We start from the raw sequence: 55,490 nt of genomic DNA, 5'->3' as shown, positions 1-55,490 counted from the left end.
TCAGGCCTGGCGGCGAAACTGCAAGCCCCAGCGCTTGCGCAGCGCACGCATCGCTTTAGCCGAGCGGGAGGCCGCGAAGTCCCGCTGATACTGGGGATTTCGTCGCAGGAACTCCCAGGCAATCTCATCGGCCGCGGCGCCTTTAACGAACGCGTATGCCTGTGGGTCACACCACTGCGATGTATCGGGCTTCATCCGTATCCTTCCCTTCTCATGGATTTGATACGGAGACGCAGCGTTGAGCGAAATCCTTGGATTCCGTCATTGACGAATGAACGAGAGAGATCTCGGCGCCGAGCATCAGGCCGAGACTTTGCGATGCCTACTGGCTGGCCCCTTCCAGTGTCTTGAATGTGTCCGTCCAGGCGCGATAGGCCTCCTCATCGCCCTGGCTCCACGCGCTGAAGGCGCGCCAGGCGGCGAAAGAGGATGCAGACTGCTCGAACAGCGCGCCGATCGACTGGTCGCCTGCAGGCCAGCCGGCAGGCTCGCTGTTTATCGCTTCAGGCGTGAGGCGCCGCAGATCGGCCAGGGCCGAGCGGATGTGGGGCAACGGAAATTCGCACAGGTCTGTGTTGTCAGCCGCTTCTCGAACGATGACTGCAAGCTTGGCGATAACGCCCGCCAGCGATTGGGCAGACGTCACTGCAATCTTATCCAACAAGGCATCGGCCTTTTCAGCCTCGCTCTGCTCCGCCGTCCGGGCATCGAGATAGCGGTCGGCGTCAGCGCCCTCCCCGCGCCCAGGGACTTCGCCGACGGAGAAGAGCGCGCCGCGCTCCAAGAGCCCCTCCTCGGCCTGCTGCTGCCTGACACAGGAGGCTAGCATTCCAACATGAGCGTCGATCCAGGCAAGGGACAGGACGAGTGCTGGATCGGCCGACGGCGGGTCTACGACCGCATGGTCGGCCGAACGCTTAGGGTGTTCTTTGGTGCATGGCGATTGCCTCTCCCGTCCCAGCGTGACGGGAGGCAAAGTCGTGGTATTGTCGGAATCAGCCATGATCCGAGCTCCACACAGCTTGGCTTTGGTCAGGTCGAAAAGGGTGTTCGCGCACCCTCTTCGACCGCAAGTTCGAGACAGGGGTAATATACAAATTGATTGAGGTCAATCATAATATTGGAGACAAGGCGGCGAATTTCAGCGCCGAGCAGTGCCGCGGCGCACGTGCAATGTTGGGTTGGAGCCAAGATGATCTGGCCCGCGCGGCCACCGTCGCACGGCAGACAATCGCTGATTTCGAACGCGGCGCGCGGACTCCGATTGCAAATAATATATTAGCGATCGTGAATGCGCTTGAAAGAGCAGGCATTGAAGTACTTCCCAACAATGGGATCCTCTTGCGTAAGAGCAGCTGATCGCGATTTCTGGACCACCGTCGAATGCGAAAGCCCGTCCGACCGGGGTCGAACGGGCTCGATTGAGAGTTACTCGCCGTTGCGGCGGTTGGGGCGTGACCAGATGAGGCTGTGGCCCTCGCCTTCCTCGTCGGCGAAGAGGTTGGCGTAGATCGGGGCGGTGAAGCTCGGATCGTCGAGCTTGAGCCCGAGATAGTCGCGGCCCTCGTTGGAGCGCTTGGACCAGGCGGCGCCGATTTCGGCCTTGCCGACCACCACGCGGTGGCTTGGAGCGTTCTCGCCGTTGGCCCGGGTGTCGGGGACGATGCGCACGCCCTTGGCCTGGACGCTGAGGGTGACGATCTCGCCGGTGAACTCGTTCGCATTGGTCTTCTTGAAAGTGCCGATGGTAGCCATTTTCAGTCTCCGTTTCTTCGTTTCCGAGCCCGCACCATGCGGCCTCGATGGCGATCGCGGGGCCGGAGGCGACCGCCGCCGCATCGCTTGCGACCGCAGCAAAAGCGGAGGATGGCGGAGGCGCGCGTTTCTTGGTTCCGCGAGGAATGGGCTTTGCCCAGGGGAAGAAACGCGCAACGCGCCCTTGCGGCATAGGCGGTCGAGGCTTCAGCCGTCCTTCGGCCAGATCAGCCGGCTCGAGAGGTCGTTGGTGCACTCTGTGAAATGAAGAGGGAGGAAATGGCGGCACATGCGATTAGAAGACCAAGCCACCGGGTCTCCAAGATGTCTCTCGATCGGCTTGGCATGGGCTGTATCAAGCCCTTATCACGTCGGCATGAGGCGACCGCCACCTCGTCCGCAGTGGCGGCTCGGGACCCGATCCGCGCGAACTGCCGCCCAAGGAACTGCGCAAGCCGCGACATCTACATCCCGGGTCTGCATATTGACAACATTAAGGTCAAGACGGCGGGAGTTCAGGTGAATCGAATTTCTTGCCCGGCTCAGGATCGCAAGACGACCCGAGGCGTTACACGTCGACACCGTGACTCCGCGCCCTGGCAAGAAGGAAGACGATAATGGCAGACAACAAGTCGAAGCGAGGCGCCGCCGACCGTCGGCAAGTCTCCGGCGGTGAAGGCTACGAGGTCAATTACTTTGCCCGCAAGCACGGCATCAGCAAAGAGCAGGCCGAGGCGCTGATAAAGCGGGTCGGCAACGACCGCGACAAGCTCAATGCCGCCGCGCAGAAACTAAAGAAATAGGCCGCGCGCCGGAATGGCGCGTCGGACAATTCGGTTTGGTGAGAGTAAATTCTGTGAGCAAGTCAGCGTCGCGTCGCCTCACAATCAGAGGATCTTCAACTCCCCCTACGAAGCCAGCCTCGCGACGCGCGGCCAAACTCGCGCCACCTGCCTTCCGGCCGGTCCAGCTCGCAAAACTGGTGGACACAGTTCCCCCCGGCGATCGCTGGATTCACGAGATGAAATACGATGGCTACCGCATCCTCGTCGCTGTGGGTGGCGGAGAGGCGCGCGCCTATACGCGCTCCGGTCTGGACTGGTCCGACCGTTTTCCCTCGATCCTGTCCGAGGCACGCAAGCTCAAGATTCGCTCGGCGCTCATCGATGGAGAGGCCGTCGTCACCGACACCGAGGGACGATCCAGTTTCCAGGCGCTTCAGAACGCATTGAAGGGTGCTCCGGCGAGCATTGACTATTTCGCCTTCGACCTGCTGCAGCTCGATGGCGAAGACCTGACCAGGCTTCCGCTCCTGGAGCGCAAGAAGAAACTGGAGGCAATTCTGCCGGCCAGGAACCCCATCTTTCGCTACTCCGATCATATCCAGGGCCGTGGAGAGGAATTGCTGAACCGCTTCTGCGACGCCGGCCTGGAAGGGGTAATCTCGAAGCTCGCGGATTCCGACTATGTCGGCGCCCGGGACGGCAGCTGGCTGAAGATCAAGTGCATCAAACGTCAGGAATTCGTGCTCGTCGGCTGGACGCCGTCAGACAAGGATCGCGCGTTTCGATCGCTGATTCTTGTTTTCAATGATGGCGGAAAGCTGCGCTATGCCGGCAAGGTCGGGACCGGTTTCGATACCGCCGAGATGGCCCGGCTGATGAAGATCATGGCGCCGCTCGAGCAGAAAGCCGCCACGGTCGAGGCGCCGCGCGCGGAGGTTCGCGGCGCCCACTGGCTGCGTCCCAAACTTGTAGCCGAGATCGCCTTTACCGAGATGACCAACGAAGGAACGCTGCGTCATCCAAGCTATCTTGGCCTGCGCGAGGACAAGAAGCCGGAGGCCGTCGTGCTCGAGACGGAACACCGCACAGCAACCCTGCCGTCACCGGCAATCAGCACGATTGCGATCAGCAATCGCGGCCGCGTCATCTACCCGGAATCCAACATCACCAAGGGACAGCTAGCCGATCATTACGCCGAGGTCGCCGACATCATGCTTCCGTGGGTCGGCAACAGGCCGATCAGTCTGGTCCGCTGCCCGCAGGGCCGCGCGAAGAAGTGCTTTTTCCAAAAACACGACGCCGGCAGCTTTGGCGACAAGGTCCATCACGTCGGGATCACCGAGAAGGACGGACACGAGGAGCCTTACCTCTATGTGGACGATGCCGACGGGCTGATGACCTGCGTCCAGATGGGAACGATTGAGCTGCATGGATGGGGAGCCCGCATCGAGGACGTCGAAAAGGCCGACCGGTTGGTGTTCGATCTGGACCCGGACGAGGGCTTGGATTTTGAAGCCGTCCGCGCGGCTGCCTTTCAATTCCGCGACATCCTCAAATCGTTGGGACTGACGACTTTCCCGATGCTGACGGGCGGCAAGGGGGTGCATGTGATCGCTCCGCTGACCCCACAGGCAGAATGGCCGGAGGTAAAGGATTTCGCGTCCCGCCTGGCTCAGGCGGTCGCCCAGAGCGATCCGGCCCATTTTACCGCCGCGTTGTCGAAGGCCCGCCGCAAGGGTCGCATATTCGTAGACTATCTGCGCAACCAGCGCGGAGCGACCGCGATCATGCCGTACAGCGCGAGAACCCGGCCGAGTGCTCCGGTGGCGGCGCCGATCACCTGGGCGGAGATGAAGACCATCAATGCACCCTCGCATTTCCATGTCGGCGACGCTCCCGAATTGAAGAAACGAGCGGCTTCCAAGGCTCTGGCGGGCTGGGGGCGCGCTGATCAATCCCTGCCACATCTGTAGCGCCAGCGGGCAGAGGAGAAGCCACGCCGTTTTTCCAACCCGGCGCCATGGCCCGCCAGGATTCTTTGGAACCTGCCAAGACCGGCCTCGTTTGCCTGAAGCCATGGCAAAAACCGACACGAGGACCATCGCCAATCTTCTGAGGGAATACGCGCATAGGACATCCCTGCGCGGCGGTAATCCCTATCGCGCAAAGGCGTATCTACGTGCCGCTGACAGCCTGGCGGCACTCTCCCAACCACTTGATCGCATCATCGCCGCCGGCGCCCTCACCAGTATCCCGGGGATCGGGGACGCCATCGCGGACATCGTGACGAAGCTCCATCAGACCGGCACGCACCCAAGCCTCGACAAACTGCGGGAAGAGGTGCCGGCAGGCGTGATGGAGCTGTTTGCAATCCCTGGTCTTCGGCCCGACAAGATATTGAAGCTTCACCAGGCGCTCGGCGTGAGTTCGCTGGCGGAGCTCAAAACCGCGGCGAAGGAAGATCGCATCAGGCCGGTCAAGGGGCTTGGTGCCGCGCTTCAGACGAAGATCCTGGAGAACCTGGCTATCGCGCGAAGCGGTCAGATGCAGCTTCATCTCCACAAGGCTGCTGCTCTCCTGGAGCATGCAATGGCATCGTTGCAGCAAGAACATCCGGAGTTCTCCCGCGTCGAGATCGCCGGTGACTTCCGGCGCGGGTGCGAGCTCGTTTCCGCTTTCGCGCTGGTAGCGCAAGGCACGGAGCAGGCCGAGCTCGCGGATGCGACCCTGCGGGTTGTCATCACCGACAAGAAGCACTTTGGCGCCAGGCTCCTCGACGCGACCGGTTCGGCAGATCACCTCAAGCAGCTGAAGACGCTCGCGGCCGTCAAGGGATTTGTCCTGAAGGGTGACGGGCTCTATCGCGGCCGAAAGCTGGTCGCCTCAGCGACAGAAGAGGATATCTACGAGACCATAGGCCTGCAGTTCGTCGAGCCCGAACTGCGCGAAGGCAGGGATGAGATCAGACGGGCGGCCAGCCACGAGCTGCCCGCACTTGTTCGAGACCAAGATCTGTGTGGCATCCTGCACTCCCATACGACAGCGTCCGACGGCACCGAGACGCTCGAGACGATGGCCGAAGCCACGCGCAAGCGCGGGTTCGAATATTATGGTGTCGCCGATCATTCGCAGTCCGCTCACTATGCGGGTGGCCTTTCGCTGCAGGAGATAACTGAACAGCATCGCGAGGCCGACCGGTTGAACCGGCGGTATGGTGGGAGATTCCGTATCCTGAAAGGCATTGAGGCTGACATTCTGGCGGACGGCTCGCTCGACTATCCGGATCATGTCCTGGAGCAGTTCGACTTCGTCGTCGCCAGCGTGCACAGCCGCTTCAAACTGCCCAGGAAGGAGCAGACTGAGCGCATCATCGAGGCGATCGGCAACCCCCGGACGACGATCATCGGCCACATGACAGGCCGCCAGCTGTTGCGGCGCCCGGGCTACGATCTCGACATCGCCAAAGTTCTTCGGGCCTGCGCCAAATTTGGCGTCGCCGTCGAAGTCAACGCACATCCATGGCGTCTCGATCTCGACTGGCGCTGGCATCAGGAGGCACTCGAATACGGCTGCATCTTCAGTGTCAATCCGGATGCTCATTCAATTCGCGAGCTCGATCACATGCACTGGGGCGTTGAGATGTCGCGCAAGGGCGGCGTCCCTGCGCAGCGAGTCCTCAATGCGATGCGCCTGCCGGCTCTGCTTTCCTATCTGGAAAAGCGCAAGCGCGCATCCAAGAGGATCGGTCGACCACGCCTGATGGCGAGGGACGCTATGCTGTAATTCAATTGGCTGGTCTGGTGCGGCCTCCTTCAACAGGTGCACGCTGCGTATATGATATTGGAATCGAGCCAACGGTCCAGCTGACCGAGCTGTTCGACCGACAATGTCCCTGCCGGCAACGGTCTGGTCAATGATTTGGCGGAGACCGACGGATCGAGCCACGCGGCCCAATCCTTGAATGACGATTTGACGGTCATGATAAGGGGCGATGTCCGGAACTGAAGATTGTAGGATCCGGCAGCACGAAGCTTATATCCTGGCGGAATGACATTGCAGGCAAATGGCCCCTGCCGCGGCGCTGACCCGCGCAAGATAATCCATGTCGACATGGATGCGTTCTACGCGTCGGTCGAACAGCGCGACAATCCAGAACTCCGCGGCAAGCCGCTTGCCGTCGGTGGAGCGGCCGCCCGCGGCGTGGTGGCTGCCGCAAGCTACGAGGCCCGCGCCTTCGGCGTTCGCTCCGCCATGCCTTCGGTCACGGCAAAGCGCAAATGCCCCCAACTCATCTTTGTGCCGCCTCGTTTTGACGTCTACCGGGCAGTCTCGGCTCAGATCCGCGAGGTGTTCGCCGAACATACCGATCTCATCGAACCGCTCTCGCTCGACGAGGCTTATCTCGACGTGACGCAGAACCGGCTCAATATTTCGTCGGCCACGACGATCGCCGAGACGATCAGGACAAAGATCCTGATGGTGACCGGTCTCACCGCTTCCGCCGGAATCTCGTACAACAAATTTCTCGCCAAGATGGCGTCCGACCAGAACAAACCGAACGGCCAGTTCGTCATCACGCCACGCCATGGGCCGGCGTTTGTCGAGGGTTTGCCGGTCAAGAAATTTCATGGTGTCGGTCCTGCGACCGCCGCGAAGATGGAGGCGCTCGGAATTGAGACCGGCGCCGATCTCAAGGGCAAGTCGCTCCCTTTCCTGCAGCAGCATTTCGGAAAGGCGGGGCTCTGGTACTATCAAATCGCGCGCGCCATCGACGAACGCAAGGTCGAACCAGATCGGCCGCGCAAATCAATCGGCGCCGAGGACACGTTCGCAGTCGACATATTCGACCTCAATGCATCAATCGCCGAACTCAAGCCGCTGGTCGCCAAGGTCCGGGGCTACTGTGAGGGCAAAGGCGTTCGGGGCCGGACCGTCACGCTGAAGATCAAGTTCGCCGACTTCCAGCAGATCACGCGCAGCCGCACGGTGGCGGTGCCGATCGAACTTCCGGATTTCGAACATCTCGCAGCCGATCTCCTTCAATCGGTGTTTCCGGTGCGGAAGGGAATCCGCCTGTTGGGCGTCACGCTTTCCTCCCTAGGCGATGTGTTGCCGCCGGATCAACGTCAACTGCGCTTCGAGCTTTAGCACTGCCCTGGGGCCAGGACGGAAAGGACGTCCGGCCGCATCTTGTCCGGATCATCGCTCGGGTGGATCGATCGTCGCGGACGATCTGGGAAACCTCTCCTTCATATTCGTCGGCCGCACGACCGTGAGTGTACCGTCGCCGGCGCCTGGTGGCGAGGCTGAAGGCGAAGGCGTTGGCTTCGACGAGGGACATTTTCCCGGCTCCTGTTCTGGAAGCGGGGAGCGATCCCCGCGTGACAGACGCCCGATGTATCCGGCCGAGGGCCGCAATCACCGTGAAGGCAAAGCCGAAACGGCGGCACGCTTTGCGTAGTCCGACCCTTTATGGATTGATGGCATCAGGCCCTCGGACCGGACCAAGGAATTGCGCCGACAAACGCGGGGATAGGGTCCCTGTTCTCCATTCCAGGACGGGATGGGATGTGAACCTCATGGTTCGCCACTTCGCATTCACCGCCGCCAAATCGGCAGGAGCGATCGTTCGATCAACGCGCCGGGAGCGACGAAAAACAAAGCGAATGACTGGAGGCGACTGGCCTTGTGGCGCCGTCATGTGGCGCCGAACCTCATCACCGGAATGCCGAGCCTGCGGGCCTTGTCGGCGAGGTTGTCCTGAATGCCTGAGCCGGGGAAATGAATGACGCCAATCGGCAAGGTGTCGAGCATGGCGTCGTTGCGCTTGAAGGGCGCGGCCTTGCCATGTTTGGTCCAGTCCGGCTTGAAGGCAATCTGTGGCACCTTGCGGCTGTGAGCCCATTTGGCCGCGATCAACTCGGCACCTTTGGGTGACCCGCCGTGCAGCAGGACCATGTCCGGATGCTTGCCATGGACCTGGTCGAGCTTGGCCCAGATCAGCCAATGATCGTTGAAATCGAGCCCGCCGGTGAAGGCGACTTTCGGGCCCGGAGGCAACAGCACCTGACTGTCTGTATGCTTCCTCGCGGCAACGAAGTCCCGGCTGTCGATCAGAGCCGCGGTCAGGTTGCGATGGTTGACGACAGAGCCCGAACGCGGGCGCCAGATCGAGTGTGTGTGGCGCTCGCAATGCTCGGCGGCCTGATCGCGCATCAATTCGAAGGCGTTGCGGCGTTCGAGCAGCGTCTGACCTTGGGCGATGAGGCGCTCGAGCTCGACCGACTTGACCTCGGATCCGTCTTGTTCGCGCTGTAGCCGTTGCTGGCCAAGCTCGTTTTCATCGAGCTCGCGTTCGATCCGCTTGGTCGCGCGATGGAACAGATTGACCGTCCCCCACAGCAACTCCTCGAGGTCGGGCTCAAGGCGTGTGTCGGCCATCGCCACCAGGAGAGCGTCGAAGATGTCGGCGATGCTGGCGGCTATGACCCGGCCTTCGGGAAGCGGGCGCGGATCGGGTTCATCGTCGAAGGGACGGTAGCCGTAGAGCTGAAGCTCGTGCAGGATGTGGTCGATGGATGATGATGCGGGTTGCGGCTCGAAGTCGGTATCGTGCTCGGTGCTCATGGCGGCTTGCCTTCGTGGGACCGGCCGCGCCCATCGCGGCCTTCATGGCGACGAAGGCGATGGACGATCCGGACTTGCACCCGAAGCGCCAGCGCAGGGCCGGAACGGGAGTGAAGGATGGCGAAGCCCGGCTATTTTGGTTCGCGATGGAAAGGCCCGAAGACGAGGTCCCGGGCGGCTCGCCGCACGGGGTGGCAAGGGCCGCCGGAAAATAACGGGGCGCAGCCATTGCCTGTCCGGACCGGCTGGTGCCCGATCGCCCTCTGGAAGGCCGGTGGGCCGGCCCTCGCCTCAGCGAAGGCCCCCCTGCGCACCGAGGTACGCCTAGCAAATGCCACCCCTCCCTTCCCCTTCCGGTCAGGCCGCCAGCTTCACGAAGCGCTCGACATCCTGTGGCGCGATCTGAACCCGCAGGATCCCCCTCAGCGCATTGACGCCGAGTAGACGCAGATCCTCGTTGAGGTCGCCAAGTTTCGGCGTCAGAACCATGGCCTCGATACCGGCCGCGCTGGTGCGTTCAATCAGGGTTGCCACTGCTGCGTCGCCTGCCGGATCATTGTCACGGGCGATGTAGAGGCGCCGCAATGTGTCAGGAAACAGGATTGCGGACAGATGCGCCGCCGACAAGGCTGCGAGTGCCGGCATGGCGGGCAGGACAGTGCGTTGCGACAGCATGGTCTCGATGCCCTCACCGGCGGCCATGACATCGCAGCAGCAGCCGAAGCGGACAGCGTGTCCGAGCAGTTCGCCCATGGCCCGTCTCGGTGTCTCGAGCGGAGCGCGGCCGAGATGGGCTTCGCTAAATCCGCCCGGATCGAGCCAGGTGCGGTGGGCCCCGGTAAGCTTGCCTTTGAGGTCGGTGACCGCCGCGACCATTGCCGGCCAGGTTTCAGTCCGGCCGCGGTCTGAACGGTAGTAGCAGCGAGGATGAAACCGTAGGCTCCCAGTCTCATGCACGGCTGTAATCGCGCGTGCGCGCAAATACGTCTCCACAAGAGTTCCCCGTATCGGCTGCGACATGGAGACCAGCCGCCGCGCCGCTTCAGGGGAACCGCCGGCAGCGGGAACGGCTTGCTCCCACTGGCCCTTTGGTTCGTTCGTGGGCGGCATGGACAGAAAGCTGCGCGCCTCGCCGGACACATCCTTGAAGTCCGTCAGGCCAAGCGATTCACGGATGACGTCCAGAAGGTCGCCGTGCTCGCCGGTGGCGGCGTCGGTCCATTTCCCGGCGGCACCCTTGCCGCAATCCGGTCCCTTGAGACGCACAAACATCGAGCGCCCCGGCGCATTGCGGGCGTCGCCAACCAGCCAGTAGCGGCCCTCACGGCGACCGTTGGAAAGGTAACGGCGGCAAACAGCCTCAGCCTGCCGAGCAAGATGGCTTGCCAGTTCGGATGCATCGCGAGGCAGCATCAGCGGGCCTCCCTCTCACTGATGCGCTGCACTGGCCAACACTCGATAACCTTGGCCGGCACCGCAGGCCCGCTGGCGTCCGCCGGCACAAACATGCGCAGCTTCCAGGATATGATTTCATGGAAGAGTCCGTAGGCGGTGAGCCGCTCGCGCATGGTATCGGTGATGCGACGCACATTGGACTGGCCGAGCACCAGCTTGTTGAAAGGGATATCGCGCGAGGACGACAGCGTGATCTTTTGAACGGCAGTGGTCATTTGAAGGTCTCCGCGACGGGCCGCCGAGAGCCTCTCTCTCAGCCTTGAACCCGTCACAAGATCCCTCCAACCCTCTCCCTCTCCTGCCTGCACAATCCGGCACACCGTTGCTCGACTGCCGAGCGCGCACGCATGTCGGCCTGTACGTTGTCTCCGCGTGAGCCGATGGTTGGAGCGGACAGACGAAGTGCGGCTGGCACTTGATACCTATGCCGATCGGCGGAACGGTGCATGCGCTGTTCGGGTCAGCGAAATTATGCCGCCCATTTGTCGTTGCCTGCGCTCAGCCCGATGGATGCTTCGGCCTCCACCGGCACGTGGCCAAGAAGCCAATCGGCCGCCTTGCTGGCCAGGCTGGCGGCGCGAACGATGGCGCGATTGTCCTCGCGCAAAACCTCCAGCCATGAGCCGATGTAGTCGGCATGCCGAACCGTGGGCACTATGCCCAAGGCGGCGCAGCAGAAGGCCGCGTTGATTTCTGCCACGAGTTCCTCGAACGCATACTTCCTGGAGGCGGTAGAGCCGGATAATTTGCGATCGAGACGTGAACTGTGGCCGGTGGCATGACCGAGCTCATGCAAGGCTGTCCGATGCCAATTGATCGGCTCGAAGTAGGCTTGGGGCGGAGGCACCTGTATATAATCGTGGGCCGGCACGTAAAACGCCCTATCGCCGCCGATACGAAAGTCGATGCCGGTGGCCTTGATCAGCGCCTCGACACGCGGTTCGATCGGGCTAGCCACCGGCAGTACAGCCGAAGCTGCGATTTCGTCAGGTAGCCCTTTACATTGTTCAATGTTGAAAACGGTGAAGCGCTTGAGGAACGGGATGGCTTGAGCATCCTCACCCGTCTCGCGAGCGCGCTTCTTCTCGTGATCCGGGACAAAACGATCGGCATAAACGACCGTTGTCCCGCGCTCGCCTCTACGGACATTCCCGCCGAGCGCGAAAGCCTGTCGATAAGTTATCCAACTCTGCGTTGGGAACCCGCATTCAACGACCGCGCCCCAGAGAATAAGCACGTTGATCCCGCTATACGCGCGATGCGTCCTGGCATTCTTCGGCAGGGAAAGCGACGCGTTTGCGGCGGAAGTTCCCCATGGCTGAACCCAGGGAAAACGACCCCCTTCCAGCTCGGCAATTATCTTGCCGGTGATCTCGTCGTAGAGGTTCGACCGGTCGGCGGCGTGGGTTCGTTTGGTCCGGACATACATCGCGGTTCTCCGCGACGGGCGCCGAAGGCCTCTCCTTCCGCTTTCAACCCGTCGCGAAAAACCCCTCCCATCCTCTAACTCTCCGTCGGGAGAGCTCTGCTTTCCCGACCAAATGAAAAACGGCGTACAAGGCGGAGGCACCGAAATGTCCGTCATTGCGACCAAGTCAGTTCGGTGCTGGAGCAAGTTCGTGGCCCTGAGACCGGTTCAACAGAGGCGGCCGAAGGAGCATCAGCATAGCGCCGCCGCCAGGCGGGATGCGGGACCGACCGCCCCCGGCGAAGGGCGCCGGATCAAAAACGATTGGTGCCATGCCTGCGTAAAATAAGACACTCTTCGAAGAAGGGGGCACCGTTTTTACCGGTCGTCGCGTGATTCCGACGGTCTATTTCCAGTACACCAACTCGGCGCTCAACCAGCAAACCATCCTATTTACACGCCCTGACCGCAATTCACCGCACCGTTTGATCGGATCCCTTCCGGCAGTGGCTATACAATCCAGATCTTGATCCATGAATGGGAAGCCCACGCACAAGGGCGGACACATACCGGGGCGAGGTTATGAAAAGCGACTCCCTTTCCTATCCTTCTCGGGGTCTCTCACGCGAAGAAGCTGCCCGATATGTTGGCGCGGCCATGACAAAATTCGACCAGATGGTTGCTGACCGGCGCATGCCGAAGCCGAAGAAAGTTGACGGCCGCGTGATTTGGGATCGCCTTAAACTCGAAGCGGCGTTTACCGAACTACCTGGAGACGATGACGAGAATATCGTCGACTTCCTGTTTGCAAGGGAATCACCGCAGGGAATAGATTCATTCCGCCATGATCGACAAATGTCCCGGCCTCTCCTCTTACACCGACCTCTCGGCGTTTCGTTCATGGCAGCCTTGCCGGCTCTGCTTGGCTAGGTTGACTCGCCTAGGTGTAGTATTTTCGGCATGTTTTGGGAAAAAACATGTGGCTTGTAGAGGGAAATAAACTATTTGTCTCGCTGGCGGTATGGCAAATCAAAGCTCGATCAATTCGTCCGATACGGTAAGAGGAAACTATATGACCACTGCTCTCGAACATGACGGCCAACTGGATACTGTGTCGATAGCGGCCGACATCGTCGCCGCGTATGTCTCGAACAATCCGCTGCCGGTTGGCGAGTTGCCGAAGCTGATTGGCGATATTCATGCCGCTCTGAAAGGCATCGGCACGACGGCGATAGAGCCTGTGGTCAAGCAGGAACCGGCAATATCGATCAGAAAGTCGGTGACGCCAGACTTTATTATCTGCCTTGAGAATGGGAAGAAGTTCAAATCGCTCAAGCGCCATATCCGAGTTCACTACAATCTGAGCCCTAATGAGTATCGCCTGAAGTGGAACCTTCCAGTCGACTATCCTATGGTCGCGCCGAACTATACGGCCACGCGCTCGGCATTGGCGAAATCAGCAGGCCTTGGACGAAAGGCGGTGGTGCCCGCACCAACCGCGAACGAGAAAACAAAAAAACCAGCGCGCTTAGCAGCCGCAAGAACACCTGCGGCGTCAATCAAGTCACCGCTGAAGAAGACGCGCAAGGCATCCGTCAAAGCCTGAGGGACTGCCCTGGCAAGGTGCCAGGCTGTAGCGGCCTGACCTTGATGAAGCCCCGCCGCGTGGCGGGGCTCAGTTGCATGTCGGTTCAGTCTGCGGCACAGCGGAACCGGATGAGGGAAGAACTGCCCCGACCAAGAAGGTAAAGAAGAGAACTAAGGACCTGGGTCTTGGATCACCGAGGTCGCTGGCACGGAGCCGGGGTGTCGTAGGGAGGCGCAGTTATGTTTCGGATTATCGCCGCATTGGCGATCGGCGGCGTTTTCATGCCGGTGGATCCTGCGTCGGTCGTGCGGCGCCCACAGGCGCCGGTGCCCTGGTCGACGGTTTATGTCGAGGGATGTTGCAAGACTTGTTCGGCCGGTCAGGCATGTGGCGATAGCTGCATCTCGCGAGAGAAGCGATGCCACAAAGCGCCCGGCTGCGCGTGCGATGGCTGAGATGCCGCGATTTCCCGCCCTTGGCGTCTGCCGCTTGTCGGCCGCCTTGCTCTGCCTCACCTTGCCTTCCGTGGCCGAACCACTGGTGGGCATTCCATCAGTCGTGGACGGCGACACGATCGAAATTCATGGACAGCGGATTCGCCTCAATGGCATGGACGCGCCGGAGAGTGCTCAGATCTGCGCCATCGCCTCTGGCAAGAAGTACCGTTGCGGCCAGCAGGCGTCTCTGGTGTTGGCGGATTTCCTCGATGCGCATCGCCCAACATCGTGCATTGGAGTCGACCGCGATCGCTACAGGCGCATGGTCGCTGTCTGCACCGCCGCAGGCGTCGATATCGGCGAATGGATGGTCAGGCAGGGCTATGCGCTTGATTGGCCGAAATACAGTGCCGGCTTCTACGTTGGAGCCGAGCAGGAAGCCAGGACCGCAAAGCGCGGCCTGTGGGCCGGCTCATTCGACAAGCCCTGGAATTGGCGCAGGCAACACTAGGACCTTCGCCGTTCCCTCAGGAGCCGGTTCAATTCCGCGGCAGCTTGTGAATCTCCAGTCTCACCGGACCGCCTCGATCGCAGCTCGTGCAGACAAGCGCCCTCTCAACGGAGCTGAACAGCGCGTCCTTGCCGTATCGCCGAATAAGCGCGGCTGGCTTCACCTCGGCATAGTGCGAGCAGCGTTTGCACCAAGCTCGCAACGTGTGCCATTCGCGCAGATCGCCAAGTGAAACGTCCAACCCGGCATGAATGCTGCCGTTGATGACAGTCTGCGGTGGAACCTTCACCTCGCCCGGAGTGATAATCTTCTCCATGACATGGCGGCTGTTGTAGTGAATCAGCAGCATTCCGGGCCGACGCCGAATGGCCGCCTGCCAAGCTGCCTGGCTGACCACCGCGTCCGGAGATCGGCATATGGTTTCTAGATGGGTTTTCTCCTCTCGATCCCAGACTTCGATCCGGAAATTGTCTTCCGCCGTCTCGGTCATTGAACCCGCGCCTTATGCCAGCCGCGAGAATAGCCGTTCGAGACTGCGGCCCGCGACAAGCCCAGTTCCCGTTCAAGGTCGTTGTTCCTGGCAAGGACATTCAGCAACGCGACCAAGACATCGCCGCCGGCTGCGGCTATGGCCTGCTCAGCCACCTCTTCCAGTTCGGACATAGCTTCGCCGGCCGGCGCGTTCTGGCGCGTTCCCATGCCTCTTTCCTGCTCAGATGTCATTCAGGAATAAGGAACATATTCCTTCCTCGTCAAGAGCAGTCTTGACTCAATGTTCTCTTTTCGTTCACTGTAGCTAAAATAGTTACCGGAGACAGACATGGACCTGGTTTTGACCGTCCCAGGCGCATCGCCTGAGGAGATTTCGCGCGGCATCGCGGCCGCCGAGACGGCTTTGGAGCGCGCCGGTTTCACAGCCGAGGAAGCGGCACAAGGCGCCTTTGCACTCGAAGGCTGGGATATAAACGGCTTTCCGGAAGATGGATTGGACGGTCGAGCCGGCGCCTGCGCACAAGCCTGGGGCCAAGCCCATACCGCCGCCCTGGAGGCGTGCTGTGCCGGCTGGCCTGAAGAACGCAAGCCTCTAAGCGTGGATCTGGAGCTACTGATCGATCCGGAAACCCAACTCGTCGACCGCGTCACCGCGTTGGCGATGCTTCGTGCAGATGTTGAGCGAGGCGGCAAAGACACGCTTAGCGGAAGGGATTCCATCTTGGCCTGGCGCATTGCGGCCGATGTCGAAGATCGGTTCAAAATGCGAGACCTCATCGGCGACCTAACCGTCGTCTTCACCACTCTTTCGCTTTCTCATTTCCACCCTGACGAGCCGGTCGAACCCAAGCGCCAAGCCGTCTGTGATGCAATAAACGCGCTTGAAGCGGCGACGGAAAAGCAGGCCTCGCGCTGATGCGAAGGAGAGATGATGTCCGACCATGTCCTGCCTGGCCAGAAGAAGCCAAAGCTGATCGTCGTCATTGCCTTTGATCGCGGCAACGAGGGCGATCTGTTTGCCGCCTACGGCCCGGCGGATCAGCAAAGCGAGGAAAGGGCAGTTCGCATAGCCAAGGCGCTGGCTACCAGGCATGTCGGCGTCATCGCATGGAGCCGCGATGCCGATCCAGCGCTTGGGGACTACGGCCCGCCTACAACGCTTTTCGTCAGCGGTGACGTACCCGACATGGAATGATCGTCAGGATCGGCCTCGTGTTACGCGCTTTGCGGGCGCACCGTTTCCACTCTAAGCGACCCCGCCGGAAGCGGCCGCAAGAGTTCAGATTCGGGCTTCGTCAGGTTGATCCAGGCAGCCCAATTCTGCGGCTGAAGAACAACGACCTGCCGATTATGAAATGGTGCGACATCGGGCCCGGGATCAGTCGTCAGCATGGTGAAGGTAGGCGGCTTGTTGCCGGCGGCCTCACGCCAAAGCCCTGCGATGGCCATAAATGGAGAGCCGTTGAGCGTAAAGCGATGTTTCGCCTTCGGATATTTCGCACCAGTGAACTCGAAGAACCCGGAGGCCGGAATGAGGCATCGATTGCTGTTTGCGAATTGCCTCCCTTCGGAGCGAAAGTTGAACACCGGTCCCCCCTTTGGGCCCGCCGGCGGAAATCCGAACGTCATCGATGCCAATTCAATCGCATCGCCGGCGCCGCGCATTATTGGCGCCGGGTCATTAATGCGGATGTCATCCGCCTGCGGCAAATCGAGTTCGGTTTGGTGCGCCGGGATTTTGAGCGCCAGCGACGCCATCATCCGACAGTATTCACCCCACAGGACATGCTGTTCATAATCGTTGCACATGGAAGGCTCCGGGCGACCTTCTTAGAGTAAGCCTATCTGGCTCTCGATGAAAAGGCGGCTGCCGCTCAACTCAGCGGGCCCCATTTAGCCAGAATATCCCCTTCGTCGCGGCCTCAATGAATAGCCTGCGGGCGTGATGGGCCTCTTTCAGCCCTTCGAGAACACGCGGTAAGGCTTTCCGGGCCGCAACATCTTTCGAACTGGTCATCGCCGGCCATCGGGCTCCCCCTGGGAGTAGATTAATGATCAGGCGATAGGTTCCGGTTCGCCGGCGAGATCCGTTGCGGCGGGATGCCGATGACAGATACCACGGCCTACCTCGACCATCGTGCAGTGTGCGGACCGCCTTGGCGGGGACAGTCAGTCCCGCGTCCAGGCTTTCAGCCGTCGCTATGCTGACGCTCCTTAGGCTGTCCCGTTCACCACCGCGGCCGAGGCGGAATTCCTCCATCCCACGCGCGAGGCTTGTCCGCCGTTGCGGACGCGCGCGGGATTTCGGTTTATACGCCCTTTGTCTTTTTTGGCGGCGGCCGCCGCTGGACTCGAATTTGCCGTAGAGGGAAGCACGGACCGGCCGCCGGCATGTTTGCTGCGACGCCAAGCTCGTTTTTGGGCTTTGTTGTTTTGGGTGGCTTGTTCTGGCATGCTGGCCTTTGGGAATGCGGGATTCGAATATAGCCAGCCCGTCTTGATGGCAGCTGAAAGATCCTAACGCTGCGCATATGAAGCCATTGATAGTGATCTGCTCGAAGGACGCGGAATTTTATCTGCTCCTCAGCCACATTCTCGAGGTCGACGGCTTCGCCAGTACGCTGGCCGGTTCCATCGATGAAGTGCTGGAGCTTGCAGCGGGCATGCCGGTTCGGGCCGTGGTGCTGGATTGTCGACCGGACAACCAGCTGGGGGCCAAAAGTGCCGGGCTCAAGCAGGATGCTCGCACAGGCGCCCTCCCCTGTGTCGCTCTGGTGTCGCCCGGCGCGGAAGCTCAGCACATTCAGCTGCTGAGGTCTGGCATTGACGAATGCTTTGTCCGGCCGTTTGCCCCGGCCAAGCTGCTCGAATACCTGCGGGCCAGGCTGGCGGTGGGCCAAGCATCGGAACAGGGATCCCGGCGTGGCAAGTCGCTGGCATATAGCGATATCGAGATGCAGCTTGATACCCATCGCGTGCGCTGCGCCGGCAAGGAGATATCGCTCGGGCCAATCGAGTTCAAGTTGCTGCGCCACATGCTGGAAAATCCGGAAAAGGTGCTCAGCCGCGATGAGCTGATCGCCGTGGCCTGGACAAATAGCGCCAGTGTAAGCACGCGCGTGGTCGATGTTCACATGAGCCAGTTGCGAAAGTTACTCAGGCGGTCATCACGAAGCGTTGCCATTCGCACTGTAAGGCTCGCCGGATACGCGCTCGAAGACCAGTCGGCCTGATCATTCCCGCAGCACATATCGAGGAACGCCGGCAGCCGCCCCTGCCCGCCTGGTCGGGCTCTACATTTGTGACCAATATGTAAGAGGAAATAAATGCGCGTCATGTACTCGCAACGTTTTGGAATACAAAAGATTATCAACTTGGTTGTTGCTGTAGACGATCCGGCCTGCGAAAGTATTCACCGAGTAACTTAAGTGGTTGCTAAAGTATATGGAGGAATGCCCATGTCTGAGGGCTCGGGATACGCTGAAGCCATTGGCCATCACGGGGAACTGGTTCAAGGCGTTTTCGAGGATGAGGGCGCGCGGTTGCGACGCGCGCTGGTCTCGCTGCCCTGTCGTCATCTGAGGTCCAAAGCCAGGTTCAGCGCAAACGATAGCGATCACGTGACTGTCTGGCCAGCCTCGCGGGAGAAGGCTCGACGCGCGGCCGAGTTGACCATCAATGCATTCGGCCGGCCCGGCAGCGGCGGCCATCTCTCGATGGATAGCAACATCCCCATTGGCCGTGGCATGGGCTCCTCCACCGCCGACGTTCTGGCAAGCATCCTGGCGGTATTGAATTGGTTGGAGATCGATGCGGCGTCGGATGAGGTCATGCAGCTCGCGGTCAGCGCGGAAACGGCCTGTGACTCCACTTTGTTCAGGCAGCAAGCGGTGCTGTTTGCGCACCGGGACGGCATCGTGATGGAGGCATTCCGCAAGCCGCTGCCGCCGATCGACTTCATCAGCATCGATACCACCCCCCAGCTCACGGTCGATACGCTTGAATTCGAGCCGGCGCGTTACGGTCACCTGGAGATCGAGACCTTTCGGCCGCTTCGAAGCCTGTTGCGAACAGCCATCAAGAATGCGGACGCCCGCATGCTGGGCAGGGTTGCGACGGCGAGCGCGCGGATCAACGAGCGGTTTCTTGCCAAACCACGGCTGAGAGAGATCGAAACCGTCGGTGACCGCTTCGGCGCCATTGGCGTTCAGGTCGCTCACAGCGGCACGGTCGTCGGACTGATGTTCGACGCTAGAGACCAGAATGCATCCGTAAACATCGATCGCGCGGCAGGCGCTCTGCGTCAGTCCAATTTCGAGCCGACGATCTTTCGCCATTGAACGCCTGGCACGCAGGAGTAACCCATGTCGACCCGTGCGCTGATGCGAAAGCTGGAAGATTTCGAGGGCCCGCGCCTTGTGGCGCTCGGCGGAGCTCTTTTCGGCGCCAGCTTCTTCCTGATGAAGCTGCTGCCAGCCCGGTTCATGCTCGAGCGGGCTGTGGAACGCGATCAGTTGAAGCCTGAAGCCACGATCTGCGAATCCTCGTCGGGAACGGCGGCAACGGCGGCAACAACGTCGGCTGCTGCTCGACGCAAACGATCCCGGTGCTCGGCGGTCATGGCGGCAATGGAAGCGCCGGCGTTTCGCTTGTCTCCGGAGCCACATTCACTAACCTCGGGACGATCACCGGCGGCAATGGCGGCAGCGGTGGCAACGACAATGCGGCTCCCACCACGGGCGGCAATGGCGGCAATGGCGGGATAGGCGTCACGCACAGTCAGCGGATGTTAAAAAGCCCGCCACTGCGGAAACAGTGACGGGCTTCATCGGAGCCGGCCAGCGGAGGACGATGCTGGCCAAGGGTAGCAACGCTCCCCAAACCATCAGTTGCATCTAAGCGAACAAGGCCGCCCATCTTTCGAATAGCCGCCTTCGTGCACCAGCACCTTAGCAAGCAATTCCTGTTCACCAGCAACAGCCACGACAGTTCCGTTCGAATTCGGACTTGGCTAGGATCGCCTCGGAGAGATCGGGCCGATGGCAAGTTTCAAAGTTGAGGCGATGAACGGCACGAAGGTGATCAGCACCACCTCAGTGGAAGCCCACAGCCATGTTCATGCCGTTGTGAAGGTCGTCCAGCGACCACTGAAGCCCGGGCGAACATCCGGCAAACCCTGGGTGCGCGTCACCGATCTCGGCACGCGCAAGATCAGTGAGTTCGAATTCGCAAGTTACCGGAACCTCAAGTCTCCAGAATAATTTGCAGCACTAGAGGCCGAGCACTGGATCCAGAAAACCGCGGGATACGGCTGACGCGCTGGGCGGGCTTTCAGGAGCCATCGATGGCCGAATTTGTCGTGGAGGAGTTGACAAGATTGGGGCGCCAAGCGCCATTCAGGCGGCGTCCTCATCGAAGGGTCGACGGTGACGACCGGACGCCAACCCGGTATGATGTCGATACGCGTCACACACGACCAAGGTCAGGTCAGCGACTTTCGCTGATGACCGAATATGATGAAACAGCACGGCAACCGGGCTGCGCCGCTCCTGCCGCGAAATGCGGACCGGCGGTTCGCCGCCGTCAGCATCGTGGAGCGCGCGACGGACATCCGCGTCGCCAGCGTTCGAGATGCGGCCCCTGAACGTCGATTGAAGTGCAGGACTGCCTGCACCGCGACGTGAAGCCGAATTAGGCCGCAATTTCGAGGCTTTGGCGCGATCTTCTGGTCGCCTGGCTTTGCATCATCTTGAGAGTATGAAACACCGGGACACCCGCCAGCGCGGTCGTATACGATCGCGCCAATCTACAACCGCAGAACGTTTTGCTCTTTCGCGAATTGCGAAGAGGCAAATCCCAAGTAGAAGGTGCCGAAGCAATAGGAGTTCCAATAATTGCCGGAGCGGACCAATAGTGTCACTGAGATTGTCGAGCTAACCGCGGGTGTTGTCGCCGCATATGTCAGCAACAACCCCGTGCCGGCCGGCGAACTGCCAAACCTCATTGCGTCTCTACACGCTTCCCTGCCTGGTCTGAGCAAGCCTGCCGCGCCGGCAGTTGAGATGCAGGTCCCCGCGGTCAATCCAAAGAAGTCGGTTACTGCGGACTTCATCATCTGTCTTGACGACGGCAAGAAGTTCAAATCGCTGAAACGCCACCTTCGTTACCTTGGCATGACGGCCGATGAATACCGTGCCAAGTGAAAATTGCCAGCCGACTACCCGATGGTGGCGCCGAACTATGCGGAACAGCGGTCCGCTTTGGCAAAGGCGTCGGGTCTGGGGCGGAAGCCGGTCCCTCGGAAGAAACCTCCTGCCAAACCCACGGCCAAAGTCGCCTGACGCGAACTAAATCCTGCCCTTGTACTGGGCAGGCCACCGCCGGTGTGGCAAAAATGGAGCCATGACCCGCGCATCCATTGCCGAAGAGCTTGAGCGTGCCGCCGACCGCATCGCGGACATGCCGCGGCCGGATCTTCAAGTTATCCTTCGCCGCGCCGCCTTGATGCTGCGAAACGTCGCTGGCGTTCCCCTGGAGCCGGCAACAGAAGACGCGCTGAACTCGATCGCCGGAGAGATGAAGATCGGCCGGTCAGATCTCATTCAGATTGTGTTGCGCGAGTGGCTGGAAACCAACGCCTACCTGCCGGTGCGCCAAATCGATGAGGATAGCGAAACGGATGGGAGCGCTTAGAAACTTCCGCAATGATCATCGCGCCGATCAAACCAACGTGCGCCACCATCTTCCCAGCCCGCCTCTCCCGATTATAGCGGAACTCGAGGGCGATTTGTCCGTTCTTCCGATGTGTGATTCGAAGGAGAAGCCACGATGGATTGGAACCGCGTCGAAGGAAATTGGAAGCAGGTCAAAGGTAAAGTCAAGGAACAGTGGGGCAAGCTCACTGATGATGATATCGACCGCATTGGCGGCAAACGCGATCAGCTCGAGGGCCTGATCCAGGAACGCTACGGCATCGAGAAGGATCGCGTACGCCGAGATGTCGATGACTGGTATGGTCGGCAGGGCTGGTAGATACCAGGTTATGGAATTAGGTTCCGCTTGTCTCAATCGATCTAGATGGACTTCCGGGATCGAACCAGGGAGACTGGCCTGCGCTTCGCCGCATGCCGCTGCTGGCCCTGTACGGTGCGTCGAGCCGCGCACCACGTCGACCCTTTGCCTCCGCCGAAGCTGAAGCTCTGGAGATCCCAATGGGTTGGTTCTTCCTGCGCCCCTGCCAAGCTTGCGGCGCGCCTTGCGGCGGTAAAGGCCAACCAAATTTCAGCCAGCCAGCGGAAGCCCGCATCCAGTCACGCATCGAGCGACGTGCAATGGCCCGACGCTTATGTTAACGCTCGACACGCCGTCCTCCATCTCCTCGCGCCCAGCCGCCTTCCAGCATGCAGCCTAAGCTTCGCGTATAACCTTGCCCACCCGCGCCTGCGCCGGCGTTAGATGCCGGCATTTCTTCATGACGGTCGTAAAGTGGCTTTGGCTAGAGAACCCCGCTCACATGGGCGATCTCCGCAATGGCCATGCGCTTGTCGGCAAGCAGTCTCTCCGCCAAGTCGAGCCGCAGATTGAGAACGTAGTGATGCGGCGGCGCCCCGACTGTCCTGGAGAAAGCCCGCACAAAATGAGAGGATGAAAGCCCGCAAACCGCGGCCATATCGGCAAGCGCTAATTTGCGCGAGAAGTTCGCGCTCAGGAATTCCTGCACCCCGGGCATTGCGGGCAGAAAGCCCACCTTTTTCGTTCATCTGTGGATGCGGCGCTGCATCAGTTACGGAAATCCATTCCGGAAAATCATCATTGCGCCGCATCTTCGACCTTGTTACCTCCCGGTGGGAACACCCTGTGGCGCCTCTCAGCTCCCTCACGAAAAACAATTCGTTATTGTTCGATAGTCCGCGCATAGCATACGCACATTGGCGATCCAGAGAACCCCGCGCGGTAGCCTTCTCGAAATCAGGTCGAAGAGATATCGACCGCCTCACATCCAAGATCCAGATGCTTGCAACGGTACCTCGGCCGTTACGATAGGCGATCTTTCCCTCTGCGTTGTTGTCGCTATGGCCCTCCGACGTTTCTTTGCAGGAAAAGTCTCGTGGCCGGGCTGCTTCTGATTACAGAACCGTTCAAGGACCGCACCGGAGAACGAACCCGCAGCTTCGAAATACAGATCAGTCCGGGGAGAACGTTGAGGTGCCCGGTTGCATAGTCGGGACCGATCCGATGCAGACCGTTGGCTGCGTCGCTCGAGCGTCAATTTTTAATGTGCAGGTCAGACGCAGGCAGATCCCGTCATATCAACTGGACCTGCCTGTGATGTTTTCATCGCTATTGATTCGACCTAGGCGGCACGTTGGAGAAGAGAGCTCCTAGTCCCTCTGCGATCGTCAGGTGCGTGATGACGGCATCGCGAAGCTTCGGGTACGGCAGCTTCGCCAGCATGGCAGTCTGGATGGCAGCCAAGACCTCGCCGGCTTCGGAACCGATCATCGTGAACCCTAGGATACGGTCATCATCCCCGCCCACGACAGCCTTCATGAACCCCTGGGTTTCCTCAGTTGCTTCGGTGCGCAAGACGCTGCTCATCGGCAACTTTGCGACGCGCACGCTGACATCCTGGCGTTGTGCTTCGCCTTCGCTTAGCCCGACACGGGCAAGCGGCGGGTCGGTGAACATCGTGTAGGGCACCAGCCGATCGCGCGTGCTGCGGTTGCCGCCTGCCAGATTGTCCCTGACGATGCGGAAGTCGTCGACGGAGACATGCGTGAACTGCGGGCTGCCGGCGCATTCGCCTAGCGCCAGAACATCAGGCGCGCTCGTCTCCAGCCGCTCGTTGACCCGAATGTAGCCGCGTCCGTCGATTTCGACGCCAAGTTTTTCGAGACCAATTCCGGCAGTGTTCGGCACGCGCCCCGCCGCAACAAGGAGATGGCTGCCCTCCAACGTCGGCTCGCCTGATGAGGTGCGCACGGCCACGCTGATGCCTTCGCCAGAGCGGCCATGCACATTGAGAGGCTCCGCCCCTATAAGGAACTCGATACCTTCGCCAGCAAGAAGCCGACGCATCTCATCGGCGGCGTCAGGATCTTCGCGGCCGACGAGTTGAGGACCGGCTTCTATTACGGTCACGCGGCTGCCGAAACGGCGGTAGGCCTGCGCCAGCTCAAGGCCGACATAGCCGCCGCCGAGCACGATCAGATGCGGTGGCAAGACATCGAGCTCCAGGGCTTCGATGTGTGTAAGCGGTCGTGCCGCCTCAAGGCCGGGAATGCTCGGAATGGCCGCATGCGTCCCGACATTGATTGCGACTTTATCACCAACGAGCAGTCGCGTGCCGCCGCCGTTCAAAGCCACTTCGAGCGTCTTTGGCGCCACAAAACGGCCGCTCCCCATGATTAGCTCCGCGCCGCTGGTTTCGTAGGCGTTGAGATGGAAGGCGACCTCCCGGTCGATCATGTCCTGCTTGCGGCGGCGGACCTGCGCCATGTCGGTCACAGCGGGTCCGATGACCGTTCCGAACTCCGCGGCGTGACGGGTGAGGTGTGCGACCCGCGCGCTCCAGAGTTCATTCTTACTCGGCAGGCAAGCGACGGCTGGACAGGAGCCGCCGATCCATCGGCGTTCCACGACCGCAACCTTCTTTCCCGCGCGGGCCAGGTGCCATGCGAGCAGCTTGCCGCCTTGGCCGCTGCCGAGGATCACCACGTCATATTGTTCGGGCTCAGACATGAGTTCTCTCCGTCAGTTCTGGATGAAGGATATGAGGGAGGCCGACTCCAAGACGCTCCCGCAGTGCCGTCGAAGAAAGGCCGGCCGCCTAACGCTGGCCGCCGGAGGCCGTGATGCGTTCGCCTGTCAGCCAGGCGGATTGGTCCGAAGCGAGGAAGATTGCGACGCGCGCAATGTCATCGGGCCGTCCCAGTCGGCCCATCGGCAAGGTTGCTCCGATATTTCTGGCAGTCTCACCTTCGATGCCTGCCACCGCCAGACCCTCGGTCTCGGTCATGCCGGGTGCGATCGCGTTGACGCGGATATTGCGGCCCACGAGCTCGTTGGCGAGCGCCTTGGTGATTGTATCCACCGCGCTCTTCGAGGCGGAATAGATGACCGAATTCGGCACAGGATTGGTGCTCGAAATCGTACTAAGATTGATTACGCTGCCGCCGGCAGGGCCAAAGGCGTTTACGGCTTCCTGCGTCGTTAGGAGGATGCTCAGCACGTTGGTGTCGAACTGGCGATGGAATTCTGCTTCCGTCACCTCCTCCAAAGGGGCGAAGCGGTACACGCCCGCATTGTTGACGAGGATACTGGGCCTTCCGAACGCGGTCTTCGTTTCGGCGAACAGCCGCTTAACGTCGGCGCTCTTGCTTACGTCCGCCTGGATCGCAACGGCCTTGCCGTGGCCGCCCAGGATCTCGCCCACCACCTTGTCGGCATCGCTCTTGTTCGACGCGTAGTTGACGACAACGGCCGCGCCCGCCTCGGCGAACTGCCGGGCGATTTCCGCGCCTATGCCCTTCGATGCGCCGGTCACTATTGCTACTTTGCCCCTGAGATTGTCCATGGTCTTACTCCTTTCAGCTTTGTGAACCGCCGTTGAGTGGCGTGTTGCTCAGGAGTTAAATCATGCGCAAATCGGCGAGTAGCGCTGCCGATCTCATATAATGTATACGTATTCCGTATGAATGATCGGCTCCAGCAACTCGCGATGTTCGTTCGCACGGTGGAAACCGGCAGCTTCTCGAAAGTGGCCCGAGAGTTCGGATTGTCGCAACCCTCCGTCTCGCGGACGGTCGCGGCGCTGGAAGAACGGCTGGGCGTCAAGCTACTCACGCGTACGACCCGCGAACTTTCGCTAACTGATGCCGGCGAGGCGCTGCTTTCCCGGGCGCGCGAGGCACTTGCTGGGATCGAAGAGGCGGAGAGCGCAGCGCGTGGGGCGGATCAGTTGTCGGGGATATTGCGGGTGGCTCTGCCGGCGACTTATGGGGTGCGGCAGATCGTACCGCTGCTGCATGGTTTCTTGGAGCGGCATCCTTTGCTCAAGGTCGATCTCATGATGTCCGACCGCTACGAGAATCTCGTCGCAGAAGGCGCAGACATGGCGCTCCGCCTGGGCAACCAGCCGGACTCCAGTTTCGTGGCGCGTAAACTTGCCGCTAGCCGCCGTTTGTTCGTGGCCGCGTCTACCTATCTCGCACGACGCGGCACACCGACAAAACTCGCCGAGCTTAGTCAGCACCATCTCATTGGCGGTCCCAGTGATACGGGCGATCAGAATTGGACCGCCCATCGCGAAGGCGTTACCGAGGTTCAGCCCGTCAGCCCGCGCGTGCGAACCCGCTCTGCCGCAGGTGCTATCGCTTGTGCGAGCGCCGGCCTCGGTATTGCGATCGCATCGAGGTGGATGTGCGCGGACGAGCTTGTCTCGGGAGCTCTGGTTGAAATCCTTCCTGACTACAGCCTCGAGCCGGTGACCGCCTTTGTCGTGTTCCCCGCCGGGCGACGCCCTTCGCAGAAAGCCCGCGCCTTCAGCGACTATCTGGAGCAGGCACTGCGCTAAAAGGCAGAGTGCAGCCGCTACGCTGAGATCGACTGTTCGCCTGGCACTTTGCCGCCATTGAGAGCCGCTTCTGGCGCGCGTTCAGCACGCGCTGGAGCCTAGGAGCAGATCCGGCGCCTTCATGATAAATCGAGGTCAACCGGCCGAAACGCTGAACTCCTCTTGGCGGCACTTCACGGCCGCTACTGACCCAGCGAGACCTCCTCGCCGGCCTGCATAGGAACCGGTGAACAGGCCGGCCTTCAAGAAGGCCAGAAGCTCGCCCTGCGGTGTCTCGACGAAGATCGGCAAGCTCCGCACGGTCCTTCAGTTTTTTGGACATTCAGCGCTTTCTGAGGACGTCGCGCTCCATCGCGCTGACGCAATGTGGGCGAGCCACTCCTCCGGCAAGAGCGACACGATGAACGGTGGCAAGTTGCCTGGGATCGTCTCGCGAATGAGCAGCGTGCCGCCTGTTCGGTGAGCAGGCTTCCACCGCCTCTCGAAACCGTCATGGATCAGCTGTCCAAGCGAGATCCCGTGCCAGGCAACGAGAAACTCCAATGCGGACTTGTTGCCGGCGATTTGCCGGCGTCGGCCCGCGCCGAAAGATAGCGTTCTGCCCCTGCCCTTCCCGACACCAGCTGTTCTCACGGGCGAGCGCCCAAACCGCGTCCGCGGCTGCTTGCGGCGATCCAAACTCACCGATGAGACGCACAGCAAGTTGTGCCCGCATCTGCCCGGGTATCGCACTCGCATGGTCGCCGCGCAGCCGGAACGCTTCCAAAAACCCCTGTCGTGGGGACGAAGCATCGGTGCGCAACTCCCCCATGTCATCTCCAACAACAACGCCCATCGTCGACGGGTGGGCTGGCGCCTCATTTTGAATAATCTCGAGGGTGCGTAGGCGGGTGCGCTGGTTGCGTCGCCCGCTGATAAAAAGCCGCCCGTCCGGCGTAGGTCCGAGCAGAATCGCACTTGCCGATGACAGATACGCCGTTGGATAGAGATAACGTGCGATCCGAACGGCATGGTTCAGGATCGTGGTCTCGATGTCATCGGCAGCATCGACATAGATACCGCGAACGAGCTGAACCAATTCGCCTGCTTGCGAGCGCAGATGGGCATCGTGCGACTTCACGAGGCCTTCAGAAACTTGGCTCCTCTGACGTACAGCTGTGGCATGGGCCGTTTCAATTGGTCGTGCGCGCATTCGAAAACGCCGAGGCATGTTTGCAAGGCGGGCGGCGGTGCCCGATCCGTGGTCCAGCCCTGACTTGGCTTCTCGTACCGATCCAGCGCAGTCTCGGCAGGCAGACGCAGAGTGCTCCACCGGCGGGGCAACCCCACCTCGCTATCCTCTGCCAATTCGAGAGCCATTCATATCGGCACGTCTAGAGTGCAGGCTGCTCAACGCAGCCGTTCAACTCCTTCTCTCAACGCAACACCGGTCGCGCCGCGATCGACGATTGCGGCCTCTTGAAGTTGCTTGTCACGGCGCCCTTGCGCCTGCGTCGCCATCCGGGTTTGCGGTCGGCAATGGCAGGCAGACTCGACCGGCATCGCTGAAGTCGCAAGGGCAGCCGCCCTGCCCTACCAGGATCGCTGCAATGTGAGCTGCCCAATGATCTCAGTGGCTCGATTTCCGACAGAGCCCTTTACGACATGTAAAACTGGATTCCCGTGGATCGATCGCAATCGGGCGCGCCAATGAGGATCAAAAATTGCAGCGCCCCTGTGCGGTTTGAGCAGCGCTTGGCGGATGGCGTCCGTCAGCGCTGGGCGGGTTGGAACCGCCCTGCCAGGCACCGGTCCGCTTGTGCCACCCTCGACCTTTGACTGGCGCGATCTTTACTGCGGTAAAAACTTGCCCTTGTCGCAGAGAAAACATGCATTTAGCCACGCAGCGGCAGAGTCCTGGGTTCAGACGACAAGCAGCCGCTATGATCTCGCTATTCGGCAGTAAGACGCCTGCTGGTGGCGTTAACCTTCTGTTAACCCAAAACTTCTTGCCGGGCTGTCCGAATCGGAGCTTAATGGCGCTTGTTGAATAGTTTCTTCGCAAAAAGCGCCAATTCAGGTTTCGACAAGAATGAATATCGCCATGCGGCTACCACGCTTCGAGTTCGATGACAAAATCCTCGAGCAGGGTGCTGAGATATCGCGACGCCTCAATCAGTTGCGCATGGAGAAATTTCCACCCAACGCGACCAAGACGCTGCGTTCATTTTCGATGGCAGAAGTCGCCCACTATCTCGGTGTGTCGCAAAACAATCTGAAGCGGCTACACCTTGAGCGCAAGGGTCCTTTGCCGGAACAGATGCCTTCCGGGCGCCGCTCCTACACGGCCGCGCAGATACTCGAACTTCGCCATTTTCTGGACCAGCATGGCAGGACCGAGGTCAAGAAGTATGTCCCGCACCGCAAACCCGGCGACAAGCTCCAGGTCGTTGCGGTCGTCAATTTCAAAGGGGGCAGCGGCAAGACAACGACTGCCGCCCACCTTGCCCAGCACTTGGCTCTGACAGGTCACCGGGTCCTCGCGATCGATCTCGACCCGCAAGCCTCGCTGTCTGCTCTGCATGGATTTCAACCGGAACTCGACCGCAACCTCTCGCTCTATGAGGCGATCCGTTACGATGACGAGCGCCGGCCGATCTCCGATGTGATCGTGCCGACGAATTTTCCTGGCCTGGATATCATTCCGGCCAATCTCGAGCTGCAAGAGTACGAGTATGACACGCCGCTCGCTATGCAGGACAAATCCTCCGCTGCCGGCCGGCAGTTCTTCGTCAGGATTGCAAACGCCTTGTCCGAGGTGGACGACCGCTATGACGTGGTCGTCGTCGACTGTCCTCCGCAACTTGGCTATCTGACTCTAACGGCCATGTCGGCGGCGACGTCCGTTCTGATCACCGTTCATCCCCAAATGCTCGACCTGATGTCGATGAGCCAGTTCCTTTTGATGCTCGGCGGCATCTTGAAGACCATCAAAGCCGCTGGCGCGGCGATCGAACTCGATTGGTTCCGCTATCTGATCACGCGGTACGAACCGACAGACATTCCGCAAGCCCAGATGGTCGGCTTCATGCAGTCCATGCTTGCTGGCCAGATCCTCGAAAATCCCATGCTCAAATCGACAGCGATCTCGGATGCGGGCCTGACGAAACAGACGCTCTATGAGGTGGAGAAGTCGTCTTTTACCCGCTCAACCTATGACCGGGCGATTGAATCGCTCGACGCGGTGAATTCGGAGATCACGACACTTATTCACCGCGCCTGGGGACGGACATGACGACGCGGTTTACGGCAGTAAATAGTGGCAATTTTTGCCGTGAATTCAGTCCATTAGCCGCGAATCGGAGCGATTGAATGGCACGCAAGGACATTTTCGGAAGTGTCATGGGTCCCGCATCGGCAGTCGCCGATGCCCAGGACGTCTCGAGCTACGCCGTTCGTGGTGCATCACGGTCGATCATACAGTCGTTCCAGGAGCTCTCGAAGGGCTCAGTCGTCGATCTCGATCCGGATTTGGTCGACACCTCATTCGTGTCGGACCGTATCGACGATGACGATGAAGCGTTTCAGGAGCTGCTGGTTGCAATTCGGGAACGTGGCCAGGATTCTCCTGTGCTGGTCAGGCCCCACCCTGACATTTCGGGACGTTTTCAAACTGTCTTTGGCCACAGGCGCGTCAGGGTTGCCCGGCAGCTGGAACGGCCTGTGCGCGCCGTCGTCAAGAAGATGGACGATAGGGACCATGTCATCGCCCAAGGCCAGGAGAACGCCGCCAGAGCTGATCTGTCCTTCATCGAACGGACGCTTTTTGCCGACCGCATCCTCAAGCGGGGCCATTCGCCTGATACGGTGAAGTCGGCCCTCGCGCTCGACGATACGACCTTCTCGAAGATGCGCTCCGTGACCAGCACCATTCCAGAACAGGTCATTTTGGCGGTAGGGGCTGCCAAAGGCGTTGGCCGAGACCGCTGGTGGCAGCTTGCCAAGCTTATGGAACATCCTGGTGCGGCGGCGAAGGCCATGGAGTGCGTGAGCCGCGCCGATTTCGCGCAGCAAGGCAGTGAGGCCCGTTTTGCCCGTCTGTTCGACCTTGTGAGCGCCTTAGAAAAGCGCCCACGCGCAGCAGCGAAGCCCAAGGAGCGGGCGTGGATGCCCCAGGACAAATCCGTTCAGGCCAAGATCACCGACACGGGAAAAGTGTTTACGCTTGCCTTTAAGTCCAAGGAAGCATTGCCCTTCGGTACATTCATTGCCGGCAAACTCGATGAGCTTTTCGAGGCATTTCGGGAGTCGGAAATGGCGAAGAAAACAGGAGACTAAGACCGCAAAAGAAAAAGGCCCCCGAACGTCACCGTCGCGGAAGCCCTTCTCACGTCTGTAGCAAGCTGAGAATCGCATTTCCCCGAATCACTGTCAAGAGTCGTGGCGCCGTTTCGGCGAGCAGATTTCTTTTGCCTGATTGAAAGGTGAGGGAAATGGAGAGTGGGTACGCGACGACGCCCTTTGGGCGGCGGCCGATGACGCTTGCGCTGGTGCAGGCGAATGCGGCATCACGGGAGATCCCGCAAGGATCTGCTGTCGAAAAATGGCAAGTCTACCGTTGGCTATGTGAAGGTAAGTCCATCATCGGCGTGGGTGACCGCGCCCTGGCAGTGCTGAACGGGCTGTTGTCCTTCTACCCGGATGACCAGGTCAGTGAAGAAAACGGCTTGATGGTTTTTCCGTCGAACGCACAGTTGTCGCTGCGCGCGCACGGCATGGCCGAGTCCACGCTTCGGAGGAATCTGGCCGAGCTGGTGAGTTGCGGGCTGATTGTCCGCCGCGACAGTCCGAACGGCAAAAGGTTTGCTCGCAAGGGGCATGGCGGGAATATTGCGGAGGCATTTGGGTTCTCGCTGGCGCCGCTGCTGACACGGGCAGCGGAATTCCAGCGAGCGGCGGAGCAGGTCCGGTCCGACGCTCTGGCGCTCAAGTTGATGCGCGAACGGATCACGCTCCATCGACGCGATATTCAAAAGCTTGTCGAGGCCGCGATCGAGGAGGGCGCCGCGGGCGATTGGGGGGCGGTCTGGAGACGGTTTAGGGCTATCGTGGAGGCAATACCGCGCAGGGCCGGCCTGTCCGATCTGGAGAGCATCGTTGCAGATCTCGCCGAGCTCCACGATGAAGTGGATAGGATGTTGGAAAGCTTTATGAATTCCACGAATCCTAGCGCCAATGAATCCCATAATGAGCGGCAGCAATCTGATTCAAACACAGACTCTACTTTTGTATTTGAACCAGCTTTCGAAAAAAGCAGGGCGGCGGCCGAGCCAGCATCTCCTCCGGCTGAGAAGCCGAAAGGCTACCCAATTGGACTGGTGCTGCGCGCTTGTCCCGAAATTGCGGACTATGCCGTTAACGGGATCGGAAACTGGCGCGATCTGATGATGACTGCCGCCCAGGTGCGGGGATACCTTGGCGTTTCGCCCTCAGCTTACGAGGAGGCCTGCCATGTGATGGGCCAGGAGGTTGCCGCGATCGTGATTGCGTGCATCCTGCAAAGGGCGCAGCACATCAATTCGGCCGGCGGCTACTTGCGTGTGCTGACCGACAAGGCGAGGGCGGGAGAGTTTTCGGTCGGACCGATGCTCATGGCAGCCCTGAAGGCCAATGGGGCAACAGCAAGAATGACCGGATGATGATGAGCACCACAATTTGTGCGGGCGCTCGACCAAACGACCGCTCTGCCTGTAGATGCTTAGCCGACTTTGTCGTGTGAGACCTTGCCCCCTGCATGTCATCGCACGACCGGGCAACATTCTGATCAACCCAGCTTATGCCGTTTTTTACTGGGCCGCGGCTGTTTGGCTCCTGATCAGGGCAGGGGAGGGGCGTTACAGTCCTGAAGCCACCGGGCTCAAAAATGCTCCAGCCGGCGGCAGAGGCGCGACGGGTGTTTGCCGAACTCGCTACCTCGACATGCTCGCGCGCACGGTCGGCTCGATCGGCGTCCGTACTCGGGCGGTGGCAGCAGCCCGGGCTTGAAAGCTGCCGAGAACTGCCATATCTTTTGCACAAGAAATATGCCTCTCAATATGGTAGGACGAATTCTGTGGCCCCTGCATTCAAGATCCTCGAGCAGAATGGACCTCTCATCTTGTCCTATATGGACCGGAACGGGAAGATTGCGATCGAGCAGGTCGCGGACGGTTTTGGCATGTCCAAGGGCCAGTTGGCCCAGACCGCCGGTCTTGCGCGCGAGACCCTTTATCGCTCAGAGCGCAGCGCTGCGGTAAAGACACAGGGGCGTCTGCGGGAAATGCTCGAGATCATCAGTCGCGTGACGGATTGGGCGGGTGGCAAGGAGCAGGCGATGGCTTGGTATCGGGCTCAGCCGCTTCCAGCATTTGGCGGACGCACCGCTGAGGCGCTGGTGAAGGATGGCAAGGCCGCAGCGGTCCGTGATTATCTCGATCATATGGCCGTCGGTGGTTTCGCTTGAGGTTCGTTGGAACCTGCTACCGGGCACACGATCCACGTTGGGCATTCAAGCCGACTTCCGGCGAAGGGGCGGCGATCAGAGGTGCGCGATTAAATCCCAAAGGCGTGCCGGCGCTCTATTTGGCGCTGACCATCATGACAGCGGTCAAGGAAGCCAACCAGGGGTTCGCGCACCGGATCGATCCTTGCGTGCTGTGTTCCTATGAGATCGACTTCGATGACATCGTGGATTTGACAACGGACGAGGCGAGGGGAGAATTTTCTATCGCGCTCGAGGACATGGCCTGCGCCTGGGCGACGGCGCTTAGCGACGGAGAGCGCCCGGCGTCCTGGTCCGTCTACGACAGGCTGCGGCCTCGGAATATTGCCGGCATTGTGGTCCCAAGTTTCGCGCCGAGCGCCGAGAAGGAGGATCGTAACCTGGTCCTTTGGGACTGGGGTCCGGGTCTGCCGCACAAGGTAGCCGTATTCGACCCAAGCGGCCGGTTGCCGAAGGACCAGCTGTCCTGGAGATAACGCACTTTTCCGCATCCGAAGGGCAGGGGAGGGGCGAGCCCGGCCTATAGTCCGCTCGCCTTTGTGAGGTTGACACGGAAGCGATCGCGTCGGCGCTGATAGCGGCGAGTCATTTCAGCCGAGGCATGGCCGAGCTGCTTTTGCACATAGCGCTCATCGACTTCGGCCGAGGAGGCGAGGCCAGCGCGTAGCGAATGTCCGGCAAAGAGCTTTGCTCGTTCACCTTCCGACAGATCGCCGCGCACGCCGGCCGCCAGCGCAGTGCGCTTGACCAGGCGCGCGACCTCCTGATCGTTGAGCCGATCGGCGCCGACCGCCTTGCCCTGCTTGGTGACGCGCCTGAAGAGGGGACCGTGCGCGATACGGGCGAGCTTGAGCCAGGTCTGCACCGCGACAACCGGGCAGGTGGCATCGGACGACCCGCGCCCGACTTCAACCTCCCGCCAGCCGGTCTTGCCGCGAAGCGAAACCAGCATGCCCTTGTCGAGGATATCGATCCAGCCGCGGCCGTCCTCAGTCTGGTCGCGGCCGACGTCCAAAGCCACGATCTCGGAGCGCCGCAGGCCGCCGGCGAAACCCAAGAGCAGCATGGCGCGGTCGCGCAGGCCGCGCAAGGTTCCGCGGTCGAGTGTTTCTAGCATAGCGGTCAGATCCTCGGGAAGGATCGCCTCCTTCTGCCGGGGCGGGGCGGCGTGCTTGTTGCGGATGCCGGCCATCACGGTGGCGATGTGCCGATCCTTGCGGTCCAGCGGCTGGCCGCGCTGCGTGTAGTTCCAGGTCAGGGATGACAGGCGGCGCTCGATCGTCGCTACCGCCTTTTTGTCCCTTCCAGTGCCCGAAGCCTGCGCGGTGATATAGAGGCCGACGGTCTGCGGGTCCGGCCGCGATGGATCAAAAGACTGGCGCCGGCACCAGGCGCAAAAATGCTTCCAGTCGGCTGCGTAGGCGCGACGGGTGTTCGCCGAACTTGCTGCCTCGACATAATCGCGCGCACGGTCGGCGAGCTTTTCGAGATGCGTAGGCAACGATGTCTGTCGCGGGTCAAGGACCGACGGGAGAGGGGAGGGGCCTTCATCCGACCGCCCCATCTCCATGACGACGTCGACAATGTCCGGCAGGTCATCGGCGTCGATTGCGTCGGTGGACACCATCAAATTACGGGCTTTGCCCATCCAGCCTCGTCCATTCTAATGTCGCAGCAATGCGATTCTTGCGAGCGAAGGTGCGGCCAAAGTCCGGAATTGTCCACCGCGAGCTGTGTGACGGAATAGCTGAGGGAATTGTGTCCGCTCCGGTCTTGGTATCGCATCAGCGGGAGCGCAACGGGCCTGTCCGATCCAGGGATGGCCTCTCAAGGGTGGTCTCTCCTTGTTTTCATGTTCAACATCCTATTCCGTTCAACAGATGGAGATCCCAAGATGACCATACGTGGCGCAGCGACAGCCGCAAGCGAGGAGCGGATCGCCCACACCCGCAACCGTCTGGTGCTTGAGCAGGCGAGGGCGGTCGGCCTGCTTGGCGCGGCCAAGAACACCCGCCTTTCCGGCAGGGTGTCGTCGGAATTGATCGAGGCGGCAGAGAAGCGCGCCCATGTGAGCTCAGACACCGAACTGCTTGAGCTCGCCTTGTCGCGGCTGGCGCTCGAGGATGATTTCGGCGCCCGGCTCGTCGGCCGCAAGGGCAGCATCTCCGCGGACATCGATCTTGGCATTTGATCTAGGCGGCGCACTGCGGTCCCTAAAACCTCAGCGGCGCAGCGCTGGGCTGGAACGGCGACCGGATTCCGCCCTGTCCTGGGCAGGTGACCAGTCGCCCGTCGGCGGCGTATTGCTCCTCGACACCAGCGTCTATCTGGATGTCCTGCAGGGACGCACGCCCGAAGCGGTCGATAACCTTCTGACCTATCGGCTCTGTCACCACTCGGCCGTCTGCCTTGCCGAGCTCAGCCATGTGTTCGGCCGGCTCGATCCGGCGCACCCGACGACAAAGTCGGTCCCGGGAGCCGTTGCAGATACGATTGAGGATATTCCGGCGCACCGGCTGCATGCACCCGACGCCAACGCTTGGGAACGCGCCGGCATGCTGGCCGGCCTGTTGTTCCGGCTGAACCATCTGCCGAAAGGGGAGGGGCATGAGCGCCGCTTCCTCAACGATGCGCTGATCTTTCACCAGGCCGGTATGCTTGGGGCGACGGTCCTGACCGGCAATGTTGGCGATTTCGATTACCTCAGCCAGCTTGTTCCGTCGGTGCGGGTGATCTTCTACCGGGCAGCGCCAGGTTTGCGCCCGCAGGCGTAAAAGCGTCAGTGGGATGCACCAGCGCTATCGTTAGCCGTTCCAGGAAAGACCGTCGCGCTGTGGGATGGTCCGGAGGGTCGCTGGGCGTGAATTTTGGGCTTCTGCTCGACGAAAACGGCCATTCGTCCTTGTAGCCCACTAACGAACGATAATGCAACATTATCATTCGTTTGATATGTGCGACAAGTGCGGCGGTTATGTGCAAATAGATTGCTAAAAGCGCCGCCGTGATTCATCGTGCTTGCGATGATTCTGCGACCCAAACCCTCTCTGTCTCGCCATGGCGTGCTCGGCGGCGCCCCTTCGATCGCACCGATGGCAACGGTGCCGGCTTGGTTGCGCCGGGCCATCCCCGATGCGCAAAGCGGTGCAGGAAAAGATATTGAGGACGTGGCGCTCGTTGCCGGCGCCGCCATCGGCGCACTCGATGCGGTGGTTCGGCGGCAGGAGCGGTGGGCCGGCGCCTGGCGGCAGCGGCTGGCAATTTCGGCGGCCGCGGCAACGGCAAAGCAGGCCGGCCGCGTCGAGGACGAAGCGGCCTTGCGCGATGCCGTATTGCTCACAAGACCGGGCGACAACGTCGGTCCCGCCGGCCTTTTCCTTCTTGCTTGGCGGCGGCTGGCATCTCGGCCAGCGCACGATCTGCTGACGGAGAAAAATGTCGAGGCGGTGCTGGAAGATCTAGGTCTCACGCTCAACGATGAGGCGGTCAGCGACCTGACGGACGATCTGCGACAGCTTGCCGCCAACACCGGCACGGTCGAAACGCTGGTCGGAGTCTTCGCGGTCGCGGAGCGTTACGGCTTCCGGCGCGTTCTCGGAGCCTGGCTTGCCGATGTCTTGCTCGCGCAGCGGCTAGGCTGGACACATGCAATCCCTTTGTTGGGCGCCGAAGTGACCTTAGTTGTGGGTACGGGCCGGGCGCGTCGACCAGTGACTGCCGCTCTGGCTGCCGGCGCCGAAACGGAAGCCGATTGGGCCAAAAGCCTGCTGGCCGCGCAGGCGCGCGCTGCGCTGCGCGCCATTGATCTTTTCGCCGAACTCGAGCGCCGCGCGGAACGGCTGCTTGCGGTTGCGCCGAAACTCAGGGCCAAGGCGGCGGACGTCGTCGTGGAAAAGCTGCTCTCTGACGACTCGATCGTCGCCTCGGAACAAATCGCCGGCATGAGCGATCGCGGCCTGCGCCGCCTGTTTGACCGGCTGGTCGAGCTCGGTGCCGTGCGTGAATTGTCCGGCCGCGCCACCTTCCGCATCTACGGGCTGTGAAGACAATGGCGGAGAGTGCACGTAGGCGAGGAGGGAGCCGGCTAGATGACCGTCGATCAGCTGACCAGCTGTTTGACCGGGAGCTGGATCACCTGCCGCCGGAAGCGCGCTGGCGCGAATGGATGAACCGCGTCGAGGCCACGATCTTTGCGGCCAGCGAGCCAGTCGACCGCGAAATGCTCGCCCGCATCGTCGGGAAAAGCTGCAGCATTGATCTTCTCATCGACGACATCCGCGAGGAGCTGCGCGGCCGCCCTTACGATCTGGTTTCGGTCGCCGGCGGCTGGAAACATTTGACCCGGCCTGCCTATGCAGACGCCATCCGCGCTGCTGTAGGTGGAAGTGGGAAGACGGCCGACCTTACGCAGTCGGAGGTTTTGGTGCTGATGTGCATCGGCTACTTCCAGCCGATTACCCGCGCCGAACTGTCGTCGTTCTTCGGCAAGGAGATCAGTCGCGATTTTATTGGTCATCTGCGCGGTGCCGGCCTGATCGCTTCCGGTCCGCGCAGCCCAACGCCGGGCGCGCCCTACACCTACGTGACGACAAAAGAATTCCTGCTGGAGTTCGGGCTCGACACGCTGCGCGACCTGCCGGATTTCGAAGCCCTCGAAGACGCGGGGCTGTTGTCGAAGGAGAAGCTGCTGGCGGGCGACATCATGCCGGAATTTTCAATCCAGCAAAACTCCAACGGCGAGATCGAAGATTAAATGCCCGCTAGCTATTAGCATCCACGCAGATGGTGGATGGTGCTCGCTCCAAGCGTGAGAAATCGTTGACGGGCGAAAGCGGTTAGGAGTTGGATAGCTGCGCAGGGGGAAGAGCCATGCCGCTCAATCTACGTATCGGGATACTTGTCGTCGGATCGCTCGATTGGGAGAGCAAAAGCTACGGCGGGCATTTTGTCGGAAAGCCGGATCAAGTTCGCATGAAGTGGCGGGAGACACGCCTAAAAGCAGACAAGCGGTCGATCCAATACGTTCGTGTCCCGATCCGGTATGGCCGGCGGTCCTCTAGTCGTGGCAACACCTATACGATGGTTTTCTCGCCTGAGCTTGGTCCACGACTTGGTATTGGCAAAATCTTCCGCTGTCGCAATCCTGCCAACGGCATCGACGATTTGGTGCAGGAGGCCAAAGAACTCTGGAGAGCGGAGCAGCCAAATGGCAACGACGTAATCTCCGCAGGCTGGGGATGTGTCGCGATCCTGACGTCGCCCGGCTTTCTCGACCACGAGGACGCTGCGGATCGAACGAAGCTGCTGGAAGATTGGGCTGCCTTTACGGAAAAGCAAAGCCGTTACGCTGATTTCGCATTTTCCGCCGCCGACCGCGCCGCCGCCGGGGATAGGCCTGTGATTGAAAATGGCCGCCTCAACATCCCTTGGCCGAACTTCAGAAACAACTGGCCGCTCTCGCTGGACGTGGTTCTGCTGACAGCGACCAAACCGAAAATTATGCTGAAGGGAGCATACTGCACCGCGCAAGAGATCGCCGACGCTTGGAAAAAGAACAAGAAGGAAGATTACTATTTTCGCAACAATTTGCTTGCCGGAATTCGAACGGCAGACGATGAGGAAATCAAAACGTATCTAGACGGCTGAAGTGTTGCCGTAGTGCCTTAGGGTCGCATCGCGTCATAGGTTTTGCCAAGGTGCCTTGCGCTGCTGGCTGGACCAACCCAAGCGCCCCATCGTGAGAGAAGGGAGACGCAGTCAGCAAGCATGATCGGAAGAGCTTGCTTGGTCCCGACATGAGGATCGCATCCTCGATGCCGGGTGCTCCTTTTCGAAGTGAGCCTAGTGCACCGTCGAGCCAATCAGGTCCCATGCCGCGGCCAAGGTGATAATTTCGCGATCCAGTGCTGAATAGATTTTGCTTGCACAACCTGATCGTAAGCGAGCTGCAAAGCCGCCAATCGCCTTCGGGGAGTTCGCTTTAGCTCTCAGCTTCCCCGATGTGACTAACGCCGCGGCTAGGCCACGTCGGACGGGGGGACACCCGCCATCAGATCTCTCAAAAGGGGAGCAAGGGTTGGGAGGGGACAACCAAAGATAATACGGCGGCTAGGAAGCCAGGCGCTTTGCAGAGCGACAACCCAGTAGCGAACCCTCTTTTCGCCCTCGATGCGAAACCCAAATATCGGCCCGCCGCTCATGCCAACGACACTGGAGATCTGCAAGCCGTCATCGATCTCTCCAACAAATCGCGGGTAGGTGGTCTGGCGCGTGCCAGGCGGGAGCGTCTCATGTCGCAACACGCGAAACATGGTAGGCGAGACTGCGCCGTTTCCCGAAGCGTCAATCGCGGGCGATGTGAATTCCTGAGGCAGACCCAGCATCGCGTAGCCATCAAAGCAAACTCGGTGCTGGTGAATCCACCGCTCCTCATCGAGTGCTACTGTTCCGTTCTTCGCCAGAAGGTTGGTATAGTAGGGACGCAGAGGAATGGCACCAAAATCGAGCCCCTGTTCATCGTCATCGACGATGTAGAATGGCTCGTTTCTCACATCGAACGGAATTGGATTGTCTGTGACACGGCCTTGAGCGAACGTGTCAGCCAGAACGACATCGATGACTTCGATCCTGTCATCGGCGAGTTTATCCTTGAGATCGGCCAGAACGTGTCCTGCGGTGACGAAGCAGGTGGAGCCTGCGATGTCGATCAGCGTGCCATTGTATGCCGCAAAAGAGAGCGCTTCCTGTTTGGAAGCGCTTACTAAACGATAGGTCACGCAGATCGCCACGAGATGACGGCCGAAAAACTGCAGGCCGTCGCTTTCGCCCCACTCCCGGGTATCGCTGGTCTGATCCATCTGCCGGCTTGAATCCTTCAAGCGTAGCAACCTGCACGATTGGACCTGGCTAGGCAACCTTTGCGGCACACGCGCATCTTGCCTGCAGCGACAGTGCCGCGCGCCAAGCAAGCCCAGCGGCGCGGTCGTCCGCCTCAGGGAATCGATATGGTGGATGTTCTCGTTGCAGCTAATAGGGCCGTGTGGGTCGCAAGGTATCGGTGGGAAGAAAATGCCCGCGGACCCAACGCACCAAATAGTCGACGAGAAACGGTAGATCTTGCACATGCCGTTGAATCGTACGCAGCAACGCAACGTAGTCCGATCGCCCTTTGATCAAGTGCTCGAGCAACAATCCGGTCGCAGCCTGCCGGAATGGGTAAGTAGAACCATCCGACCAGAGGTCACGAAGACACTGTAGCGCCGCCAGCACGTGGGATTTTGGCTCCGCGCCTCGCCCACCTATGACCTCGCACAAAGTCCGGTACAAATATCCCGGTGCCTGGCCTTCGGCGGCGTCGAGTCGAAATGCGCGAGCCAGAGCAATGCCCGAAACTCCAATGTATGTATGGCCGCTATCTACCAAGTCAGCTGACCAGCGAATGAACGTGTCGAAGTCAATATGGCCGTGTTCGGCCGCGACCCCGAACACTTGATGAAGCCATGCACTACGGCTCCATCCCATAATGTGCGCAAACTCCCTGATAGGCCGATCGTCGCTGATCAATAGATGCTTGTTCTGGATGGCCAAGGCTACGCTGTCGAAGAAGTCGCTCTTCCCACCCTGCAAGAATTCAATCAATTCCTTGGGCAGTTCGTCGGTCAGAAGCAACGGACAAACGTGGGCATTGGTTTCGACCCACGCTATCGCCTTGTCGATATCTTCGAGCCAGGTCTTGACGATCTCCGGAGCGACTTCCGTCGCAGCGATCCGTCCGTTGTCGTATTGAGCCGTCTTGAGGCCGTCTTTGAGAGAAAATTGAATTTGTTCACGACGGGCAAGCAACCGGTCAGATACGCTCTGAGGCAGATGAATTCGACCACACGTTGCCTCGATAGTCTCGAGAGCCCTCAACCGCCAGCCTGTCCAGAATGCCAAGAGATCCAGCGTGCATCCCTGGATCGCGTTCTCACGGACGGCGATTGCGGCGGTATCTCGTTCAGCCTCGTTGCCGATCGCGACTTTCAGCGGCACTCCCTGGGACGCCAGCCCAGCTGCGACCTCGATCGTGTCGACGCCGATGCGATGCGCGAGCATAGCAAGTGGCCACGGTCCGTTCGTGTAGGTTTCCTGCTCCTGCTTGACCCAGTCAAATCTTTGCTTCAACTCGGCGATCAGGTCATTGAGTCCGTCGGGTCGCTCAATATCGATTGACACCTTCCGAAACCCAAATATTTCGGGAAAGCGGCCCTCATGATGCTCCATCACGTAGTGAAGTCGGGCGACGTACTTGTGGCGAAGCGCTATAATCTGGCCCGGCCTGCCAGATGGATCCAGGAACCGATCACCGCTTGAAAGTCCTATGAGTGCTCGGACGAGCGGATGGTCAGGCTCCCAGGATTCATTGTCGAGTCGACGGAGATCGGGATCCGGCTCGACCACCAGAAAGAGCCGCTCGCCGTCGTCGTAGCTGAGGTCCACCGCAACGTCAGATGCAACGACTCTAGCATTCCACGATCGATCTTCGTTGTCGGTACGGCCTTCCTCGATGACGAGCGCCGAAAGCGTCATCCATGCCTGCGATCGATCGCGGTTCTCGAGAAAGAGGCGATACGCAAGAGCCGCCGCCCTATCGAGGTAGCCAAAGTGGCCAAGCAAGCTTGCAATTCGAAAGCGATCCTTAAGGCGTCGGTATCGAAGAAATTCCAGGGGGTGATCGAGTTCGGCGACGATCTCCGTCGATTGATTCTGACGGAGCAGGATTTCAATTCTCAGAAGGCGCGCGTCCGCATCCGAAGCATCGAGACTCAAAATCCTTTCGACGGACGCACGCGCCGTAGAGAGGTCGCCAACGTTCCACGCGTGAGTTGCGGTTGCCCAAAGTACGTCGGGTGTGTCGCGCACGATTGGTGCTGCACGCTGGAGCGCATTCCGAAAAGCCTCATCCCGACGGGCCGCGGCGAGGCACTGCAGATACATCGTAGTCAGGGGACCGGGACGGTTCAGGTCGACAGCGCTGTCCAAGAGTGCGGCAGCTTCCTCCGGCAAGTCGTTGTGGCGAAGCTGGTCGGCGACTTGATATCGCGTGACGACATCAACCGTGTCGGGCAAGCCCTCCACAATTTTTCGCAGGCGAGTCGTGATCTCATCATTACCAACGCCGGTTTTCTTGTCACAGCGGATAAGGAGCAACTCAGCCTCGACTTTATCCGTGCCCAGCTGTCGAAGGGCTTCCACCGCCTCCCGCACCCTTCTTTCGTCATCGAGAACAAGCGCGAGTTCGCCGATGAGATGCCATCGTGAGCTTGCCAAGGCAGGGCTCAGCTCGTCCGGATCAATAGCCAACACCCGACCCAATGCTCCCGAGGGGTCATCGAGTGCGACTAGGTCAGCGGCGAGAAACTGGTTCTCGGGATCACGATCGCCTTCCAGCGTCGCCAAGGCATCCTTCGGTCTGCTCTGGCCAATCAGAGATAACGCGAGAAGACGTCGCAGCTGAGGCTCGCCGTGAACGACGGCGGCTGCGCGCTTAAGCAGTGTCTCGCATTCCGCGGGCCGATCCCCCAGCCGCAGGAGGACGCCAGCGTTGTTCAGATAGGCAACAAGATCATGTCGATCGGCAAAGCCGATTTCCAGCATATGTTCCGCAACTGCCTTCATATCGTTGGCCGCGGTGTTGAGTTCATCGGGACTGATCGGGCTACGGGCTCCCGGAACGGTGGCGCCGGATGTCACGACTATAGAGAGCGTTGCAACGGCCCCAATTCGCTTGAATTCCGCGACCTCGGGATGCTTTCGTGCAAGCTGACGATTTCGCTCTGCCCAATCGGAGACGTTTCGACGGCTGTAAAATTCTGCCAGACCGAGATCCGCATGAGTGCTATCGACGAGATCCGGCGGGATGAGCGAATGTGGGTCGCCGGCGAAATCTGATCGCGCCGCTGCTTGGAGTAGATAACCTATCGCATGATCGGCACGCGGCGTACCGGCCAAAGCCTTTTGCGCAAGATCCATGGCCTCGGAATATCGTCCCTGAATCGTCCGGGCCAAGGCGAGATTGGCATTGGCATTCGGATCATCAGGGCGGATCGAATGCGCCGTTTCGAACCGCCGTGCCGCGTCCGGCTCCCGGCCCAGATCGAGAGCCGCCGCGCCCAGGTTGGTTTCAATCCGAAAGCGGGCCCACGGCTTCTTGTCCAGGACCTCCTTCTCTAGCAGCCCAAGAAGTGCCTTCTCCGCAATAAGCGGCTGATCCTCTCCCAATAGATCGCGAAATGTATCGATGCGGGCATGCAACGCCGGATCCTCGCTGGAGAGACTGCTATTCGATGAGCTATCTGTCGGTAAGGAAACAAATCCCATTTGCCGAAGCTGTTCGCCGACTTGCAAGGCAATCTGTCCCGCCAAGTCGCCTGGAGCGCGGTCTCCCGGTAATGGCTGCTGTGGGGCAGACGTGGATACCGAAGCCGGGAAGAAAAAGGCGTACGCCCGCTCATGGAGGGCGATCAGGACCTGGAGCGCTCCCCAACCATAGAGTGAAACCGTCAGGTCGTGGCCCTCTTCCCGCAGGGCTTTCTCAACGGCAACCGCTGCATCGGTCGCATGGGTATCGTCTTCCGCGGTTGTGGCAAAAATGATCTCCTTCAGTGCTGCCTCGAGTTGCAGCGCCGCCCGGCAATCGGAGAGGATTTTCGCCTGCTTGAGCGGCTTTGTGACCCTTCGGCATTGGACGCCGACATAGTGGTTGGGATCGCCATTGCGACGTCCGATTACATCGATTCCGCGCTGATCCTGCCCGCCGCGGCCGTACTCAACGGTGTTCGGGTCGTTCAGCTCATCGCGAAACAAGATCACACACCCGCGCTGCAGCGCCTGCCAATCCTTAGGTTTTGGGATTTCGTGGGCAAGTCGCGTTGATAGCGGCACACTCTGGTCAGATGGTTGCCGGAAGACGCGGCTGGGGAGGTCAACAAGTACCTCGTTGCTGTTTCCCGATTTGCCCTGGTCGCCCGTTTCAGCCATCAGAAGCTGACGCCTACGATCTTTACGCCGATCCGGTCGGCGAGTTCGAGCAACTCGGAATAGATGTCAGAGTTGCCGGTCAAATCGAGCGACGCGCCGGACTGCACCAACATGTTTGCCGGAATTCGGTCGCCAAACAGCATCACCGCGAGAGCCCGGTCGTCCTGCCGAGAAATCCAGCAAAGTCCCTGGATATCTGGGCATTGTGCGTGAATGGCTTCAGCCCAGGGGCGTGTTGCAGGATATCGGTCCTTCTCAGTGTCAATAATCTGGCTGCGCTTGATGCCGAGTTTCCGCAACGCGGTGACGCTCAAATCAGCTAGGACCAAATCCCTCCGTGGCACCACCTGCGAATAGACTTGATCGGCTAGTTTCACCTTGTCGTAAGTCTTCAGGCCTGCGGTGAATGGCACATCGTGGAAGACGGTTTCCATGGCCGCACAGTCGAAGGTCGTACCGCCATAGAGAGTTGGGACACTTGCCCCATTTGCACGCTTTATCGGGCTGAATCGGGCGTTGCCTTTAAAGCCTGGATTGAATTCCGCGCCGGCATAGAGATTCAAATGTATGCGATGGATAGTTTGGTCCGCTGGCCATATCGCTCGCGTTATGTTGTCGTGCAAATCGTTCGATGGGACGGGAACTGGTGTTGTCAGGGGTCCCCGTCCAATCTTTGATTTAGCCATGGAGTGCGCCTACCAACTCATCCTCGGCCGCCGCAAGAACGCGCTCGGGTTGCGCAGCGAGCACATCTTGCGGACGCTTGCCTCCGAGGAAGCTATTAACGGATGCAAACCAATAGGCGAGCCCCCAGTCATCCTTCTTCCCGTGTAAGACGCTCAGAATTTTAGCGAGCGTTTTCATCGGCCGATATCCGGTGGCGGAATCCAGAGCGTAGCCAGGGAAATAGTCTATACCCCGATGCCGAACGGCAAAGATCTGACCCTCTTTCTTCCACTTGTTTGGCTGTGCACTTGGGTTGCTTGTGCTGAACCCAGCCATCTTAGCGATTTGGGGAGCGGTTAGCCAATCGCCGCTTTCCAGCACGGCCTTTCTTGCCTCGGCCGCCATCCGCGCCTCGACAAGCATATGCTGTGGGGGCGGAACCTGAGGGACCAGGGCCTCAATTATCGAGTTGATTGCCTCACGCTGGCGACGCATCAGGATGGTTCGAACCAACGGCGCAATGCTGACGACCGTGTCGGCTAGCGCCCGAACTGCGGGTTCGCTCCCATGCTCGAACGTTAGTGCGATGACCTGCTCCGCTGTCAGCCGATCAAGTTGGTCGCCAACCTGCTTAGGCGTTCCGGTGAGTGCGCCAAATCCCGATAGTTCGATGGTGTCATTAGAAAGTGCCATGATATCCAACTCCGTTGGTTTGGTGAGGGTGATTACATATATAGCATGATAACCGATCTCATCAAGAGTGTCGACTTGAACTCTGGGCTGCCGCTTCATCCGGGCGGTCGGCCTTTCGGGTGATCGGGTGCGCCGCCAAAATTTATCCTGGGCTCACTGCCTTCCGATTCGTCTCGTTATGGCCGCACGTGATATGTTCGTGGTATGTTCGGCACGCATCAGGTAGAGTGTCGGGCAGCGACCTACGGTATCAAGCTAGAATGGTGCGCACGGAAAAAGCCCGATTACGACCGAGCGATTGCGCGGTTTGCGTGTTCGGACGCCGAAGCCGACACCTGGCTGGAGGGTTTTGCCGACGACACCTACCAAGCCAAAGAGCTGCGGTCGACGCGGACGCGGCCGATCACACCATCGAAGAACCCGGCGAGCAGTACTTCAACGCTGCCAAGGATGAAGGCCGTCGTGAAGCTTCGTCGGGGAGGCGGCCGCAAAATATCGGAATTTCGCCCCCGGAAAATCCGACAGGCTGCCGCTGAACGACGTCCCGCAGTGTTTCGTCGTCATAAACTGATTGTACTGCCACAACACCACACGGTCGCCTCCCACTGCACGGCACAAGCCACAAGCGCGCTGTTCCTAGGTAAATTCCAGCAAATTTAGATGGAACTTATCGTGAACATACACTAACACTGCTTAAGTCGTCGGAATTTTTTTGAGGGAAATCATGGCTCGGACTTGGAATCGTGATCGTGCTGCGAAACGCATTCAAACTAGGCTGAGTGAAGTCCGCCTCGAGGACATTGAGATCCGTAAATACGTTCGCGACATAAACCTCGACAACCTTCCGCGCACGGTAGCTTATCGCGTGGATGGCGTGCATTTGTATGCCGATATCGTCAATCTCGATGATATGTTGAACGTAACGACCGTGGAGGGTGAAACCTGCCACAAACGGACCTTGCGTTTTCTTAACCTCCATTATCGCGCGGTGCATCGAATTCTGCAGGAAGTCGACGCGCTTTTCGTTGATTTTCACAATCAGCGCTTACATTCAGTGGTCACCAAGCCGTACGACACTGAAGACGGGCGTATCCATCGCGCCGTGGCAATTGGTCAGTTGATCATTGATGTCCTGAAGCGAACAGGTGAGGACGCCGACCACCCTGCGGCGAAGGTTCGAGTGGGTATCGACAGTGGGAAGGCCGTTGCCGTCAGCAATGGCCGTCGCGGCCACCGCGAACCACTTTTTTTGGGTGAACCCGCCAACCATGCAGCCAAGCGGGCTGGGGGAGGGAAAGCTACCGGGATTTATCTGACGAACCTCGCGCGCAAAGTGATTGGATTGAAGGACGTCGACAATCCAGACGTCAATCCGCTTTCGGCGTCGGAAATCGAAACATCGCAAAAATCAGCCAATCTGAGCGTGACAGCAGATCAGATCGTCTCTGAGTGGAAGACTGACTTGACCAACAACCCAATTGGTTCTTTCAGCTTCAGCGGTCACACGCCGCCGTACAGCACTCTCGATATTGAAACGCTGTCGGTCCGGAATTCGCGCCGGCAAGATGCCGCGACAGTTTACGGCGACATCGACAACTTCACCAACTACGTCAGCGCAAACATTGGCGACGACAGTGGTGCAAAGCACGTCGTGCGCGCTCTTCATGTCATTCGCAGCGAGCTCGATGCCGTTCTTCACAAAGACTTTTCAGGCCGGAAGGTTCGTTTCATCGGCGATTGTGTGCATGGCCTTCTAGTCGAGGGCACTGCTCAGACTACCGATAGCGAGACGACGATCAGCAATATGGTGCTCTGCGCCGGTGGGATGCGAAGCAGTTTCGACCTGGCAATCGAGAAACTGCAAGATGACGGCACTGATGCGACAGACCTTGGGCTTGCTGTTGGGTTCGAATTCGGACCGATGACAGTCACGAGACTCGGGGTAAAAGGCGCGCTTGTCCGGTGTTCTGTAAGCCGGGGAGTCATACAGGCGGAACGGGAGCAGCATCGTTGCGGAGAACATGAAACCGCTATCGGGCAGAATGCTTATGACAAAGGCAATGATGCAGTTCGCGGTATTTTTGGTTCGAGGCGGAAGCGCGCCAATTTGGACTACGATGTAGCCGTTACCGAGTTGTCGTCCAAGGGCGACAAGGTCGCCAAAGCAGCGGCGGCCTTTGCAACCGCCGGCTTACTGAAACCAGCGTCGGCTCCCGCAAGTCCCTACAGTTTTCAGAATCGCCCGACCGGACCAGCCAAGAAAGACGGCTTTTCTTGATCTGGTATTTTCAGAACGCGGATCGATCGCGGCACGAGCGGCTCGCCATCGAAGCGCTCGTTGGGGAAGTCCAATGGTTACGCCCGCTCGATTGGCGAATCGATGAACATCTTCGTTTGGTTTGGGACGCCGACATCTTGATCGGAGAACGCATATTTCCGATTTATCTTCGATATCCCAACCATTTTCCTCATTCACCGCCGCTCGTGATGCAACGAGGCGATACGTCTAGATGGTCCAGCCACCAGTGGGGAGCTGGCGGTGAGTTATGTCTTGAAATTGGCGCCGACAACTGGAACTCGGATTTTACAGGCGCAGATATGGTTCGAAGTGCCTATAGTCTGCTTGAAATGGAGGTGGAGCGAATACCAAGCTCCGAAATTCCATCTCGGCATCAGACGACCCTCGGCCAGGACCTTCGTTGGACGGTGAGCCGGCTTGCAGCGACGACATCTTTGCTGGAATTTGCCGCCACTCAAGACGTGCCCCTGGAAGGGAAGGTCGACTGCATAGTACACGACGAAGCCGTCATATATTACGCTTCACTTTTTGCTCGGAATGGTGCCGAAGTCTGGCGTGACGCGTCAATCCCAAAGCCCCTCCGAGCGGAATCCTTCAACATCGACGGGGTTCTAATTCCATGGCCGTCGGCAACGAGCCTTCCAACCATTGCGACAGTTAAAGACTTTCGCGCTGACTTGGCTGCCCAATGGTTCCCGCTGGATGATAATAGAAGGGTTGTCCTGCTTATGCAGGGCAAAGCGCTTCACGCCTTTCGGATGTATGGAGACTCCGTTTCCAAGGTGACCATCGTCGGTCCCGAGCTAGTCGTGGATCGACTGGGCGAGGACCATCGCTCTCTCTTGGAAAGGAAGGTGGCTATCGTAGGCTGCGGATCACTCGGTAGCAAGGTTGCAGCGAGCCTTGCCAGATCTGGCGTTGGGAATTTTCTTCTAGTCGATGATGACGTTCTTATGCCCGGTAACTTCGTGCGGCATGATCTCGATTGGCGGGATATCGTGACACACAAAGCAGACGGCGTTGCACGTCGCGTCCAGTTAGTGAATCCGATGGCCCAAACTGACATTCGTCGACAGCGGCTTGGCGGACAGGAGTCGAGCGGTAGTCTCGAAGGGCTCATCGAAGTCATCTCGCAGTGCGACCTTATTGTTGACGCGACATCTAGCGCAGAGGCGTTCAACTATCTGTGCGCCGCCGCCGAAAGTGGTGCGAAGCCAATGATATGGGCGGAAATTCACGGCGGGGGTATCGGCGGCCTGATCGCTCGTCATCGGCCAGGCATTGAGCCCGGCCCAGCACTGATGCGGCGAGTGATCGAAAATTGGTGCGCCGAGAAGGGACTCGTGGTTGAGCGCCCCGAAAGGTCATATGAGGATCGAAATGTAGGCATTCCTTGGGTCGCAGATGATGCAGATGTGTCTGTTATCGCAGCTCACGCCTCGCGATTCGCGATCGACCTGTTGATCCCTCGCTCGCCATCCATTTTTCCACACTCAGTATATTTCATCGGGCTTGCGGAAGGATGGCTGTACAGTGAGCCGTTCCATACGGAACCTGTTGACGTCGGACTGGCCTCTCAGGTTATTGCGGAGCAGAACATTCTCGACGAAGCCGACGTAGCTGCCGAACGGGCACGTATTATCCAAATACTTGGGAGATCATTTGGTCAAACTCCTCCTGCCGGATGATATAGCGTCGCGGCTCAATATCGCGCTGGCGAAAGCTAGACGCCAGGAGATCGGTGGTCTTATCGTCGGCGAGCACGTGACGGACGAAACGTTTCGGATTGTCGATATTTCAATCCAGACGAGCCATGGCACTCCCACACATTTCGAACGCGATCCTGTATTGCACGCGGAATTCCTGCGAGAATTTTTCGAGCGAACAGGCAGAGATTTTGAGCGGTACAATTATCTGGGTGAATGGCACTCGCATCCGAGCTTCGACCCGATCCCAAGTGCCGACGATGTCAGGACGATGCGATCGATTGTAAGCGACCCGAAAGTAGGCGTGAATTTCGCTGTCCTGTTGATTGTCCGTCGTACCGGCTCCACGAGGCTCGCCCTATCGGCGACCGCATTTTCCCAATTACTTCCTCCTGAGTCGGTGACCGTCGTCGGTGATGTTGGCACCGCAGCAAGGAAGAGGAGCCTCATGGAAGCCAGTCTGGATTGGCTCAGGAATTTGGTGTCTTAACGCCGAGTTGCCGCACGATTTTTCGGATTTGCGTGCAAACCGGTCCAAGGCGTGACGCCAGCGTGCTGGGATCGCCCGTTGCGAAAGACGCTGGCGTCAGACCATGGAGGTCCGACGGAAGGTTTATCCCCGTTTGGCGCGGATATACTAGGATACTGCGACGCCGACCAAGGCGTCCCATGAACATGCCAAGCTCAAAGAGCACGTTGTCTCGGATGGCAGAATTGCGAGCGCCTCGGCTGGTTTCGACGATGTCCTCGAATAGTGCGACCGCTACACCGAAATCGCTTTCGGCCACGGCTAGTTCCAGAGATTCAAGCGGATAGCCGCCCGCCCAGAAGACGCCGTTCGGCCACACGGTTGCAAGTACGTCATGCTGGAGACCGGTCTGGATTTCATTCGCAACGTCGAGCCCCTCCACAGACGACATTATAAACATCCTCGGCTTCTCGTTGGGGGTCGTCATGAGTCGATTGCGATCGAATAGCCGCCGCGACAACTCTTGGGCTACGGATTTCCAGATCAAACCCGGAAACTTGTCAGCCAAAGCCGAGAATTCTGCCCCCGACATCTTTATCGCTACGACCGTATCTTCAGCGAACACTGAGGCGGACCGCCGCTGGGAAGGCTCTATCGCGGCCATCTCGCCGACGTGCGCACCGGCCTTTAGAGTTCGCACCTCTTGACCTTTGACCACTACAGAGACGCCGCCGGCGACAAGAAAGAACACGTCGTTGTCCTCACCGCCTTCGGCAATGAGCGTATCCGCGGCCTTGTATTCTACGAGCTCGCCAGCCGTCGCGATTGCCTCAGCGACCGCTGCGTCACCACTGTCAAACTGCCGCTTCAGACTAGCGATAAGCGCCGAACTGTTGCCGCCTTCAAACCGCTCTTTCATATTCCCTCCCGGCAATGCATTTGTCTGAATCCTATGTATGTATTTGCTGGGCCTACAGGAAATGTTCGCGAGGGTACGAGGCTATGGAGTGGCCGGAGACGGCCAAATTATGAGCCGCGTGGTCCTAGGTTGCCAAAACTAGTGCCGACTGCTGAAGATTCTACGAGAATCTAGACGAAGCGCCGTTCCGGTAGATTGCCGATCTTCACTCGATGGTCCAACGCTCCCGTTGAGACGAGGTAGCCCATAATGCCGTCCTTTGATTTGATGAATGCCAACGTAGACTGCCCACTCGGGAACGTAATTTGTCCGGACGCGATCTCCAGCGCTGCGCTTTCTCCGGCGTAGTAATGGAACGTAATTGGGCGCTCCGTAACCTCAATCTCCAGTGCGTAAGTGCATGTGATATCCTTCACTTGGAAGCGCTGGCCCAGAGCGTCGATGACGTACAGTCCGTCCATCGGAGCAACGATTTGACTGTTGAGGGTCTGGCGGGTCGGATTGCGGGCCTCCGGGGGCAATTTGTCCATGATGAGGGATTGAATACCCTCGCCGGGGTAGGGCAAGCCGTCAGACGTATAGACTGCGGATGGATTCGTGACCTTTCGCCCGTTTTCCACCACGCCAACGCAGGCCCCGATCGCGGTGAAGTTGTAGAATTGGCCGACGATGGTGACGGTGCCAATCCATTCAAAGGATTCCGCCTCGGCCAAGTCCATGCATGTCAGGTTCAGTGCCTTTGCCTTGGTGCGGGCGGTGCGTGTAAAGCCGTTCGCAGCAACAACGATTCCGCGATGGATTCCAGTCTTTTCACACTTCTTAGCGAAGGCCTCAATCTGAGGAACTCCCACCTTTCGCCCTTGGTCCCTGCATTCAATGGCCGTCAGGTTGGGCCCGTGATGAGTACGACGGATAATCACCACGTCATGTTCGCGAAGCCGCCCGGTGTCCTTGTCGGGTAACCGTAAGGAGGAATCCACCGTCACGCCGTCATGGTGCGCGAACATACGCTCCAGGGTGGCAACGAAATTATGGAATCGCTGACCAGGTCGTTCATGAGAGGCGGTTTCTTTCACGGCGCAAATAGTACCACCATGGTGTCAGCGTTGCATCCCGTCTAAGACTTTGGGCTGGAGTTTATCCGCGACGATTGGCGAAGAACGTGTTTCTGGCCCATGGGGTCAGTCGGAGGAACGAGTGTCTGTCGGCGACGGTGCGACGCACCGAAGCTTGGCCGAGAATGAAGTCAACACGGGTTGAGGCTGACCGAGCGCCGTCGCCTTCAGGGTTGCGGGGATCCTTGCTGCGACTTTGGCTTGTTCGGCGAGCGTTGCGGGCGCCTCATGGGCTTCTCAGTAATAACTATGATTGAAGAGGTCGAGACCCCAGAGGAACATGTCTGAGTCAAGCGACGGCCCTGATCCCACGTCAGGGAGCATCGCAACATTTCGATGAATGGAAACGGGGGTTGTTCCTGGTTTGTGCTCAAAAAGCCGCATAAATGGCAGTCTGGTGCGACGTCCGGAATTATTGAGCATTTCACGGGGTAACCAGTCCGGAATTATGGGTTGCTGGCGGGCGGGCGATTGAAAACAGGAGAGTTTTCTGGCTGAGGGTAGGGGTTTCCGATCAAAGATCGAGTTTACTAATGGCCTCAATGACAGTTAATTCTGGATTGGCATTAAGCGATTGGATTTGCGTAGAATATAGCCGCCCTTATTGGTAAACCCGCTCACGGTCGACAACGGATTGGTCGACCCAAGACGACAGGATTGGTAAAACCTGAGCACCGAGGTTCAGCTCTATACTTCCTCCCCAATCGCTTGAGACTTGAGCCAGATGGCGTCAGTATCTCAGCGTTGGCGCTTGCGCACGACGGCGACGGCCTGATTAATTCCGGACAGCGACAGATAATTCTGGACGGCACACCATGCGGAGGCACTTCGCTTTGCGGTCCCAAACCATCACTTCTCAACCAAGCTGTTGCTCTGGCTACAAGGGCTGTGAGGTGCGGACCTGTGATTTGTCAAATGCAGGAATCCCTCGCTATTACTTGTCCCCGATGTGCAAGGAAGGCCTGCTCGTGAAGGTCGGTAAGGGCGGTATCGCGCCGCAGTGGTCGATGCGCCTGCTGTTTCAAGGGCCTCACGCATCTTGTCGACACTGCTGACCCGAGCATCCTGGCCGGCCTCAAAACGATTGCCGTAGTCCCTTCACTCCGGCCGCCTTGACTAGGCCGAGAGTGCTTCTAAGCGCGTCATGCGCTTGCGATCTACATCGCTTTGGGGTCATGTCCTTCGACCCGAATGCAAAGCTTGCCGCGCCATATTCGTCCTTGACGCCACAGCTCATGAACGAGCGACGCCAAATGCAGGAGCAGACGCCTCAGAGTTTGGCCAGCGTAGCCAGCATCGCGATAGTCCGCAATGTAGTTGTCGACGTGAGGGAGTGAGGCCGCAGCCTCCACCTCGTGGCCCTTACGCTGCAGTTTCTTGACGGTGCGTGCTCTTATATAACGTGAGCCGCCAATGACCACAATTTTCATGTTGCGTCTCCTTGCCAGCATTGAAACCAAACATGCTCGCCGTCGTGCGTGCCGTTCCCGGTCAGCGTTTCGCCACTATCCTTTGCCGAGATCGTGAGGAAGTCGTGCCCGGAAGCCATTCGTTTCGTCTGGAGGTCTATCGCCTCGCGCTGGAAGGAAGCGCCGGCCTCCTCAAGCGCGATGTGGTCAGCCGAACTGCAGGCGAAGGAACTGTAGTAGAGTTTCACGATCTTTCTCTTGTCTGAATGCAGATGACGTTCCGCAAATGGAGGGGCACGAGCCCGTTCGGCCACTTGGCGCCGGTCGTTCCGGATAGCGCGTTGGAAGGCTCGCACTTGGCAGGAAAGACGGCTACGGTGCAGACAGGTAGGTATGCCTATGCCGAGGTGTGAGCGCGCCGAGACAATTGTTCTTTGATTGCCGCGCGCGCCAAGCCTGGCGTGAGAAATGGTCGCCGGAAGAGCCAAGACCGCCTGTCGCCGCATGGCGTTCTCGGTTATCAGGCCAATCCTTCGCTGAGGAAATAATAAGCGAAAGTATCGGGCGCACACACTGTTGGCACAATGACTGATATCCCGCCTCGGCCCCCATGGTGCCACTTGAGCAAAGAGATGACCACGGCCGCAGACATGCCTGCTCGATTGCCGCCGGCGCGATGAAGCACTTTCCAGCAACAGAGACCTTCATCATGAGCAATCCTGGCGAACCCGAAAGACGGCCCGCCGAGCTGGTGTTACCTGTTGAAGACCTTGCTACGGTCGAGGTCGATTTCTCTTCGCTGGTGCCCGGCACATCTGTGGTCGCGCAATGGCGCGGCAACCGGCGTGAGCATCGTCAGCGCTTGGCGCAGCACCTATCACGGCTCGCGAATTCACACTGCATCCTAGTGCGGCCATGCCAAAGCCGCGTCCTATGAAGCCTACTGGCCCTGGAGCTCGAACCAGCGAATTGATGTCCGGTGGCGTTCCCGGCTTCCCCCAGTAGGTTAGTGGGCGCCGCCGGCTGCTATATGACCCGGCTTCTTTAGCAACAGGACGGCCGACAACGCGATTATTAAGCTAACGCCAAGCAGGAAGAAGGTGTCGTTGAAGGCCATGACGAAGGCCTGCTGGCGTACCCTCAGCGCGATCGCAGCAATCGCTTTTTGTGCAGCGAGCGCCTGGTCGTTGATACCATGCGAATGGAAATAGGCGGTGAGCCGCACAATGCGGACGCGCGTTGCCTCTTGAAACAGGGATACCGATTGTACCAGCACGTTCGAATGGTACTGCTCGCGCTTGGTGAGGAAGGTTTGCAGCAGCGCGATGCCGACGGCGCCGCCGAGGTTGCGGGTCATATTGAACAGGGCCGAGGCAGAGCCGGCATTTTCCGTCTCGATGCCTGACGTGGCTATTGCCGAAAGCGGCGCCAATATAAGGGCTTGGCCGATGGCGCGCACGATGTTCGGCCAGAACAGCTGGTCGCCGGCATATGCTCCGCTCATGTGGACGTTCATGAAGTTGGATGCGGCAAACAGGGCGAAGCCGATCGCGATGACGAGACGGATGTCGAAGCGCTGCATAAGGCCAGGTACAAGCGGGATCAGGACAAGCTGCGGCAGGCCGGTCCAGGCGAGCACCATGCCGATCTGCTCGGCATTGTAGCCCTGAATGCGGGCGAGATAGACGGGTACGATGAAGACCGATCCGTAGAGCGCGACACCAAGCAGGAAGTTGGCGAGGACGCCGAAGCCGAAGTTGCGGCGTACCAGCAGTCTGAGGTTCAGCAGCGGATGGCTCGAAGTCAGCTCGATCCAGACGAACAGGGTCAGCGACACCGCGGCGACGATTGCCAGCCGCGCGATAAAGGGCGAGCCGAACCAGTCGTCTTTGTTGCCTTCCTCAAGTATGGTCTGCAGGGCCGCCAGTCCGATGGCCATGGTGACAATGCCCGGCCAGTCGCCTTTGGCGAGCAGGCCAAGCCGCATCGGTTGGCCGTCGAGCGAAAACCACAGCATGCCGACCATCAGCGCGCCCGGCACCAGG

Annotated in this window: 55 protein-coding genes and 3 pseudogenes (1 of these 58 only partly in view); 32 read left to right on the top strand and 26 right to left on the bottom strand. The window is 59.6% G+C overall.

The genetic code is table 11. The features are described from left to right. Complete coding sequence (locus FJ986_RS19710) at nt 1-195, bottom strand: DUF6499 domain-containing protein (protein WP_140523040.1); 195 nt, start codon at nt 193-195, stop codon at nt 1-3. 127 nt (nt 196-322) lie between these two features. After that, nucleotides 323-1,003: a hypothetical protein gene (locus FJ986_RS19705; protein ID WP_224656331.1), complete on the bottom strand. Its 681-nt coding sequence runs from the start codon at nt 1,001-1,003 to the stop codon at nt 323-325. 95 nt (nt 1,004-1,098) lie between these two features. Between FJ986_RS19705 and FJ986_RS19700 the strand changes: the two genes are divergently transcribed. After that, entirely contained in the window at nt 1,099-1,359 is a 261-nt protein-coding gene (locus FJ986_RS19700) for a helix-turn-helix transcriptional regulator (RefSeq protein ID WP_224656332.1), read from the top strand. A 69-nt stretch (nt 1,360-1,428) separates the two neighbouring features. Here FJ986_RS19700 and FJ986_RS19695 read toward each other — a convergent pair whose 3' ends face one another. Next, nucleotides 1,429-1,755: a DUF736 domain-containing protein gene (locus FJ986_RS19695; protein ID WP_042643545.1), complete on the bottom strand. Its 327-nt coding sequence runs from the start codon at nt 1,753-1,755 to the stop codon at nt 1,429-1,431. 617 nt (nt 1,756-2,372) lie between these two features. Between FJ986_RS19695 and FJ986_RS19690 the strand changes: the two genes are divergently transcribed. The 3 genes from FJ986_RS19690 (at nt 2,373) to FJ986_RS19680 (ending at nt 6,323) form a co-directional block, all read left to right on the top strand. Then, nucleotides 2,373-2,558: a DUF3606 domain-containing protein gene (locus FJ986_RS19690; protein WP_140523042.1), complete on the top strand. Its 186-nt coding sequence runs from the start codon at nt 2,373-2,375 to the stop codon at nt 2,556-2,558. 53 nt (nt 2,559-2,611) lie between these two features. After that, nucleotides 2,612-4,513, top strand: coding sequence for a DNA ligase D (ligD, locus tag FJ986_RS19685; RefSeq protein WP_224680367.1), 1,902 nt, complete (start codon nt 2,612-2,614; stop codon nt 4,511-4,513). Between the two features lie 103 nt (nt 4,514-4,616). Next, nucleotides 4,617-6,323 (top strand): DNA polymerase/3'-5' exonuclease PolX, encoded by a 1,707-nt coding sequence (locus FJ986_RS19680; RefSeq protein WP_140523044.1) that lies wholly within the window; start codon nt 4,617-4,619, stop codon nt 6,321-6,323. A gap of 29 nt (nt 6,324-6,352) precedes the next feature. Here FJ986_RS19680 and FJ986_RS19675 read toward each other — a convergent pair. Further along, nucleotides 6,353-6,539: pseudogene (locus tag FJ986_RS19675) on the bottom strand (hypothetical protein); the annotation flags it as partial. A gap of 48 nt (nt 6,540-6,587) precedes the next feature. Here FJ986_RS19675 and dinB point away from each other — a divergent pair. Then, complete coding sequence (gene dinB / locus FJ986_RS19670; protein WP_140523046.1) at nt 6,588-7,688, top strand: DNA polymerase IV; 1,101 nt, start codon at nt 6,588-6,590, stop codon at nt 7,686-7,688. A 549-nt stretch (nt 7,689-8,237) separates the two neighbouring features. Here the strand turns inward: dinB and FJ986_RS19660 are convergent. From FJ986_RS19660 to FJ986_RS19645, 4 genes are all read right to left on the bottom strand, one after another. After that, nucleotides 8,238-9,167 (bottom strand): DUF2493 domain-containing protein, encoded by a 930-nt coding sequence (locus tag FJ986_RS19660; protein WP_140675460.1) that lies wholly within the window; start codon nt 9,165-9,167, stop codon nt 8,238-8,240. Between the two features lie 357 nt (nt 9,168-9,524). Beyond that, the gene (locus tag FJ986_RS19655; RefSeq protein ID WP_140523052.1) at nt 9,525-10,580 is read right to left on the bottom strand and encodes a toprim domain-containing protein; all 1,056 of its coding nucleotides are present in this window, start codon (nt 10,578-10,580) and stop codon (nt 9,525-9,527) included. Continuing rightward, entirely contained in the window at nt 10,580-10,837 is a 258-nt protein-coding gene (locus FJ986_RS30885; protein ID WP_140523055.1) for a hypothetical protein, read from the bottom strand. The genes FJ986_RS19655 and FJ986_RS30885 overlap by 1 nt, the downstream gene beginning before the upstream one ends. Before the next feature lie 254 nt (nt 10,838-11,091). After that, nucleotides 11,092-12,051: an ArdC family protein gene (locus FJ986_RS19645; protein ID WP_140555422.1), complete on the bottom strand. Its 960-nt coding sequence runs from the start codon at nt 12,049-12,051 to the stop codon at nt 11,092-11,094. A gap of 561 nt (nt 12,052-12,612) precedes the next feature. Between FJ986_RS19645 and FJ986_RS19640 the strand changes: the two are divergent. The 3 genes and pseudogenes from FJ986_RS19640 (at nt 12,613) to FJ986_RS19630 (ending at nt 14,566) form a co-directional block, all read left to right on the top strand. Beyond that, nucleotides 12,613-12,862: pseudogene (locus tag FJ986_RS19640) on the top strand (hypothetical protein). A gap of 240 nt (nt 12,863-13,102) precedes the next feature. Beyond that, nucleotides 13,103-13,636: a MucR family transcriptional regulator gene (locus FJ986_RS19635; RefSeq protein ID WP_140523057.1), complete on the top strand. Its 534-nt coding sequence runs from the start codon at nt 13,103-13,105 to the stop codon at nt 13,634-13,636. 438 nt (nt 13,637-14,074) lie between these two features. Then, nucleotides 14,075-14,566 (top strand): thermonuclease family protein, encoded by a 492-nt coding sequence (locus FJ986_RS19630; RefSeq protein WP_140523060.1) that lies wholly within the window; start codon nt 14,075-14,077, stop codon nt 14,564-14,566. Between the two features lie 28 nt (nt 14,567-14,594). Here FJ986_RS19630 and FJ986_RS19625 read toward each other — a convergent pair whose 3' ends face one another. Both FJ986_RS19625 and FJ986_RS19620 read right to left on the bottom strand, forming a co-directional pair. After that, complete coding sequence (locus FJ986_RS19625; RefSeq protein WP_140499776.1) at nt 14,595-15,056, bottom strand: hypothetical protein; 462 nt, start codon at nt 15,054-15,056, stop codon at nt 14,595-14,597. Next, a complete protein-coding gene (locus tag FJ986_RS19620) occupies nt 15,053-15,265 on the bottom strand; it encodes a hypothetical protein (RefSeq protein WP_140499774.1) in 213 nt (70 codons plus the stop codon). Before FJ986_RS19620 ends, FJ986_RS19625 begins: the two co-directional genes overlap by 4 nt. A gap of 121 nt (nt 15,266-15,386) precedes the next feature. Between FJ986_RS19620 and FJ986_RS19615 the strand changes: the two genes are divergently transcribed. Continuing rightward, nucleotides 15,387-15,974 (top strand): hypothetical protein, encoded by a 588-nt coding sequence (locus tag FJ986_RS19615; RefSeq protein WP_140499772.1) that lies wholly within the window; start codon nt 15,387-15,389, stop codon nt 15,972-15,974. Between the two features lie 15 nt (nt 15,975-15,989). Next, entirely contained in the window at nt 15,990-16,253 is a 264-nt protein-coding gene (locus tag FJ986_RS19610; protein ID WP_140523062.1) for a hypothetical protein, read from the top strand. Between the two features lie 20 nt (nt 16,254-16,273). Here the strand turns inward: FJ986_RS19610 and FJ986_RS19605 are convergent, their stop codons facing one another. Beyond that, the gene (locus FJ986_RS19605) at nt 16,274-16,867 is read right to left on the bottom strand and encodes an SOS response-associated peptidase (RefSeq protein WP_140523065.1); all 594 of its coding nucleotides are present in this window, start codon (nt 16,865-16,867) and stop codon (nt 16,274-16,276) included. Nucleotides 16,868-16,937: 70 nt separating this feature from the next. Beyond that, nucleotides 16,938-17,075, bottom strand: coding sequence for a hypothetical protein (locus tag FJ986_RS19600; RefSeq protein WP_140499769.1), 138 nt, complete (start codon nt 17,073-17,075; stop codon nt 16,938-16,940). Nucleotides 17,076-17,589: 514 nt separating this feature from the next. On the opposite strand from FJ986_RS19600, the gene FJ986_RS19595 reads away from it, so the two are divergent. Both FJ986_RS19595 and FJ986_RS19590 read left to right on the top strand, forming a co-directional pair. After that, nucleotides 17,590-18,291, top strand: coding sequence for a response regulator transcription factor (locus FJ986_RS19595; protein ID WP_140523067.1), 702 nt, complete (start codon nt 17,590-17,592; stop codon nt 18,289-18,291). Between the two features lie 225 nt (nt 18,292-18,516). Continuing rightward, nucleotides 18,517-19,398, top strand: a complete 882-nt coding sequence (locus tag FJ986_RS19590) for a GHMP kinase (RefSeq protein WP_140523070.1) — start codon at nt 18,517-18,519, stop codon at nt 19,396-19,398. Between the two features lie 170 nt (nt 19,399-19,568). Here the strand turns inward: FJ986_RS19590 and FJ986_RS30505 are convergent, their stop codons facing one another. Continuing rightward, nucleotides 19,569-19,835 (bottom strand): hypothetical protein, encoded by a 267-nt coding sequence (locus FJ986_RS30505; RefSeq protein WP_181166228.1) that lies wholly within the window; start codon nt 19,833-19,835, stop codon nt 19,569-19,571. A 262-nt stretch (nt 19,836-20,097) separates the two neighbouring features. On the opposite strand from FJ986_RS30505, the gene FJ986_RS19575 reads away from it, so the two are divergent. The 4 genes and pseudogenes from FJ986_RS19575 (at nt 20,098) to FJ986_RS19560 (ending at nt 22,090) form a co-directional block, all read left to right on the top strand. After that, complete coding sequence (locus tag FJ986_RS19575) at nt 20,098-20,319, top strand: hypothetical protein (protein WP_140499723.1); 222 nt, start codon at nt 20,098-20,100, stop codon at nt 20,317-20,319. 633 nt (nt 20,320-20,952) lie between these two features. Further along, nucleotides 20,953-21,399, top strand: a pseudogene (locus FJ986_RS19570) (MucR family transcriptional regulator). A gap of 61 nt (nt 21,400-21,460) precedes the next feature. Then, on the top strand, nt 21,461-21,751 hold the full coding sequence (locus FJ986_RS19565) for a hypothetical protein (RefSeq protein ID WP_140499721.1): 291 nt from the start codon (nt 21,461-21,463) through the stop codon (nt 21,749-21,751). 135 nt (nt 21,752-21,886) lie between these two features. Beyond that, nucleotides 21,887-22,090 (top strand): CsbD family protein, encoded by a 204-nt coding sequence (locus FJ986_RS19560; RefSeq protein ID WP_140499719.1) that lies wholly within the window; start codon nt 21,887-21,889, stop codon nt 22,088-22,090. Between the two features lie 463 nt (nt 22,091-22,553). On the opposite strand, the gene FJ986_RS30880 is transcribed toward FJ986_RS19560, so the two are convergent. The 3 genes from FJ986_RS30880 to FJ986_RS19545 all read right to left on the bottom strand — a co-directional run bounded on the left by FJ986_RS30880 (nt 22,554) and on the right by FJ986_RS19545 (nt 25,634). Next, nucleotides 22,554-22,805, bottom strand: coding sequence for an AraC family transcriptional regulator (locus FJ986_RS30880; protein WP_224646664.1), 252 nt, complete (start codon nt 22,803-22,805; stop codon nt 22,554-22,556). 593 nt (nt 22,806-23,398) lie between these two features. Beyond that, nucleotides 23,399-24,799, bottom strand: coding sequence for a mercuric reductase (locus tag FJ986_RS19550; protein WP_140523077.1), 1,401 nt, complete (start codon nt 24,797-24,799; stop codon nt 23,399-23,401). Between the two features lie 88 nt (nt 24,800-24,887). After that, nucleotides 24,888-25,634: a glucose 1-dehydrogenase gene (locus FJ986_RS19545; RefSeq protein WP_140499716.1), complete on the bottom strand. Its 747-nt coding sequence runs from the start codon at nt 25,632-25,634 to the stop codon at nt 24,888-24,890. Nucleotides 25,635-25,751: 117 nt separating this feature from the next. Between FJ986_RS19545 and FJ986_RS19540 the strand changes: the two genes are divergently transcribed. Beyond that, nucleotides 25,752-26,633: a LysR family transcriptional regulator gene (locus FJ986_RS19540; protein ID WP_140499714.1), complete on the top strand. Its 882-nt coding sequence runs from the start codon at nt 25,752-25,754 to the stop codon at nt 26,631-26,633. Nucleotides 26,634-27,123: 490 nt separating this feature from the next. On the opposite strand, the gene FJ986_RS19535 is transcribed toward FJ986_RS19540, so the two are convergent. Continuing rightward, nucleotides 27,124-27,753: a HipA domain-containing protein gene (locus tag FJ986_RS19535; RefSeq protein WP_210239470.1), complete on the bottom strand. Its 630-nt coding sequence runs from the start codon at nt 27,751-27,753 to the stop codon at nt 27,124-27,126. Between the two features lie 951 nt (nt 27,754-28,704). Between FJ986_RS19535 and repA the strand changes: the two genes are divergently transcribed. The 5 genes from repA to FJ986_RS19510 all read left to right on the top strand — a co-directional run bounded on the left by repA (nt 28,705) and on the right by FJ986_RS19510 (nt 33,629). Continuing rightward, nucleotides 28,705-29,907 carry a plasmid partitioning protein RepA gene (gene repA / locus FJ986_RS19530; protein WP_140499712.1) on the top strand — a complete coding sequence of 401 codons (1,203 nt, stop codon included), beginning with the start codon at nt 28,705-28,707 and terminating at the stop codon, nt 29,905-29,907. 77 nt (nt 29,908-29,984) lie between these two features. Further along, entirely contained in the window at nt 29,985-30,950 is a 966-nt protein-coding gene (gene repB, locus FJ986_RS19525) for a plasmid partitioning protein RepB (RefSeq protein ID WP_140499711.1), read from the top strand. Nucleotides 30,951-31,105: 155 nt separating this feature from the next. Then, nucleotides 31,106-32,311: a plasmid replication protein RepC gene (gene repC, locus FJ986_RS19520; RefSeq protein WP_140523080.1), complete on the top strand. Its 1,206-nt coding sequence runs from the start codon at nt 31,106-31,108 to the stop codon at nt 32,309-32,311. Between the two features lie 467 nt (nt 32,312-32,778). Beyond that, nucleotides 32,779-33,114: an MbcA/ParS/Xre antitoxin family protein gene (locus FJ986_RS19515; protein ID WP_181165405.1), complete on the top strand. Its 336-nt coding sequence runs from the start codon at nt 32,779-32,781 to the stop codon at nt 33,112-33,114. Next, nucleotides 33,111-33,629: an RES family NAD+ phosphorylase gene (locus FJ986_RS19510; RefSeq protein WP_140523085.1), complete on the top strand. Its 519-nt coding sequence runs from the start codon at nt 33,111-33,113 to the stop codon at nt 33,627-33,629. Before FJ986_RS19515 ends, FJ986_RS19510 begins: the two co-directional genes overlap by 4 nt. A gap of 44 nt (nt 33,630-33,673) precedes the next feature. Here FJ986_RS19510 and FJ986_RS19505 read toward each other — a convergent pair whose 3' ends face one another. Continuing rightward, nucleotides 33,674-34,801: a site-specific integrase gene (locus FJ986_RS19505; protein ID WP_140523089.1), complete on the bottom strand. Its 1,128-nt coding sequence runs from the start codon at nt 34,799-34,801 to the stop codon at nt 33,674-33,676. Between the two features lie 246 nt (nt 34,802-35,047). Between FJ986_RS19505 and FJ986_RS19500 the strand changes: the two genes are divergently transcribed. The 5 genes from FJ986_RS19500 (at nt 35,048) to FJ986_RS19480 (ending at nt 38,796) form a co-directional block, all read left to right on the top strand. Then, nucleotides 35,048-35,344, top strand: a complete 297-nt coding sequence (locus FJ986_RS19500; protein WP_140523092.1) for a hypothetical protein — start codon at nt 35,048-35,050, stop codon at nt 35,342-35,344. Continuing rightward, complete coding sequence (locus FJ986_RS19495) at nt 35,334-35,927, top strand: type II toxin-antitoxin system VapC family toxin (RefSeq protein ID WP_140523095.1); 594 nt, start codon at nt 35,334-35,336, stop codon at nt 35,925-35,927. The genes FJ986_RS19500 and FJ986_RS19495 overlap by 11 nt, the downstream gene beginning before the upstream one ends. Before the next feature lie 246 nt (nt 35,928-36,173). Further along, nucleotides 36,174-37,193, top strand: coding sequence for a DUF1403 family protein (locus FJ986_RS19490; protein ID WP_140523097.1), 1,020 nt, complete (start codon nt 36,174-36,176; stop codon nt 37,191-37,193). Nucleotides 37,194-37,198: 5 nt separating this feature from the next. Next, nucleotides 37,199-37,903: an SMC-Scp complex subunit ScpB gene (locus FJ986_RS19485; protein WP_181165401.1), complete on the top strand. Its 705-nt coding sequence runs from the start codon at nt 37,199-37,201 to the stop codon at nt 37,901-37,903. Between the two features lie 116 nt (nt 37,904-38,019). After that, nucleotides 38,020-38,796, top strand: coding sequence for a hypothetical protein (locus tag FJ986_RS19480; protein ID WP_140523100.1), 777 nt, complete (start codon nt 38,020-38,022; stop codon nt 38,794-38,796). 371 nt (nt 38,797-39,167) lie between these two features. Here FJ986_RS19480 and FJ986_RS19475 read toward each other — a convergent pair whose 3' ends face one another. The 4 genes from FJ986_RS19475 to FJ986_RS19460 all read right to left on the bottom strand — a co-directional run bounded on the left by FJ986_RS19475 (nt 39,168) and on the right by FJ986_RS19460 (nt 45,627). Continuing rightward, the gene (locus FJ986_RS19475; protein ID WP_140523103.1) at nt 39,168-40,007 is read right to left on the bottom strand and encodes a hypothetical protein; all 840 of its coding nucleotides are present in this window, start codon (nt 40,005-40,007) and stop codon (nt 39,168-39,170) included. 169 nt (nt 40,008-40,176) lie between these two features. Then, nucleotides 40,177-44,169 carry a tetratricopeptide repeat protein gene (locus FJ986_RS19470; RefSeq protein WP_140523105.1) on the bottom strand — a complete coding sequence of 1,331 codons (3,993 nt, stop codon included), beginning with the start codon at nt 44,167-44,169 and terminating at the stop codon, nt 40,177-40,179. Next, nucleotides 44,169-44,855 (bottom strand): RES family NAD+ phosphorylase, encoded by a 687-nt coding sequence (locus FJ986_RS19465; RefSeq protein ID WP_140523108.1) that lies wholly within the window; start codon nt 44,853-44,855, stop codon nt 44,169-44,171. The genes FJ986_RS19470 and FJ986_RS19465 overlap by 1 nt, the downstream gene beginning before the upstream one ends. Then, on the bottom strand, nt 44,848-45,627 hold the full coding sequence (locus tag FJ986_RS19460) for a hypothetical protein (RefSeq protein ID WP_224656323.1): 780 nt from the start codon (nt 45,625-45,627) through the stop codon (nt 44,848-44,850). Before FJ986_RS19460 ends, FJ986_RS19465 begins: the two co-directional genes overlap by 8 nt. 625 nt (nt 45,628-46,252) lie before the next feature. Here FJ986_RS19460 and FJ986_RS19455 point away from each other — a divergent pair. The 3 genes from FJ986_RS19455 to FJ986_RS19445 are packed head-to-tail and all read left to right on the top strand — an operon-like array spanning nt 46,253 to nt 50,023. Beyond that, nucleotides 46,253-47,806, top strand: a complete 1,554-nt coding sequence (locus tag FJ986_RS19455; RefSeq protein ID WP_224656322.1) for an adenylate/guanylate cyclase domain-containing protein — start codon at nt 46,253-46,255, stop codon at nt 47,804-47,806. Further along, complete coding sequence (locus FJ986_RS19450) at nt 47,803-49,515, top strand: ThiF family adenylyltransferase (protein ID WP_140523110.1); 1,713 nt, start codon at nt 47,803-47,805, stop codon at nt 49,513-49,515. The genes FJ986_RS19455 and FJ986_RS19450 overlap by 4 nt, the downstream gene beginning before the upstream one ends. Further along, entirely contained in the window at nt 49,490-50,023 is a 534-nt protein-coding gene (locus FJ986_RS19445; RefSeq protein ID WP_181165402.1) for a Mov34/MPN/PAD-1 family protein, read from the top strand. The genes FJ986_RS19450 and FJ986_RS19445 overlap by 26 nt, the downstream gene beginning before the upstream one ends. On the opposite strand, the gene FJ986_RS19440 is transcribed toward FJ986_RS19445, so the two are convergent. Together FJ986_RS19440 and FJ986_RS19435 are read right to left on the bottom strand one after the other, a co-directional pair. Continuing rightward, nucleotides 50,004-50,921, bottom strand: a complete 918-nt coding sequence (locus FJ986_RS19440; protein ID WP_140523116.1) for a TIR domain-containing protein — start codon at nt 50,919-50,921, stop codon at nt 50,004-50,006. The two genes, FJ986_RS19445 and FJ986_RS19440, sit on opposite strands and share 20 nt — an antisense overlap. Before the next feature lie 170 nt (nt 50,922-51,091). Next, complete coding sequence (locus FJ986_RS19435) at nt 51,092-51,997, bottom strand: restriction endonuclease (protein WP_140523118.1); 906 nt, start codon at nt 51,995-51,997, stop codon at nt 51,092-51,094. Between the two features lie 854 nt (nt 51,998-52,851). Here FJ986_RS19435 and FJ986_RS31175 point away from each other — a divergent pair. Further along, nucleotides 52,852-53,091, top strand: a complete 240-nt coding sequence (locus FJ986_RS31175; protein ID WP_347439601.1) for a type IV toxin-antitoxin system AbiEi family antitoxin domain-containing protein — start codon at nt 52,852-52,854, stop codon at nt 53,089-53,091. A 102-nt stretch (nt 53,092-53,193) separates the two neighbouring features. Here the strand turns inward: FJ986_RS31175 and FJ986_RS19425 are convergent, their stop codons facing one another. Continuing rightward, nucleotides 53,194-53,466 (bottom strand): SDR family oxidoreductase, encoded by a 273-nt coding sequence (locus FJ986_RS19425; RefSeq protein WP_140523121.1) that lies wholly within the window; start codon nt 53,464-53,466, stop codon nt 53,194-53,196. Between the two features lie 32 nt (nt 53,467-53,498). Here FJ986_RS19425 and FJ986_RS19420 point away from each other — a divergent pair, with 32 nt between their 5' ends. Continuing rightward, nucleotides 53,499-53,711 (top strand): hypothetical protein, encoded by a 213-nt coding sequence (locus tag FJ986_RS19420; protein WP_140624922.1) that lies wholly within the window; start codon nt 53,499-53,501, stop codon nt 53,709-53,711. Between the two features lie 740 nt (nt 53,712-54,451). Here the strand turns inward: FJ986_RS19420 and FJ986_RS19410 are convergent. After that, nucleotides 54,452-55,490 carry the 3' portion of an MDR family MFS transporter gene (locus tag FJ986_RS19410; protein WP_140523129.1) on the bottom strand. 575 nt of this gene lie beyond the right edge of the window, so only the last 1,039 of its 1,614 coding nucleotides appear in the window; its start codon lies beyond the right edge, outside the window — the gene reads right to left on this strand; it ends in the stop codon at nt 54,452-54,454.

Origin of the sequence: Mesorhizobium sp. B1-1-1 (assembly GCF_006442955.1) — a bacterium.
In the GTDB taxonomy this organism is placed as follows: domain Bacteria; phylum Pseudomonadota; class Alphaproteobacteria; order Rhizobiales; family Rhizobiaceae; genus Mesorhizobium.
This window is presented reverse-complemented; position numbering and strand designations above follow the sequence as displayed.

Excerpts from the sequence above, each read along its gene's own strand:
- FJ986_RS19710 (WP_140523040.1), bottom strand. The coding sequence starts at position 195 with ATGAAGCCCGATACATCGCAGTGGTGTGACCCACAGGCATACGCGTTC.
- FJ986_RS19705 (WP_224656331.1), bottom strand. The coding sequence starts at position 1,003 with ATGGCTGATTCCGACAATACCACGACTTTGCCTCCCGTCACGCTGGGA.
- FJ986_RS19695 (WP_042643545.1), bottom strand. The coding sequence starts at position 1,755 with ATGGCTACCATCGGCACTTTCAAGAAGACCAATGCGAACGAGTTCACC.
- FJ986_RS19690 (WP_140523042.1), top strand. The coding sequence starts at position 2,373 with ATGGCAGACAACAAGTCGAAGCGAGGCGCCGCCGACCGTCGGCAAGTC.
- FJ986_RS19680 (WP_140523044.1), top strand. The coding sequence starts at position 4,617 with ATGGCAAAAACCGACACGAGGACCATCGCCAATCTTCTGAGGGAATAC.
- dinB (WP_140523046.1), top strand. The coding sequence starts at position 6,588 with ATGACATTGCAGGCAAATGGCCCCTGCCGCGGCGCTGACCCGCGCAAG.
- FJ986_RS19660 (WP_140675460.1), bottom strand. The coding sequence starts at position 9,167 with ATGAGCACCGAGCACGATACCGACTTCGAGCCGCAACCCGCATCATCA.
- FJ986_RS19655 (WP_140523052.1), bottom strand. The coding sequence starts at position 10,580 with ATGCTGCCTCGCGATGCATCCGAACTGGCAAGCCATCTTGCTCGGCAG.
- FJ986_RS30885 (WP_140523055.1), bottom strand. The coding sequence starts at position 10,837 with ATGACCACTGCCGTTCAAAAGATCACGCTGTCGTCCTCGCGCGATATC.
- FJ986_RS19645 (WP_140555422.1), bottom strand. The coding sequence starts at position 12,051 with ATGTATGTCCGGACCAAACGAACCCACGCCGCCGACCGGTCGAACCTC.
- FJ986_RS19635 (WP_140523057.1), top strand. The coding sequence starts at position 13,103 with ATGACCACTGCTCTCGAACATGACGGCCAACTGGATACTGTGTCGATA.
- FJ986_RS19630 (WP_140523060.1), top strand. The coding sequence starts at position 14,075 with ATGCCGCGATTTCCCGCCCTTGGCGTCTGCCGCTTGTCGGCCGCCTTG.
- FJ986_RS19625 (WP_140499776.1), bottom strand. The coding sequence starts at position 15,056 with ATGACCGAGACGGCGGAAGACAATTTCCGGATCGAAGTCTGGGATCGA.
- FJ986_RS19620 (WP_140499774.1), bottom strand. The coding sequence starts at position 15,265 with ATGGGAACGCGCCAGAACGCGCCGGCCGGCGAAGCTATGTCCGAACTG.
- FJ986_RS19615 (WP_140499772.1), top strand. The coding sequence starts at position 15,387 with ATGGACCTGGTTTTGACCGTCCCAGGCGCATCGCCTGAGGAGATTTCG.
- FJ986_RS19610 (WP_140523062.1), top strand. The coding sequence starts at position 15,990 with ATGTCCGACCATGTCCTGCCTGGCCAGAAGAAGCCAAAGCTGATCGTC.
- FJ986_RS19605 (WP_140523065.1), bottom strand. The coding sequence starts at position 16,867 with ATGTGCAACGATTATGAACAGCATGTCCTGTGGGGTGAATACTGTCGG.
- FJ986_RS19600 (WP_140499769.1), bottom strand. The coding sequence starts at position 17,075 with ATGACCAGTTCGAAAGATGTTGCGGCCCGGAAAGCCTTACCGCGTGTT.
- FJ986_RS19595 (WP_140523067.1), top strand. The coding sequence starts at position 17,590 with ATGAAGCCATTGATAGTGATCTGCTCGAAGGACGCGGAATTTTATCTG.
- FJ986_RS19590 (WP_140523070.1), top strand. The coding sequence starts at position 18,517 with ATGTCTGAGGGCTCGGGATACGCTGAAGCCATTGGCCATCACGGGGAA.
- FJ986_RS19575 (WP_140499723.1), top strand. The coding sequence starts at position 20,098 with ATGGCAAGTTTCAAAGTTGAGGCGATGAACGGCACGAAGGTGATCAGC.
- FJ986_RS19565 (WP_140499721.1), top strand. The coding sequence starts at position 21,461 with ATGACCCGCGCATCCATTGCCGAAGAGCTTGAGCGTGCCGCCGACCGC.
- FJ986_RS19560 (WP_140499719.1), top strand. The coding sequence starts at position 21,887 with ATGGATTGGAACCGCGTCGAAGGAAATTGGAAGCAGGTCAAAGGTAAA.
- FJ986_RS19550 (WP_140523077.1), bottom strand. The coding sequence starts at position 24,799 with ATGTCTGAGCCCGAACAATATGACGTGGTGATCCTCGGCAGCGGCCAA.
- FJ986_RS19545 (WP_140499716.1), bottom strand. The coding sequence starts at position 25,634 with ATGGACAATCTCAGGGGCAAAGTAGCAATAGTGACCGGCGCATCGAAG.
- FJ986_RS19540 (WP_140499714.1), top strand. The coding sequence starts at position 25,752 with ATGAATGATCGGCTCCAGCAACTCGCGATGTTCGTTCGCACGGTGGAA.
- repA (WP_140499712.1), top strand. The coding sequence starts at position 28,705 with ATGAATATCGCCATGCGGCTACCACGCTTCGAGTTCGATGACAAAATC.
- repB (WP_140499711.1), top strand. The coding sequence starts at position 29,985 with ATGGCACGCAAGGACATTTTCGGAAGTGTCATGGGTCCCGCATCGGCA.
- repC (WP_140523080.1), top strand. The coding sequence starts at position 31,106 with ATGGAGAGTGGGTACGCGACGACGCCCTTTGGGCGGCGGCCGATGACG.
- FJ986_RS19515 (WP_181165405.1), top strand. The coding sequence starts at position 32,779 with ATGGACCGGAACGGGAAGATTGCGATCGAGCAGGTCGCGGACGGTTTT.
- FJ986_RS19505 (WP_140523089.1), bottom strand. The coding sequence starts at position 34,801 with ATGGGCAAAGCCCGTAATTTGATGGTGTCCACCGACGCAATCGACGCC.
- FJ986_RS19500 (WP_140523092.1), top strand. The coding sequence starts at position 35,048 with ATGACCATACGTGGCGCAGCGACAGCCGCAAGCGAGGAGCGGATCGCC.
- FJ986_RS19490 (WP_140523097.1), top strand. The coding sequence starts at position 36,174 with ATGATTCTGCGACCCAAACCCTCTCTGTCTCGCCATGGCGTGCTCGGC.
- FJ986_RS19485 (WP_181165401.1), top strand. The coding sequence starts at position 37,199 with ATGGCGGAGAGTGCACGTAGGCGAGGAGGGAGCCGGCTAGATGACCGT.
- FJ986_RS19480 (WP_140523100.1), top strand. The coding sequence starts at position 38,020 with ATGCCGCTCAATCTACGTATCGGGATACTTGTCGTCGGATCGCTCGAT.
- FJ986_RS19475 (WP_140523103.1), bottom strand. The coding sequence starts at position 40,007 with ATGGATCAGACCAGCGATACCCGGGAGTGGGGCGAAAGCGACGGCCTG.
- FJ986_RS19470 (WP_140523105.1), bottom strand. The coding sequence starts at position 44,169 with ATGGCTGAAACGGGCGACCAGGGCAAATCGGGAAACAGCAACGAGGTA.
- FJ986_RS19465 (WP_140523108.1), bottom strand. The coding sequence starts at position 44,855 with ATGGCTAAATCAAAGATTGGACGGGGACCCCTGACAACACCAGTTCCC.
- FJ986_RS19460 (WP_224656323.1), bottom strand. The coding sequence starts at position 45,627 with ATGAAGCGGCAGCCCAGAGTTCAAGTCGACACTCTTGATGAGATCGGT.
- FJ986_RS19455 (WP_224656322.1), top strand. The coding sequence starts at position 46,253 with ATGGCTCGGACTTGGAATCGTGATCGTGCTGCGAAACGCATTCAAACT.
- FJ986_RS19440 (WP_140523116.1), bottom strand. The coding sequence starts at position 50,921 with ATGAAAGAGCGGTTTGAAGGCGGCAACAGTTCGGCGCTTATCGCTAGT.
- FJ986_RS31175 (WP_347439601.1), top strand. The coding sequence starts at position 52,852 with ATGCGGAGGCACTTCGCTTTGCGGTCCCAAACCATCACTTCTCAACCA.
- FJ986_RS19425 (WP_140523121.1), bottom strand. The coding sequence starts at position 53,466 with ATGAAAATTGTGGTCATTGGCGGCTCACGTTATATAAGAGCACGCACC.
- FJ986_RS19420 (WP_140624922.1), top strand. The coding sequence starts at position 53,499 with ATGCTCGCCGTCGTGCGTGCCGTTCCCGGTCAGCGTTTCGCCACTATC.